This window comes from Xanthobacter agilis, assembly GCF_021730435.1.
In the GTDB taxonomy this organism is placed as follows: Bacteria; Pseudomonadota; Alphaproteobacteria; order Rhizobiales; family Xanthobacteraceae; genus Xanthobacter; species Xanthobacter agilis.
Map to the genome: position 1 here is coordinate 1 of NZ_JABWGX010000007.1, position 56,401 is coordinate 56,401.

Genomic DNA, 56,401 nt, shown 5'->3' on the forward strand with positions numbered 1-56,401 from the left:
CCACCGGGAACGAGAAGCTGACACCGCCGGACATGCTGAATCCGCCGCCCGATCCATACTCGAAATTGCCCCAGCCGCTCATGCCGCCGCCGCCAAGACCACTCCCACCGCCCGAAGGCGCCGCATAACCGGGCACGTAGCCGCCAAGGTTCGGACCGGTGAAGGAGATATTCGCGAGGTCAGAGAACGAACCGTAGCCGAGCGCAGAATTTACGGCGTCCGGGGAGATGTAGGACTCAACGTTCGGCGCCGACCAGTCGATGCTACTCGTCACATCCCCACCCCAGGAGGATGTGAAGGTGAGCTGAGTGGCGCTACCTGTATCTGATATTGCATTTCCAAATTGGCTAAATGCTTCGGAATACAGGCGATCCATATAATGTGCTACGAAATCGCCCGTATCGATGTCACCTCCGGCCGACCCAAGACCCAGCCCCCCGAGAAGATGTAAGGCGCCTGAAACTGCACCGGTTGAAAATGACACCCCATCCACGGCGACGATGGCATCATACATGGAATGATCTTCACCATATTTCAGCATGTCATCAAAATACAGATCCCCACCATTCACCAACTGCATGCGATATATACTATAGGCCATAGCGTCGATGCTATGGCCCTCATCAAACGATTCACCCAACGCAGACTTGAATGAATATACGCCAATCGCGAACAAAGATGCACTACCGACGACGCCCATTATCGGGACAGGTAAAAATGCTGTCGGCGCGGATAACGCCATCGCTTTTAAGCCAAATTCCATCCGCCCCACGAGAGCATCCGGATCTTCTCCCGTATATACATACGCAACAGCGCCAGGAAAATAATTGCCCGCAGCCCGAGTAAACGCTGAAACAGGATCCGCGGTTGATGAAATATTAATTATATTTGATATATTATATTTACTTTTGTAAAAATTATCAGAATTAGCAAACGGAGCGTCAAACGCTACTGCTGAGAAGCGATCGAGAATATTTGGCGTAAATTGTTCATATTTGCTGTTAATCAATGACGCTGCGACGGCAGCCTCGACACCACCAAACGAATGACCGGTCATAGCCACGTTATGTCCCGCCGCTAGCAGTCGACTCGCTTCTTTGGCGACATAAGAAGCCACCCCATTGAAGCTCTCGATATGAGACTCCCGCGCCAATATCTTCTTATCCGTTAGTATTTGATTATAGAATAGATCGCTATTTGGATCCGTACCCCTAAATGCAAACACATATGTATCAGTTATTTTATTATAAAATAAAGATACATCTGAATCTTCAGTTCTGAATTTAAACGAACCAACGACATCATATGAACGTGGCGTATTTATATCCTGCCCCGTATACGCAGCTTGACTAATTCGAACCAAATCGTGAATAGATATCTTGCTTGGCATTTCCGGTACACCTGAGCGTTAGAATGAAAAAATAGACGCATACCCGTCCTGCGTTACGCACAGCACGCGTCCATTGGCGGAGACACTTGGCTTTCGCGGTTTCCTCCCCTCATATATGCGCCGCAACTCCTTCCCTGTGAACAGATCCCAAGCCGAAATTACACCATCTGAAAATTTACCATTTTTTGATATTAAATTACCTGTGGTAATTACGATATCAAGGTCCGGGTGAATGCAGATATCACCTATAAATATATCTTCAGAAGAACCAACGCCTCCGAACTTTGATACTATATTAGATTGAGTATCGTATACACAACATATAGGCCTATACTTTACCTCCATGGCGGAATCAAAAGTTGGTCCATTTCCGGAAAATAGAACAATAATATTATTAGACTTTACAGATGTAAGGCACTTCAGCGCCAACCTTCCTGTATCCGGGTACTTATGACCGCCGTCATTCGACACATCATTAATTTTAATTGTATTTATTTTTGCATCTCTTCCTATAAATTTCATCGAAATTGCAGTGTGTGTGAAAAATGAATTATTTTTTTCGTTTTCTATTAATTCTATAAATCGCCCTGATAATAATGATAAATATATCGACTCGGATGTCGCCATAAACACTCCGCCGCCAAATATAGCGCCATCGTCATATGTTTTGTTTAAAATGTCATAATTCAATTTTACATTTTCATCGCTATGTATATCATAAGCTATTATTTCATTCAAATTTACCTTACTATGCCTTAAGTTCTGGAAATAAAGCATATCACCATGAGGCGATATATGAGATCCTATTAAACTCAAATCCTCATCCGTGCCAATTTCATGCACAGAAATAATAGTTCTTTTTCTTGAATCAAATAATGTTGCCCTATTATTCGTCACAACGCAAAGAATAAGACCGTCCGAGGTCCAGCTAAATGACGTATTTGGAATGATATTAAACCGCATCAACGCATGACTTTCTCCTGACTCAACTTCGACAATAAATACAATTCCGGTAGAAGATCCAGCTATAACGATGTATTTCGCGTCAGGACTAATTGAGTAAATAGCTAGATTATCCGGTAATTTTATATCTTTGATTTTATTCATTATTGATCCATTCTCTTGAACTGGAGCGCACCCCATCAACGTACCTGAAAATACGGCGGAGGCCATGTAGCCTAATGCCATTCTCCTATCCATATTTTTCATGTTCATTTCATCATTCCAATTGCATTTGTTGAATGCGAAGCTCTTTTAGAGGAACAAGATTCTGCGCCTCATCTTTCCTTTCCCCCCTCGTGGGCATATCTAAGGAGGGGGGAGAGGAGGAAGTCGAGGATGCGGCGGCGGCCGGTCTTGATCTCGGCGGTCACGGACATGCCCGCCTCCAGGGGGCGGAAGCCCTGTTCGGTCTCAAGGCCCATCTCCCGCACCGAAAGACGGGCCACATAAGTGGGCTGGCGCGCCTGCCGGGCCGTCTCGTCGGCGGCGGCCTCGCCCGGGCGCGGCGCCGGCCCGCCCGTCACCGCGTCCCGGCTCACGCTCTCCACGACCCCATGCAGCAGGCCATAGCGGGTGTAGGTGAAGGCCTCCACTTTCACTTCCGCCTCCTGCCCCGCGTGCACGAACCCCACGTCCCGGTTCATCAGCTCCGCCTCGATCTCCAGCCGCCCGTCGCGGGGCACGATCACCATCAGTTGCTGCGCCGGCGTCACCACCCCGCCGATGGTGTGCACCGCCAATTGCTGCACGGTGCCGTCCACCGGAGCGGTCAGGGTCTGGTCAAGACGCCGCCGCGCCGCCTTCACCTTCTCCTCGCCGTGCTCCACCGCCTGCATCTGCGCCTTGGCGAGGTCCGACAACAGGCTCTTGCGATATTCGGAAGCCGCCTCCAGCCGCTGCTTCTCCAGCGCCCCGAGCGCCGCCGCCGCCTCCTCCGCCCGGTGCGCGTCCACCAGCAATTGCTGCTCCTGCTCCACCACCTTCTGCTGCGCGTCCAGATACAGCACTTTGGTGCCGAACCCTTTCGCCATCAAGGTCTCGCGCATGTCGCGCTGGTCTTTCAACAAGGGCAGCAGCGCCTCCCCCTTGGCGATTGTCGCCGCCATCGAACCGCGCTCCGCCTCCTTCTGCGCGATCTGCCGCTCAAGGGTGGACAGCCGCGCCTGATGCTCGGCCCGCTGCGCCTCCATCTGCCGCCGCGCGGTCTCCGCAAGCTCCCCCGCCACCCCCGGCGGCGGCGCGAACGCAGCCGGATCGTCCGCCAGCAGCGCCGCCAGCCGGGCGATGTCGAGCCGGTCCTGCGCCAGGTCATGGCCCAGCCGGCGGGCATCCGCGTCGCTCGCGGTCGGGTCGATCTCGATCAGAATGTCCCCGGCCTTGACCGCCATGCCGTCGCGCACGAGGATCGCCCGCACCACGCCGGTCTCCAGCGGCTGGATCATCTTGGTCCGCCCCGCCGGCACCACCCGCCCCTCGGCGGTGGCGATGATGTCGATGCTGCCGAACCAGCTCCAGGCGAGCGCGAGCAGCGAAAAGCCGACGATGCCGGCGCCGATGGCCCGCCCCACCGGCGAGGGCGGCGTTTCGATGATCTCCAGCGCCGCCGGCAGGAACTCCAGCTCCTGGCGGCCGCGTCGCGCCGCTTTCAGCGGCACCACGGGGGCGGAGGTCTCGCGCCCCATCATGCTTCTCCCGATTGCAGCTGGTGCAGGCTGGCATAGCGCCCGCCCGCGCGCACCAAGGCCTCGTGGTTGCCATCCTCCACCAGCCGGCCGCGCTCCAGGGTGAGGATGCGGTCGGCTTGGCGCACCGTGGACAGACGGTGGGCGATGATGATGACGGTGCGCCCGTTGGCGATGCGCGCCATGTTCTGCTGCACCGCCCGCTCGCTCTCATAATCGAGGGCGCTCGTCGCCTCGTCGAAGATCAGGATGCGCGGGTTGGTGACGAGCGCCCGCGCGATGGCGATGCGCTGGCGCTGGCCGCCGGAAAGCCCATTGCCGCGCTCGCCCACCGCCGTGTCATAGCCCTGCGGCAGCTCCAGGATGAAATCGTGCGCCCCGGCGAGCCGCGCCGCCTCCACCACCCGCTCCATCGACATGGTGGGGTCGGCCAGGGCGATGTTTTCCCGCACCGAGCGGTTGAACAGCACGTTCTCCTGCAGCACCACGCCAATCTGCCGCCGGAGCCAGGCCACATCCACCATGGCGAGGTCGACCCCGTCGATCAGCACCCGGCCGCCTTCGGGCACATAGAGCCGCTGCACCAATTTGGCGAGGGTGGACTTGCCCGAGCCGGACGGCCCCACGATGCCCACCACCTGCCCCGCCGCGATGTCCAGCGACAGGTCCGGAAGCACGATCTGGCCGCCGGTGCGATAGCGGAACGCCACATGATCGAACCGGATCGCCCCCCGGATCGCCGGCAACGCCGCCCGTCCCGGCGCATGGGAGGGCTCCGGCGCGGTGTTCAGGATGTCGCCGAGCCGGTCGATGGAAATCCGCGCCTGGTGGAAATCCTGCCACACCTGCGCCAGCCGCAGCACCGGCTGCGACACCCGCGAGGCCAGCATGTTGAAGGCCACCAGCTCGCCCACCGTGAGGCTGCCGTCGACGACCAGGCGGGCACCGAAATAGAGGGTGGCCGCCGTCACCAGCTTGGCCGTGAGCTGCACGCTCTGGCTCGCCCAATTGCCGAGGTTCTGCACCTTGAAGCTGGCGCTCACATAGGCCGCGAGCTGCTCCTCCCAGCGGCGCTGCATCTGCGGCTCCACCGCCATCGCCTTCAGCGTCTCGACCCCGGTGACGCTCTCCACCAGCAGCGCCTGATTCTCGGCGCCCTTGTTGAACTTGTCCTCCAGCCGGCGGCGAAACAGCGGCGTCACCCCAGCCGACACCCCGATATAAATGGGAAAGGACGCCAGAACGATGAAGGTCAGCGTCGCCGAATACATGAACATCACGGCGATGAAGACAAAAGCGAAGACCAGATCGACGACGAGGGTCAGTGCCGAGCCGGTCAGAAAGCTGCGGATGTTCTCCAACTCGCGCACGCGGGCCACCGAATCCCCCGCCCGCCGCGCCTCGAAATAGGCGATCGGCAGACCCATCAGGTGCCGGTAGAGCCGCGCGCCCAGCTCCACGTCGATCCGGTTGGTGGTGTGCGCGAAGACATGGGTGCGCAAGGCCCCGAGCAGCGCCTCGAACACCGAGACTACGACCAGTCCGACGACAAGGATGTCGAGCGTCGTCAGTCCCCGGTGCACCAGCACCTTGTCGATCACCACCTGGAAGAACAAAGGCGAAATCAGCGCCAGCACCTGGAGGAAGAGAGACGCCGCCAAGACTTCCCCGAGCAGGGCCCGATACTTGTGCATCGCCCGGATGAACCAGGAGATGTCAAATCGCCGTGCGAGATCGGAAAAGCGGGCGCGGCGTGTCAAAAGCAGCAGCCGACCGCTCCATTGCGCCTCGAACGCCTCCCGCGCCAATTGCAAGGGGCGCCCCGAAGCCGGATCGTGGATGAGCGCCGCATCATCGGAGACCTTGGCAAGGATGACAAAGGTGCCATCCTTTAACGCGGCGATCGCCGGCAAAGGCGTGCTGGAAAGCTTGCGCCAGCCGGACGACACCATACGGGCCTTGAGCCCGAACGCACGGGCGGACCGCAGCATGTCCGCGGTTCCGACCTGCGCAACGCCAAGTTGATGGCGCAGCTGGTCGGCTTCCGCCGCCACGCCGTGGAAACGCAACATGAGCACAAGCGCGCCAAGGCCGGAATCCAGCCTCACGCCCGCATCACCCTCGCCTGACATGTGTGACCGCCCTGACACAACACGAGGTCAGAGCTAACAGCGCCCCAGATGCACGACAAGGTTGTTTTCGCGTCGAGGAACATGCCGCTACGAAAGGTGTTGCAGCACCGCATCACCCACCCAGGCCTCGCATGTAAGGTCTCGACCGAACCTCGTCGGCGCAAAAAACAGCACGGGCGCGACCGCCCTACGGGTTTGCCCGTGTCAGCCGGAGAGCATTCCCCTCCTGGCTGTCGAGCTGCCGCTGCTGTCGCGATCTGCCCCATCCGAAAACACCCCGTCCAGCCACGTCTTTGCAGCCGTTGCACCGGGCTCCTACCCCCGACGGGCAATGTTGCGGACGCGCGTGCACCCTTGATGGGCGAAAGACCCGCAAGCTCGCGCTCCGCACCACGTCAAAGCTCAGAAGGAGGTAATATATTGACATTATCCAAATATCATGATACAATAAACAGCGCGCTTTTGCGCATAGACATGAACTGTAGGCGTCATCATGAAACACTCAGAAATCATATATTATGTTCTGTTTTCGATGAACTTGGCTGTAAAGGGGCAGGCGGGGCGTTTTTCTGCTTCTGAATCAGAAACAACATCGCTCGCCGTCGAGAAGTACGGCGCCTCGGTTGTCGGCTTCACCGCCGAGGACGATGCCGATCTCCTCGCGGCCATTCCTGCCGGCCGGTTCGGCGAGAACGACCGTCCCCTGCTCACGGCGATATCGGCGGCAACCGGGCCTTCTACGTTCCGGCGCTCGACTATGTGCAGGTCCCGCCGCCCCAGGCGTATTTCGAGCCGATCAATTGGCACCGCACCGCGCTGCACGAACTCGGTCACGCTACGGGCCATCCGTCCAGTCTGGGCCGCGACATGGCCGGCGGCTTCGGCTCCAAGAAATATGCGTTCGAGGAGCTCGTCGCCCAGATGACCGCCGCCTTCTGCTGCGCCTCGCTCGGCCATCGTGCCGACCGTCCGCCACGCCGACTATATCGGCTCGTGGCTGGAGGTGCTCCGCGAGGACAATCGCGCCATCGTCCGTGCCGCCAGCCGGGCGAGCAAGGCTGCCGACTGGTTACTCGGCTTCGTGCCCGCCGATAGCACCGAGGTTTCGGACGAGCCCTCGATTGACAGGAGGGCGGCATGATCCTCCTCACGCCCGAGCTGCGCGAGCAGCTTCTCGCCAATGGCCGCCAACGCGACGTCGACCATGTCCCCGTGGTGAAGTTCTTCAATCCGCTCGGCGAAGGCGTCTGGCTCGCTACCGAACTCGACGAGGACGGCGACCCCCTGTTCGGCCTGGCCGATCTCGGCGAGCCGGAGCTGGGCTCGTTCAGCCTCGCCGAGATGACAGCGGTGCGCCTACCGCTCGGCCTCGGCATTGAGCGCGACATCCTGTTCGAAGGCCTGTTTCCGATCTCGGTCTGGGCGGAGACCGCGCATCGGACCGGAAGCATCCGGGACGCTGAGCGCGTGTGACGTTGCCGCTCCTGGCTAATCCAGTTTGAAGTTTGTTCTGGCCGATTGCGAGGACCAGGACATGAAGCGCAGTCGCTTTTCGGAAGAGCAGATCATCGGCATCGTGAAGGAGCACGAGGCCGGGATTCCGGTCGCGGAGCTCTGCCGCAAGCACGGTGTCAGTGACGCCAGCATTTACAAGTGGAAGGCGCGTTTCGGCGGGATGGAGGTGTCGGAAGCCAAACGGCTGCGGGCGCTCGAGGACGAGAATGCCAAGCTGAAGCGCATGCTGGCCGATGCCATGCTCGACAATGTGGCGCTGAAGGGCCTCTTGGGAAAGAAGTGGTGACGCCCGCAGCCAAGCGGAAAGCCGTCGCCCATCTCGTGGGGCACCACGGGATGAGCGAACGGCGGGCGTGTAAAGCCACCGGCTTCTGCCGCATGAGCATGAGATACCAGGCGAAGCGGGTCGATGACGGCGCTCGCCCACGAGCGGCGCCGCTTTGGTTATCGGCGCCTGCACGTGCTGCTACGGCGGGAGGGCTTCACGGTCAACCACAAGCGCCTGTTCCGGCTTTATCGCGAGGAGCGCCTCAAGGTGCGGCGGCGAGGGGACCGTAAGCGGGCCATCGGGACGCGGGCGCCCATGACGATCCCGATGCGGCCGAACGAGCGCTGGTCGCTCGATTTCGTCTCAGACCAGTTCACCTGCGGCCGCCGCTTTCGCATCCTCACCGTCGTGGATGACTGCACCCGGGAATGCCTCACCCTGCTGGCGGATACATCGCTGTCCGGCGTGCGTGTCGTGCGGGAACTGGATCGTCTTGTGGCCGAGCGCGGCCGCCTTCGCCGCCACCTTCCACCCGCGACGGGATCTGACGCTGCGCCAAGCCAGAAGCGCCAAGCCAGAAGCTCCGCGCCAGATCCCGCCGCTCACCCGGCCGACAAGGCCAAATCCAACCGCCGGAGCAAACTCACCGCTGGATAAAACTTGGGGGCAACGTCAACAGGTTTCGACGAAGAGCAATCCAAACGGCTATTTCAATGCCGTGCTCACCGAGAAAGGATTGAAAAGGAACCTCGTCGTAACAGTCGGACACTTCTTGATGGCGCCGATTCCGGTCGATGCCTCCACCCTCGTGGCAACGAAACCCCGTCGTCTCTTGGCACCATTGGCCGGGCGGCTGCCGCTTCGACTTTTTCCGCCGCTACTGGACATTCAGTCCTTCCAAGTGGTGCAAACTTGGCATGCTGGGATTAAACACCTAGTCGTCGCCCGAAATTGGAGGCGGTGACGAAGTCGGTAAGATGGGTCTGGAATTGTTGGTGGTCGTCGTCTTGGAAGTGTTTGACGGTGGCGTCTTTGATGGCGCAGTTCATCCGCTCCACATGGCTGCTGGTCCAAGGATGCTTCACCTTGGCGAGGCGGGACTTGATGCTGTTTTCTGGCATCGGATGTCAAACCTGTCGGTCACGTCGCGTGCGGTCGGACCATCGGCGGAGCGCTACGGGTCCCATACAGCCCGCTACAATCGTTTCGTGCACTGGTGGGCGGCCGGGATCTGGGCCAAGCTGCCGCAATCCGTCGCGGCCGCCTCAGGCGGCGGCATTGTGATGATCGACAGTTCCTATGTTCGCGTGCACTAACACGGCGTCGCAATCAAAAAAGGTGGTGACGATCGTTGCATGGGACGCTCCCGGGGCGGGGCCATCAAGTTCCGCGCCCTGGTGGATGTCGAAGGACGTCGCGTCCGCTTCAAGCTGACCGCCGATGGGTGGCCTCGCCACGTACCGCCCACATTGCACGACAATTTTTGGCAAAGATCCGATCGGGCTTTAAAGTTTCCGATTGATCTGACGGAGGGATCGGAGCCTTGCATGAGACCAAGTGTCGTCGCCGCCTTGATGCAAGGCCCGGGCGAGCACTTGTTCGACGCGTAAGAGCCGGCTTGAGAACTCCTGCGTCCTTGTCGTCGGCGTTCTGCTGTCAGGTCGAGCTGGATCGCGATCAACTGGTCCGCGTCGTCGTGAGGATCGCGCGGATCGGATCGCGACCTTGGTGTCTTGCCCTCGACCGCACCCGTAGGAGGTTCGAGCGACGCGACGTCGATATCCTGATGCCACCGCGCGCGGTGACATCGCATGGACACGATGTGTTTACCATTTCGTCGCCATCGCCGTAATTTCGCCGTCTTTGCCCGTCTTTCTGGCCGAGCGTGCCGATGTTTGGCGACTGCGTCGCGCGCGGTCTGATGCCGATGTGCTTCGCTGCCGTTGGCCGGACCTAACCAGAATGGCGATAACGGGGGCAAGCCGCGGATGAGCAACGGGCGAGCGTCGAGCGATCTGGAGAAAGTCCCCGGACGGGAAGTCGACATTCGTTGCATTGCCTCTTCGTGGCGCGGTCTGGCCTTGACTGCGGGTAGCGTGTTGATCGGTCTTTCGATGGCCGGGTGCAGCGCCGTCGACAGCAAGCTTGATCCCACCTATGGCGTTGAAGTCAGCCCCCGCGTGGTTGCGGCTGGCCAGCCGGTTCCCAAGGGGGGCGGCCGGTACAAGGTCGGTAAGCCCTATCAGGTGGCCGGCCAAACCTATGTGCCCGCCGAAGACCCCAATTATGTCGCCGAGGGTACCGCCTCTTGGTATGGGCGTGATTTCCATGGGCGCATGACGGCGAACGGAGAGGTATTCGACATGGCGTCGATCTCCGTTGCACATCGCACGCTGCCCATGCCCTCTTATGTGCGCGTGACCAATCTCGCCAACAACCGCTCGATCATCGCCCGCGTGAATAACCGCGGACCGTATGCGCGGGGCCGGTTGGTGGACGTCTCCTACAAAACCGCCGAGCTTCTCGGCTTCGCGAAGTTCGGCGTTGCCCGCGTTCGGGTTGAATATGTCGGGCGCGCGCCGTTGGACGGCTCCGATGATACCAAGCTGGCGATGACGCTGCAGCAGGATGGTACGCCGGCGCGTGCGCCGGCGGAGTCCGGCGTCATGGTGGCATCCGCGAAGCCCTTCATCCCGGAGGTTCCGGAGGCCGTTCCCTCGAGCGTTGCCGAGGCGCCCTTGCCGCTTAGCCGGCCCTATGATCTGGGAGCGGGCGGCGAAACTGAGGTTGCATCCGCAGAGGATGAGGGGCCTGTGCAGGCCGCCGCTCAACCCGCGCCCTCGAAGCCAAAGACGGCATCGAACGCCAGCAAGCCGGTGGCGGCGAAGCCTGCGTCCAAGCCGGCTCAGACTCACGTCGCAGAGTCGACGACCCAGGTGCGTTCGCCGTCCGCGGTGGCCGCGACGGTGCCTCAGCCGCGCCCGGTGAGCGTCGCGACCAACGGTTGGTCAACCGGTCCCGCGCCGGTGAGTGGGTTGGGATTCGCGGGTGTTTCCCGCAACGGCAACTGACTGGCCCATCCCCTTTGGCCGCATGGACCTGAAACAGGCCGGCCGACAGTAACGCCGATCTGCATCAAGGTAATGGCGTCGCTTGCGTGCCGCGGTCCGCGGGTGAGGGCTGCGTGGACGCTGGGGAACTGCCTGAAGGGGGCGGACGGGCTGTTGTGTGCCTGATCCGGGGGCGTGCAGTGGTGTCAGGCGGCGCCGGACGGCGCGATCGGGTCTTGGCGTCCGATTCCGTCTTGGCTAATACGCACAAGCTTTTTCGCCCGCGGATTGGTGGGCGCACCCCCTGAGCGCCTCGCTCAAGCCACATGGGGCGGGAAGCTGTGGTCTTCCTGCGCGTGGCAGCCTCCCGCTGCCGCCTTTTCCGCTGAAGCCGGGCCGGTCTGCAACGACAGCTGCGGGAAAGCTGTGCTAGGTAGGCGGCGCGTCGCGGGTTGCGGGCCGGCGGCGGATCTCCTTGATCCGTCCCATCCTGTCGCGCCAGCCCGGCCGCATGTGCGACGACTGCTTGAAATAAATGACGCCACCACCCAGAAACGCTCCTCCTGATGTTCCAAATGCCAGTTTGTCCGGCATCCCCCTCAGCTCTCGGCGCAGGCCTTGTCATGGGCACGAATAGGGGTGGTCCGGCCGGCACGCGAGCGCCTGAATGCAGCAGCGAACCGTCGCCGGGAAGAGAGTGGATCTGATGCGTTTCCTGATCACCGGCACTGCGGGATTCATCGGCTTTCATCTGGCAAAGCGGCTGCTGGAGGCCGGACACGATGTCGTCGGCTTCGACGGCATGACGCCCTATTACGACGTTCGCTTGAAGGCGGCGCGCCATGCCATCCTGGCGCGGTTTCCGTCCTTCCAGCCGGTTGAGGGGCGGCTTGAGGATGCCGCTGCCCTCGGGCAGGCGGCGGAATTGGCGCGGCCTGATGTCATTGTGCACCTGGCGGCCCAGGCGGGGGTCCGCTACAGCCTGGAAAATCCGAAGGCCTATGTGGACGCCAATCTGGTCGGTACCTGGAATGTGCTGGAAGTGGCGAAGCGCTGGCAGGTGCAGCATCTGCTAAGCGCGTCCAGCAGCTCCGTCTACGGGGCCGCCGAAACCGTCCCGTTTGGCGAGGTCGATAAGACAGACGAGCCGCTCACCCTCTATGCCGCGACCAAGAAAGCGGGCGAGGTGATGGCGCATAGCTACGCCCATCTCTGGAAGATCCCCACAACTGCCTTTCGATTTTTCACCGTCTACGGCCCATGGGGCCGGCCGGACATGGCGCTTTTCAAGTTCGTCGCAGCTATTCTGAAAGAGGAGCCCATCGAGATCTATGGGCAGGGGCAGATGCGGCGCGACTTTACCTATATCGACGATCTTGTCGAGGCGGTGGTGCGCCTGCTCCCGGTTGCCCCCCAGGAGGCAAATCGCGTGACGGGCCCGCACGTGGTCGACTCGCTTTCGCGGGAAGGGCCGTTTCGCGTCGTGAACATCGGGGGCGGCCAGCCGGTCGGGCTTTTGCCGTTCATCGATACGGTCGAGGCGGCGCTGGGGCGTCCGGCCATTCGCAAGATGCTGCCGATGCAGAAGGGCGATGTGCCCCAGACCTACGCCTCGCCGGCGCTGCTGGAGGCCCTGACAGGTTATAGTCCCCGGACACGGGTGGAAGACGGCGTCAAAGCCTTCGTTGCGTGGTATCGCGAGTATTATGGCGTGTGATGGGTGGCGTCACATAAGCAATGGTATATCTCACGGGCGCAGCGGGTGGTGACGGGCGCGGGGGAGGGCTGTCACCGAGCCGCCGGGATGCTCTGTCGGCGACACAAGAATAGGGGATGACGTACATTTTGTTCCGCCGGCCTGATGACGCCGCGACGCATCCCGTGTGGGTATCAATGTGCCTGCCGGGGCGACCCTTGGCGCACCGAGGCCGCGCGGCGGCATGAAGGCGCCTCTTGGCGATCGTCTGGAACGCCTTGTCGCCAGCCATGTCCATCTGGCGGGGCCTTGGCCCCTCATCACCTTTCGTAGCTATGTGCTCGCTGGGCGCCACATCATCTGGAGGGCGCGCCAGCATCGCAAGGGGCTTGATCGCCGGGCCCGCGCCCTGGAGGCGGTGCCCACCCCCTTTTGGCAGATCCGGGCCTACAACTGGTCCATGGGCCTCATCTTCGCCATCGGCTCGTTTCTGTTCATGCTCGGAAGCGCGTTGGCTCTGATTCCGGCTGGGGCATGGTCGCCGCCGGAACAGGTCGTCAACCTGGTCTTCTTCGCCGGTTCGCTGCCGTTCACCTGCGCCGGTTACATGCAGCATTTCCAGGCGGCCAATGCGGGCGGTTTCGCCATCGACCCGGCCTGCGCGCCACGACACCGGATCGCGTTCATCGGCTGGCACCCGCGCAGCATCGGCTGGCTGAGCACATTTACCCAGTTCCTCGGTACGATCGCCTTTAATATCAATACGTTTGACACGCTTCTCGCCCCCCCGTGGCTGGTCTGCCCAGAACCTTGATATCTGGGGGCCGGACATGGTCGGTTCGCTGCTGTTCCTTGTGTCCGGCTATCTTGCCTTCGTCGAGACCAGTCGCAGGTATTGGATCTGGAGGCCGAAATCGCTGGCGTGGCAGATTGTTTTTGCCAATCTCATAGGCTGCGTCGCGTTCATGATTGCGGCCGTCCTTGCCTATGTGCCGGACGGTGCCGAAGCGTGGTGGATCCCGGTTCTCGCCAACATCCAACTATTTGCCGGCGCACTCGGATTCTTGATCGGCTCGGTGCTTGCCATGCGGGAGAGCGGATCGGCCGCCGCCGGATGACGCGTTCGAGGGCGGACAAACCTCCCTAAGGGCGCGCGTCTTGGCGCAAACTTCAAATCACGGATGTGTGTCGCAACGTAAATGACAGCCTTGTGATGCGCAAATTGCGGGGTAACGGCCAAAATTGCAATAATTGATTGCAGGAAAATCCTCCGACTTTCACTTCTTCATAATTTTCCTGACAAGAAAAGCGGGTAAAAATAGAGTTCACGAATGAGGCATCAACCGCATTCTCACAAACACATGAATTTCTAGAACTTGACCGTGACGCCGAGCTGAGTTCCTTTCCGCATGGCGGCGAAAAAGGAGCCAGAATGACGACAACATCAATCACTTGGGCGTGGGGCACAAAGGCGACCCTCGACTTTGATCCCGCGACGGATACGCTCGACTTCGGCTGGATGGGGGCGGATAATTTCACCATTACCGAAGTGGACGGATCGGTGGTGATTTCGATTCCGTCCAACGATCAGACCTACACCTTGAGCGGCGTATCGCTCTCCGAACTGTCCTTGTCGAACATCACGGCCAAGGATAGCTCGGCCGTGACCGAATGGACCGAGGCCCTGTCGGGGTCCGGTGGCACCTCTTCAGGCGGCAGCTCTTCGGGCGGCTCCAGCTCGGGAACCGGTTCATCCGGCGGCACGTCTTCGGGCGGTACATCATCGGGCGGCAGCAGCTCCGGCACCACCACCATCACGTGGTCGTGGGGCACGGATACAGTGCTCAACTTCAACCCGGAGACCGACAAGCTCGATTTCGGCTGGTTCTCGTCCGACAACTTCACCATCACCGAGAGCGATGGTTCGGTGGTCATTTCCATCCCCTCGAACGACCAGACCTACACGCTCACCGGCGTGACCCTGGACGAGCTGACCATCGACAATATCGTCGCCAATGACAGCTCGGCCCTGGCGGAGTGGCAGGCGGCGCTTGCGGGTTCGGGTGGCTCCGGCAACTCGGGTGGCTCCGGTGACAATGGGGGCACCGGCGGTGATTCGGGCAACACGGGTGGCGACACGGGCAACACCGGTGGTGGCAACAGCGGCTCCGATACGACCGCGGACTATGCCGATTCCTGGGCCTCGACCAGCGTGTATGTGGCCGGCGACCAGGTGAGCGTCGGCAACGCCGTCTACGAAGCCAACTGGTGGACCCAGGGCGACGATCCGTCCACCCACAGCGGCGCGGAGGGCAGCGGCAATGTGTGGAGCTTCGTGGGCTACATGGACACCACCCCGGTGGTTCCGGATGCGCCCGATGACCTTGCCGCCACGGGCGTTCAGGACACTTCGCTGACCCTGCGCTGGGATGCGGCCGAGGTGGATGGCGTCGGCACGGTCTCGGGTTACGAGATCTACCAGGATGGCGAGTTGATCGGCACCACCTCCAGCACCTACTTCAAGGTGTCGGATCTCGACGCGGCGACCTCCTATTCGTTCACGGTGGTGGCCATCGACGAGGCCGGGTCGTCCACGCCCTCCGACGCGCTGACGGTGACCACCGATGAGGCGGGAACGTCGTCGGGCACGGACAAGAGCTTCTCGCCCTATGTGGACATGTCGCTCACCACCAGCCAGGACCTGGTGAACATGGTGTCGGATGCGGGCCTTGAGTCCGTGACCCTCGCCTTCGTGCTGTCATCGGGCACGGACACCATCGGTTGGGGCGGGACCGGGAGCATCGACAACGACGCCTTGTCGAACGGCACCACGATCTCCTCCATCGTGGACGAACTGCACTCCATGGGCGTGGACGTCACCATCTCCTTTGGTGGCGCCAACGGCCAGGAGGCCGCGCAGACCTTCTCCAGCGCGGAAGCGCTCGAGACGGCCTACCAGTCGGTGATCGACAAGTACGGGGTCACGCATCTCGATTTCGACATCGAGGGCGCGTCGATCGCCAACGACTCGGCCAACGACATGCGCAACGAGGCCCTGGCGGCGCTGCAGCAGACGAACCCCGATCTCGAGGTGTCGTTCACCCTGCCGGTGCTCACCGACGGCCTCACCCAGGACGGCATCGACCTCCTGAAGTCGGCCATGGACGCGGGCGTGGAGATTTCCACGGTCAACATCATGGCCATGGACTACGGCGCCTATTACGACAGCGGCGACATGGGCACCGATGCCATCGCGGCGTCGGAAGCCACCATCGCGCAGCTTGAGGCGATCGGGCTTGATGCCGATATCGTCATCACGCCGATGATCGGCATCAACGACGTGACCTCCGAGGTGTTCACCCTGGAGGACGCGCAGCAACTCGTGGACTATGTGGAGTCCAGCGACAATGTCGCCGGCATTTCCATGTGGTCGCTGGGCCGCGACAATGGCGACACCGTGGGAACCGTCTCGCCGGTCGGCAGCGGCGTGACCCAGGACGACTACGACTTCAGCAAGATCTTCGCTACGGTCTGAAGATCTTCTCACATGTGGGGAAGCGGCCGGCCTTGCGCCGGCCGCTTTTCTTTTGCCCGGCGCACGATCGCCGCCCCCGCCCTTTATCAGGCAAGACTCCGCCCTGACCGGCATGGGCGAAATCCTCCGGCTATGGCAGTCCTGTGTGTCATGGTCGGCGCGGCGTATGCGCGCGTCGGACGAAAAGCCGAATTCAGGCCCTCAAGAGCAAATGCCCGGCACGTGGCCGGGCATCGCGATAGGTTCGTCGTCGGTCCGAGCGCGCAACCTTCACCGCTCGGTGAGGGCGTGGCTCATGGCGTCGGTGAAAGGCCGGACCAGATAGCTGAGCACCGAGCGCTCGCCGGTGCTGAACACCACTTCGGCGTTCATGCCCGGGCGAAGGCGGGTCTTCAGCTCCTGCGGAATGTCGGTGTCGGCCACCGCAACACGGGCCAGGAAGAACGGCTCGTGGGTAGTCTCGTCCATCAGGCGGTCGCGGGAAACCGATTGCAGGTGGCCCAGAACCAGGGGCGTGGAGCGGGCGTGGAAGGCCGGGAACTTCACCTCCACCTCATTGTCTTTCGCCAGCCGGTCGATGTCCTGCACCGCGACCTGGGCATCCACCACCAAAGGCTCGTGAGTGGGCACGATCTCCAGCATGGTGTCGCCGGGCCGCACCACCGCGCCCACCGTGTAGATGCGCGGGTTGATGTTCTGCACCGTGCCGGCGCGCGGGGCGCGAATCTCGATGCGGTCCAGCACGCTCCGTGCCACCCGCACCCGTTCGCGCAGGTCGGAGAGCTTCTGCCGTACATCGAGAAGCTGCTCGCCGGCGTCCTGCACCCGCTGCTGGCGCACCTGCGCGATCTGCATTTTCACCTCGCTGATGGAGCCCCGCGCCTTGGCTGCGTCGGCGATGTTGCGTCCCACTAGGCCGTCGAGCCGTGCCTTCTCGCGTTCGAGCTGGGAAATGCGCGACTTGTTCACGAGCCCCTTGCGCTCCAGCTCGCGCACGGCACCAAGCTCGTCCTCGACGAAGGCGAGCTGCTGTTGAGCCGAACGGCGCTCCTGGTTGAGGCCCTCGATCTCGGTGCCGAACTGCGCCACGCGGCCTTCGAGAATCTCGATCTGGCTGTCGAAATTGGCGCGCCCGTCCCGGAACTGGGTGATCTGGTCGATCATGGCGCGCAGCACGGCCGGTCGGTCGGTCTGCTCCGACAGCTCCGGCGGAAAGCTGACCTCGGTCGCGCCGTCGCGCTCGGCGAGCAGGCGCGCCTCCATGGCGAGCCCCGCGCCGAGCTGGGCCAGGGCCGCGTCGTAATTGGCCTTGGACATGGTGTCGGCAAGGCGGAACAGCACCTGGTCCTTGGCCACGTCGTCGCCTTCCCTCACCAGGATCTCGCCGATGATGCCGCCTTCAAGATGCTGCACCACCTGGCGCATGCTCTCCACCGCGACCACGCCCGGCGCGATGACGGCGCTGCCCACGCTGCTCAGGGAGGCCCAGCCGCCGAGCCCGAGAAAGGTGAAGGCGATGAGCCCATAGCCGGCGCGGGCGAACACCCGATAGTCGCCAGTGGCCGGCGGCGCTGCCCCCGGCGGGAGCGGCTCCTCGGGTTTGGCCGAGATCGCGAGGGTGTCGCGCACCCAGCGCCACGCCGCGGCGAGCGTCGTGCTCTCCCTCAGGCGGCGCTCCAGGGAGACCAGCACGGCGCTGCTGCGCGCCCGCTGCACGGCATCACCCAGGGCGGCGCGGGTCTTCTGTCCATAATCCAGGATCGACATGGCTCACGCCTCCTTCTGCGCGACGGCCGGCAGCGCCGCGGGCGCGCCATGGGGCCAGTTGGCCGGCGTGCCGCCGACGCCGCGCGCGGCGGCCAGCTTCGGGGTGAGGGCCACCCGCTGGCGCACCGGCGGCGGACCGCCGGCGCTCGCCAGCTTGGCGAGGGTCTGCTCGCGCGGGCCGAAGGCCTGCAGCACGCCGTCCTTGATGCCCAGGATGAAATCGCACTGGCCGAGCCCGGCCGGGCGATGGCTGATGATGATGACGGTCCGGCGCGCCGCCTTGAGCTGGCGCAGGGCCTCGGTGAGCGCCATCTCGCCGGGCGGGTCCAGGCTGGCGTTGGGTTCGTCGAGCACCACCAGCGCCGGCATGCCGTACACCGCGCGGGCAAGGCCGATGCGCTGGCGCTGGCCGCCGGACAAAGCGACGCCGCCCTCGCCGATCTGGGTGTTGTAGCCCTGCGGCAGGCGCTGGATCATCTCGTAGACGCCGGCGACGCGGGCCGCGCCCACCACCCCGGCGTCGTCGGGCGCCCCGAAGCGGGCGATGTTCTCGGCGACCGTGCCGGAGAACAATTCCACGTCCTGGGGCAGATAGCCCACCTGCCGGCCGAGCTGGTCCTCGTCCCAATGGGCGAGTTCCGAGCCGTCGAGGCGGATGGAGCCGGCCACCGCCGGCCACACCCCCACCAGCACCCGCGCCAGGGACGACTTGCCCGCCGCCGTGGGGCCGACGATGCCCAGCGAGCTGCCCGCCGGCAGCTTGAACGACAGATTGCGGATCACCGGCACGTCGCGCCCCGGCGCCCGGATGAACAGGGTCTCGGCCGTGATCTCGCCGCGGGCGTCGGGCAGGCGCAGGCGCGCCTCCGGGGCCGGGGCGGCCCGCAGCAGGAACTGCACGCGGTTGAAGGCGGTACGCATCTGCACCACCGATTTCCAATTGGTCACCGCCTGCTCGATGGGCTGGATGCAGCGACCGAGCAGGATGGAGCCGGCGATCATCATGCCCGGCGAAATCTCCCGCTCGATGGCGAGATAGGCCCCAAGGCCCAGAACCACGCTCTGCACCAGGGCGCGGTTGAACTTGGTGAGCGCGACCAGCACCGCGCCGCGGTCTCCCGCCTGTCCCTGCCAGCCGAGCGCATCGTCATGCACCTTGCGCCAGCGCCGGCGCAAAGGCTGGGCCATGCCCATGGCCTTGAGCACCTCCGCGTTGCGGAAGGTGGCGGTGGCCGCCGCCGTCGCGACGATGCTGGCGCGGCTGGCCTGCTCCAGCGCGCGACGGGTGGCGCGGTTGTTGAGCACGGCGATGATGCCGGAAAACAGGCAGCTCACCACCGCGAGCACCCCGTAGAGGGGGTGGAGAGCGGTCGCGCACACGATGTAGATGGGCACCCACGGCACGTCGCACAGGGAGACCACGCCGGCGCCGCCGAAGAAGTCGCGCACGGTTTCCAGGTCGCGCAAGGGCTGCGCCTGCCCCGAGCCGGGGCCGCGCGCCGCAAGGCGGAGCACCGCGTCGAACACCGGGCCGTTCACGGCCTCGTCGAAGGCGACGCCGGCCCGTGCCAGCACCCGCGCCCGCAACCCTTCCAGGGCCGCCCAGATCGCATAAAGAAAGGCGGCGATGACCGTCAGCACCACCAGCGTTTCAAGGTTGCGGCTCGCCAGGACGCGGTCGTAGACCTGCATCATGTAGAGCGGGCCGTTGAGGCCCAGGATATTGATGAAGAAGCTGAACACCACCACCGTCACGAAGGCCGGGCGGACGGTGTTCAGTCCCGCATCGAGTGCGGTTGGCGCAAAAGCTTGCTGTGGCGCCCGCCCGGTTCCGGGTGGAGTGCTCATGTCTCATCCTCAATGACGACCCTGGTGCCCCCGGATCGAGACGGGGAGAGGCTGCCTGTTCCCGCCCGTGGTGGAGCACCTAAGCTCCACAGAAACGCGACCTCAACCATGGAGACGGTATCTTCCCACAGGAGGGGAGGTTTCAAGTCACGAGATGCGGCGCAGTGGACACAGAAACGCGATGTCGGCTTAGGGTTTTCTCGCCAGTGAACCACTTTACCAGGGTCGATGCCGGCGCTCCCGATCCAGAATTGCGTCATGCGAAAATGCGCGCCAACGCTCCGGCAGCCTTCGTGCATGGTGTGCTTATATATTTTCATGCCTGTGTCGTATTCATAACTAAGGACACCTGCGGCCATGGAGCAGGTTGTCTCCCATCGAGATTGCCTTATTCTGCCGTGAGGTAATGACCCACCGGAGGATCGAGGCCCGGTTCGGAGGTCAGCGGACCGGTACGAGGCATGAGCGCCGTGGAACGCGGCGCGTCCCGTGAGGCGTTCCCGGCTTCGTCGTATGGCGGCGCGGGGGAACTGTTCTCCGTCAATGCCGCCACCGCGATCCATGGGCATGATGTCTCGACGCGTTATTGAGAGGATGCCGCGCATGTACCCTCGCTCGCAGGACACCGTCCAGGCCGCCGAAAATCCAGGCTCCGACGATCCCGAGAGCGAGGTGGCGAGGGAGGCGCGCGGCGCCGACGACATCCGGGTGCTGGAAACCGACGGCGCCCTCGCCGGCCTCTCTCCATCGGCGTTCGACTTTCCCTCGGGCCATGCCGCCTTGGTGCTGGCCTATGTCTCGCCCCACCTCGATTTCGGCGCCGTGGCCAAGCGGATCAAGGCTCTGGCCGGGCGGGCTCCGGTGGTGGCGATATCGACCGCCGGCGAATTGTGCACCAGCTCGGATGGGCCGCTCTACCGCCCCACCGGCGCGCGCTGGACCACCTTGACGCTCCAGATCTTCCCGCCGGATCTTATTGCCGCCGCCGATATTCACACGGTGCCCCTGCACAATGAGGACATTCGCGCCGGGGCGCCGGCTCTGGCGCGGACGGAGCGGCTGGCGCGGATCGTTCAGTCGCTCGGCCTGGTGCATCCGGTGTTTCCGATCCATGCGCGTGATGTTTTCGCCCTCACGTTCGTGGACGGGCTTTCGGCCAGCGAGAATTATTTCACCGAGGCAGTCTACCAGTCCGGGCGCTTTCCGTGCCTGTTCATCGGCGGTTCCGCCGGCGGCACCCTGGATTTTCGTGCCACGCGCATCTTCAACGGTGGCGACGTGGTGGAGAACCACGCCGTGGTCGTGTTCGTGAAGATGGCAGCAGGCCGACGCTACGGGGTTTTCAAGAGCCAGAATTTCAAGACGACCGGAACGGCCTTTCTGATCGCCGATGCCGATCCGGATCGGCGGGAGGTGTTCGCGGTGCGCAGCGCCGATGGCGGCGCGGTGGTGCCCTTCGTCGCGGCGCTGGCCGAGGCCCTGGGCGTGAAGGCCGATGCGGTCTCACAAGCCCTTGAGGGGCGTACCTTCGGCATCCAGATCGCCGGTGAGTTGTTTGTACGCTCGATGGCCGAGCTCAATCCGCAGGCGGGCAGCGCCACCTTCTTCTGCGACGTGAATCCCGGCGACGCATTGTTGCTGCTGGAGGCGACCGATTTCACCGCGCAGACCAGACGTGATCTTCAGGCTTTCCTCAAGGATAAACCGCGGCCGCTTGGCGCTATTCTCAATGATTGCATTCTTCGCCGGCTGAACAATGCGCAAGCCCTGGCGGATGCCGCCGCGCTGTGGCCGTTCCCGGCGGCTGGATTTTCCACATTTGGTGAGCTGTTCGGTATCAATGTCAACCAGACATTGAGTGCAATCATGTTTTTTGATGCCAGTTCTGGCGATTATAGAGACGATTTCATTGAGTCATTTCCCGTTCATTATGCGCGTTATCAGAATTATTTCACCACCTGTGCCCTTCAGCGCGCCGAGATGCTGAATGGGTTCCGCTCCCAGATCATCGAGCGCCTTGCCGGACAGATGGATTTCATTCGCGACATCGAAGCGGCGGTGGAGCGCACGGGTGAGATGCGGGAGGTGACGCAGGGCCTGCGGGCGACGCTGCTCACCGTGTCCGGCCGTGGCTCGGAAGACCAGGACGTCGGGCTGGGGGCGGATGCCGAGGCCCTGTCCCACCAATTCACGTCGCTGGCAAGCTCCACACAGGTGCTGCGGGAAGTGCTGCTCATCATTGATGGTATTACGGGCCAGACAAATCTGCTCGCCCTCAACGCCACCATCGAAGCCGCGCGCGCCGGTGCCGCGGGACGCGGCTTCGCCGTGGTCGCCTCGGAAGTAAAAAAGCTTGCCGGCGATACCAAATCGACCCTCGCTCGCACCCGCGCGGCGATCGATGAGATGGAGCAGGAACTAGCCCGGCTCGGCACGACCATTGAGGCGACCCACGCCCATTTTGGAATGGCGCAAGCCCGATATCGGGAGGTCATTGATCAGTTGGAGCGCCTCTTCGACGCGTCCGGCCCCATCGGTCGCACCCTGGACGATCTGGCCACCGCCGCATCCTCTCAGCGCGGTGCCATGGCGGAGATCGACGGCCAGATGGAGCGGCTGCGGCAGCTCGAATGAAGGAGATGCGTCCCGCCGCCACCCATGCCCGTCACTCCGCCCCTTGGTGAGAGCCGACGCGGGGCGGTCGTGACGCCAAGGCGCGCGCCCCAAGGTCGATCGCCTGCGACCATGGCCGTGGCGGGTGCTTTATCGCCCCTGAACGCGCCGCTGGTCGCGTCATTCCGCGCCGGCCATCACGGACCCCCACACCGCATGTCCGGGCCATGCGCGAGCGCACCCGTTCGCGACCGGCCGCACGCTTGACACCTGGATGTCGGGTCAGGCCCCGTATGTGTGCGTGGATGCAGGCCTGGCGCGGGCCGAGGACCGGGGCCGTGGCATCATAGGGAAAATTTGCGGTGCCCCTCGGCGAGATTGGCCGCGAAGCGTCGCAGAAGCCACACGCTCTGCTCGAACTCGTCCAAGGTGGACCAGAGCGCCTGCCGGTGCTGGGCGGAGAGATCCGGGGCCCGGTCTATGAAATCCTGCCTCAACTTCCGCAGAACATCGGCCCGATCGGAGGTTAGCGCCGCCACGAGCTGGAGCGAGGTTTCGTCGAAGGCATCGAGCTCATCGACGATCGCCCGCAGCATGGCGTGGCCCGACACTTCGAGGTTTGCGATCAAGGGCAGCAGGTCCGGCACCTTGGCGAGCCCCGACAGACCCTTGGCGAAGGTGGCGAGGGAGCCGTGGAGCCCGCGCAGCATCTGGTTGCGGTTCCACAGCAGCAGCAGCAACTCTTGTTCCTTCTGCCGGCCGGGGTGTTGCAAGGCTTTCGCCAGGAAGGCGTCGATGGCGGTGGCGAGCTGCTCGCCCCCCTCCCGCAGCGTGGCTGACGACACGCGCGTGGCGAGCCGCGCCACCTCATCCGTTTCCGGCGCCGGCTCCACGTTCGTGCAGATCCCATCCAGGAAGTGCGGGAGGCGGTGCACCAATCGCCCCTGCTCCTGCGCCACGAGAGTGGCCGCGACCATGGGCTGGCTGTCGGCTCCGGCGGTGATGAAGACGGGGGCGGCGAGGGTTTCCGCGGTGGTCGCCGGGCTCCAGCGTTCCAGCAGGGTGAAGAGCGGACCGTTGACCGTGGAGGCGATGAGGGCCGACACGATCTGGAACAGCCAGTGCATCGCCGTCACCTGCAACGCGGCGTCTGCGGTGAGCCCGGTGATGAAGGCGCGGATGAGCGGCACGCCGGTGTAATGTTCGATGGTCAAGGCCGGCAGTACCACGGCCACGCCGATCAGCTTCAGCACGAGCTGATAGAGATTGAGCTGGCGCGCCGTGCCGGTAAGGCCCGCGCCCTGAGTGATGGCCATGATTCCTGTGCCGAGATTGGCGCCGACCACGATCAGGAAGGTCTGGTCGATATCCAGCACGCCGCCGGCGGCGAGGGCCACCGCGATCACCGACACTGTCTGCCCCTGAATGACGGAAGCCAGGACGGTGCCGGCGATGAAACCCCAGAAATAGAACCGGTCGGCGAAGCCGAGCACGGTCCGCAGCGCCTCCGAATCCCGCAGCGGGACCGCCGCCTGCACCATGATCTGCACGCCATAGAGCAGCAGGAACAACCCCAGCATGGCGGCGACGAGATTGCGGTATCGCGCGTCGCGGTCGTAGCCCAGGAGAAAGGCGAAGCCGATGACGGCGATGCCCGACATGATGACGAGATCGATGTCGAACGAGGCCAGCAGCAGGCGCAGGGTGGAGCCGGCATAGGACCAGGTGACGATCGGCATGGCGCTGCGCACCGTCGCGGCGCCGGCGCTGACGAGGCTGATGACGATGAACGTGACCGCATTGGTGCTCTGGATGATGGCGCCGGCGGCAACGCCCACCATCGCCGCCTTGAGCGGATGACCCGTCGCGCGGGCGACCAGCTTGTGAAAGCCCGGGCCGGCCACCTGCTTCATGTTCGCGGTCAGGAATTGTGTTCCGATGAAGATAAAGCCAAGCCCCGCCAGCAATCCCACGACGATCGACATTCAACACGCTCCGCAACGCAGTCCAGCGCCGAAAATGCCCCATCGCGACCAGCCGGGAGAGTCCTTTTTGGCGGCATCGCCGCGACACGAGGCCACCCGACGCGGCACCTGATTCCGTTATGGGGGAGCCCGCGCCTGCGAGCTGGCCAAGAAAAATCAGCCGTGGTCATGCTGTGTCCATGGGATGATGATTCCTGATCCTTGGGGATCGAGCCCTCGTGGACGTCGTCTTGTACGCCGCCTCGGGCTTCCTTGCGCGCGGCGGCGGCGGGGATGGCGCGACACGTTCGGGGAAGAGGAGCAAGCCGTGGGCAGGACTGTTGCGGATCAGATGGTTGAAACCCTTGCGGCGGCCGGCGTCGAACGCATTTACGGCATCGTGGGCGACAGCCTGAACGGCATCACCGACGCCATGCGGCGACAGGGCAAGATCGCGTGGCTACATGTGCGGCACGAGGAAGTGGCCGCCTTCGCCGCCGGTGCCGAGGCCCATCTCACCGGAGGGCTGGCGGTGTGCGCCGGCAGTTGCGGCCCCGGCAACCTGCACCTCATCAACGGCCTGTTTGATTGCCATCGCTCCCGCGTGCCGGTGGTGGCCATCGCGGCGCACATTCCCTCGCCCGAGATCGGTTCGGGCTATTTCCAGGAAACCCACCCCGAGCAGTTGTTTCGCGAGTGCAGCCACTATTGCGAGCTGGTGTCCCACCCCAGCCAGCTCCCGCGTGTGCTGGAAACCGCCATCCGCGCGGCGGTGGGCAAGAGGGGTGTCGCGGTGGTGGTCATTCCGGGCGATGTCGCCTTGCAGGCCGCGAGCGCGGCGCCGGCGCCGAAGCCCGCCGGTCTACTGCCGGCCGCGCCCGTCACCACGCCGGCGCCGGACACGCTTTCGAACCTCGCTGAACTGTTGAATGGCGGTGCGCGCGTCACCCTGTTCTGTGGCTCCGGCTGCGCCGGGGCCCATGACGAACTGGTGGCGGTGGCCGGGCGCCTGAAGGCGCCGGTGGTGCACGCCCTGCGCGGCAAGGAGCATGTGGAATGGGACAATCCCCATGATGTGGGCATGACAGGGCTCATCGGCTTCTCATCCGGCTATTTCGCCATGATGGATTGCGATGTGCTGCTGCTGCTGGGCACCGATTTCCCCTATCGCCAGTTCTATCCGGAGGGCGAAAAGGTGCGCATCGCCCAAGTGGATCTGCGGCCCGAGCAGATCGGCCGGCGGGCTCCGGTGGATCTGGGCGTGGTGGGCGATGTGCGCGCCACCCTGCAGGCCCTGCTGCCGCTGCTGACGGAGAAGACAGACGACAGGCATCTCACCCAGGCGCGCAATCATTATGTGAAGGCCCGCAAGGAGCTGGACGATCTCGCCACCACAACGCCCGGCTCCGGCCTCATTCACCCGCAGCAGGTCGCCAAGGCCCTCAGCGACCACGCGGCGGATGATGCGGTCTTCATCTGCGACGTGGGGCTGCCGACGGTGTGGGCGGCACGCTATCTCGCCATGAACGGGCGGCGGCGGCTCATCGGCTCCTTCAACCATGGCTCCATGGCCAATGCCATGGCGCAGGCCATCGGGGCGCAGGCCGCGTTTCCAGGACGGCAGGTCATCTCCATGTCGGGCGATGGCGGGTTCGCCATGCTCATGGGTGATCTTCTCAGCCTGTCCCAGCTTAAGGTTCCCGCCAAGATCGTCGTGTTCAACAACGGTTCGCTGGGGTTTGTGGAGCTGGAGCAGAAGTCCACGGGCTTCGTGAATACCGGCACGGATCTGCAAAATCCAAATTTCGCCGCCATGGCTAACGCCATCGGCGTGCACGGCATCCGGCTTGAAGATCCGCGCGATGTGGAGCGCGGCATTGCCGATGCCTTGGCGCACGACGGGCCGGTGCTGGTGGATGCGGTGGTCAACCGTACCGAGCTGGCCATGCCCCCCGCCGTGACCCTGGAAATGGCCAAGGGGTTCACCCTGTATATGATGAAGGCGGTGATGAGCGGACGCGGCGGCGACATCATCGATCTCGCGCGCAGCAATCTGTGGCGGTGAGCGCGGCGGCCGGCCATCCGCCGACGTGGGTGGCCGGGTCGGTGGATGTCGCTTTCAGAAGCCTTCGAGCACCAGCTTGCCGCGGGTGCTCCCGCTCTCGATCGCAGCATGGGCGTGCTTCAGGGTCGCGGCGTCGATGGGGCCCAGGGTCTCCACCAGGGTGGAGCGGACGCGTCGGGCCTCCACGAGGCCCGCGACCTCGGCGAGCAAGGCGCCCTGGGCCGCCATGTCCGCCGTCTCGAACAGGGAGCGCGTGAACATGAACTCCCACATTGGTCGTGAAGCTGAGGCCCGCCAGGAGGATGGATGGAAGGTTCTGGGCTACGATGCCGCCGGCGTCGTGCGCGGCGGGTGCCTGTTCCCTGCTGGGCGCTTTGCGCGATTTGCCGTGGGACGATGCGACGGAAGTCCTGCCGGCGGCGGTGACGGCGCTGGGCATCGTTTCACATTCTCCATCGCGACCGGAATCGGCCTCGGCTTCATGACCTATGTGGGGGTGAAGGGAAACGCGGGACGATGGCGCGAGATCGGTGGCGCGGTGTGGGTCGTCGCCGTGGCCTCGGCGGCGATGCTGGCTCTGGAATGAAGACGAGGGCGGGGCGCCGCCCCGATCCCGCTTCGGCTGGGCGCTTTCATGTTGCGCCGGGCAGGGCCGTCGCAGGGACGCGGAACGCAAAGCGCGATTCGGGCGCCGCGCATCGGGCTGCGACGCTGACCTAACCTCAGCTGAGGGGGATTTCCTGCGTTTGGGTTCCGCTGTCCGTGTAGATGTTCTTGATGGCGACGCCGCTTCCGTCATGGCTCAAGGTCACGACAGTCGGTCCATTGGGGATCGTGATTCCAATGGAGAACTGACCAAAGGCGAACGATCCGTCCGAACCGCGGGTATAGATGACACCGCTGATGTTCCGTGTGCGCTGGAGCTCTCCGAAACCGTCCTGGATATCACCGGGAGCGATGGAGATGATCGAAACCGCGCGGCTGATCGAGTTCGTCACGGATGCGATCTTCTGCTTCAGATACTCGACCATCCGGTCGTCTGTCGCGGAATGCAGGTCCGCTTGGTAGCCCTGCAGTTCCTTCTCGAGCGAAGGCAAGGTGTTGAGTGTCTGGTTGAAGGTGATGATCGCGTCGATCAGCATATCCTCGTTTGTGATCGACAGCTTCTTGGAGCGCATCACCGACGAGGCGGTGGCGCTGCCGAGATCGGTAGAGGCCTTCGCTTCGGTCACCCCGCCGACCGCCGAGGCCTCATCGGTCGCGTTGGTGTTGGCGATCCAGGCGTCGGTGGCCAGACTTGAGCCCCTCAGCCATGCCGGGCTCGACTTCGCCGCGATCTGGTCGTCGAGCGCCTTGACCGCCTCCGTCGCCGCGCCGCTCGCGGTCGTCGCGAGATCCTGTCCGGTCGGTCGGGAGGACAGGAGGCTCATGGCGGAATCGACACTCGTCACCATTGCGCTCCTCCTCGGAGTCTGGGAATCGGCGGGCACGTCATGTGCCGACAGATCCGGAAACCAGCACCAACGTCATGTTGGCAGCGCGAAAGATGATGAAATATCTCGATAAGACGTTACGATACCACAGACGCAGGCATCTCCGCAGCCGGAAAATGCACGCAACGGGGATTTCCTGCGTGAAATTCGGATGCGTGCGCGCGTCGATCCTGGGCCGCGCGACGGGCAAGCCCGTGCGATGCATGTCCGGGCCTTCCCTCCCGCGTCATGTTCGTGTAGATGACCCCCCAACTGGCGTGCCCGGTTCTTCGGCCGCGGCGCGAACATGATGGATTCCATGCAAACGGTTCTGATCGTCATTCACCTGTTGGTGGTGCTCTCGCTCATCGGCGTGGTGCTGATCCAGCGCTCCGAAGGGGGCGGGCTCGGCATTGGCGGTGGTGGCGGCGGTGGCGGCTTCTTCACGGCGCGTGGCTCGGCCAATGTGCTTACCCGCGCCACGGCCATTCTGGCGCTGCTGTTCTTCATCACCTCGCTCAGCCTGACCATCGTCGCGGGCTGGGGCCGGGCGCCGCGCTCCATCCTGGCACCTGCCGGGCAGAGCCAGGGCGCGCCGGGTGTCCCGCAGAGCGGCGGGACCATCCTCGATCAGATCCGCCCGCAAGGCGGCGCGACCGAGCCTGGGCCGACTTCCGCCCCCGCCGTGCCGGTGCCGGCGGCTCCGACCGGTCCGCAGGTTCCGCAGTCCCGTTAAGCGTGTCGCCGCGGCAAGATCGCGGCGCCGTTCCTTCTCCACAGGCGAGGCGAGGCCGGATCCGGCTTCGCCCTCGCCGAATCGCGTTTGCACGAGGTAAGGTTTAGGCCCATGGCGCGCTATATCTTCATCACCGGCGGCGTCGTGTCTTCCCTGGGCAAGGGCCTCGCCTCCGCAGCTCTGGGCGCGCTCCTCCAGGCGCGCGGCTACACGGTTCGCCTGCGCAAGCTCGACCCATACCTGAATGTCGATCCGGGCACCATGAGCCCGTATCAGCATGGCGAGGTGTTCGTCACCGACGACGGGGCCGAAACCGACCTGGATCTCGGCCATTATGAGCGTTTCACCGGTCATCCGGCGACCCGTCAGGACAACATCACCACCGGCCGCATCTATCAGGACATCCTGACCAAGGAGCGCCGGGGCGACTATCTGGGTGCCACGATCCAGGTGATTCCGCACGTCACCAACGCCATCAAGGACTTCGTGCTGGAGGGCAACGAAGGCTTCGATTTCGTGCTGGTGGAAATCGGCGGAACGGTGGGCGACATCGAGGGGCTGCCCTTCTTCGAGGCCACGCGCCAGCTCAAGAACGAACTGCCCCGCGGCCACGCCATCTTCATTCACCTGACCCTGCTGCCCTACATTCCCTCCGCCGGCGAGGTGAAGACCAAGCCCACGCAGCACTCGGTGAAGGAGCTGCGCTCCATCGGCATCCAGCCGGACATCCTGCTGTGCCGCACGGACCGCGAGATCCCGCGCGAGGAGCGGCGCAAGCTGTCGCTGTTCTGCAATGTGCGTGAGAGCGCGGTGATCGAGGCGCGTGATGTGGACAACATCTACGCCGTGCCCTCCGCCTATCACGCCGAGGGCCTCGACAAGGAGGTGTTGGCCGCCTTCAACATCGAGCCGGCGCCGGCGCCCAACCTCAAGCGCTGGACCGACATCGAAAAGCGGGTGCGCAATCCCGAGGGCGAAGTCACCATCGCCATCGTCGGCAAGTACACGGGGCTGAAAGATGCCTACAAATCGCTGATCGAAGCGCTCGCCCATGGCGGCATCGCCAACCAGGTGAAGGTGAACCTGGATTGGATCGAGAGCGAGACCTTCGAACGCGAGGACCCGACCCCGTTCCTGGAACATGTGCACGGCATTCTGGTGCCGGGTGGCTTTGGCCAGCGTGGCGCCGAGGGCAAGATGCGCGCGGCGCAGTTCGCCCGCGAGCGGCAGGTGCCCTATCTCGGCATCTGTTTCGGCATGCAGATGGCGGTGATCGAGGCGGCGCGGAATCTCGCCGGCATCGAGCGGGCCAATTCCACGGAATTTGGTCCGACGCCGGAGCCGGTGGTGGGCCTTTTGACCGAGTGGCTGAAGGGCAATGAGCTCCAGCGGCGCACCGAGGCCGGCGATCTTGGCGGCACCATGCGCCTCGGCGCCTATGCCGCCCGTCTGGAGCCTGGCAGCAAGGCCGAAGCCATCTATGGCAAGCGCGACATCTTCGAGCGCCATCGCCACCGCTATGAGGTGAACACCGCCTATCGTGAGCGGCTGGAGCAGCATGGCCTGAGATTTTCGGGCATGTCGCCGGATGGCCTGCTTCCGGAGATTGTCGAACACCAGAATCACCGTTGGTTTGTCGGCGTACAGTTCCATCCGGAGTTGAAGTCGCGCCCGTTCGAGCCCCACCCGTTGTTCGCGTCCTTTATTGGCGCGGCCAAGGAGCAGAGCCGCCTCGTCTGAGGTGCAGGTCCGGCAAATCGTTGCGGGCGCAACGATCACCGCAGTGGTAGCGGTGTGGTGCCGGACGGGAACGCGGGATCCCGGCGCGTGAACGCGGACGGGACCGCGGATTTTCATTTCGCAATCCGGGCCGCCTGCGGCTAAGCTCGCACCCAGGAGACGGGGCGCGGGCAGCGTGCGGCTGTGGCCTTCAGGTCGCCTTCCGTCTTTCGGCCGTCCGAAGACGCGTTCACGCGCGCGTCGGCGAGATTTGTCGCGGCCATTCCGGGCATCATGCTCGATGCATTGAACGCGTGTTCCAGGTTCGACCTCTGCACGAAGCGCGCCGGGTCGAACATCCTCGAAACTAAGGAGATGCCATGCGACGCGGCCTCGATCACGTGGTTCACCTCGTTCGGGACATCGACGCGGCTGGCGAGAGCTACGACCTGCTGGGTTTCACGGTTGGCGCGCGCAATGCGCACCCCTGGGGCACGGAAAACCGCATCGTCCAATTGCCTGGATTTTTCATCGAGCTTTTGCAGATCACCGATCCGTCCAAGATTTCAGCGGCCGCGCCCGGTCATGTTTCGTTCGGCGCATTCAACGCCCATTTTCTTGCCACCTGTGGCGAGGGATTTTCCATGCTGGCATTTGAGGGGACAGACGCCGCAGCGGAAAAAGGCATTCTCGATCAGGCGGGTTTCGGCGGCTTCGAAACGGTGGATTTCTCGCGAAAGGCGCACCGGCCCGATGGGCTGGATGTGGAAGTGAGCTTCTCACTCGCTTTTGCCAATGATCCGGCCTCCCCTGATTTTTCAGCCTTCATCTGCACACAACATCATCCGGAAAATTTCTGGTCGGCCGACTTCCAGCGCCACGCGAACATGGTGTCAGGACTGAAAGGCGTCGTGCTGGTTGCTGATACGCCGGTGGAGCACCAGCGGTTCTTGAATACGCTCTGCGACGTGCCGGTGCTGCGCGCCCGTGACGACTGGTACGTCGCCCAGACCCCGCGTGGCGAGATCGACGTGATGAGCCGGCCGCTGTTCACGGAACGCTATGGCGTGGCCGCTCCCAAAGGCCCCGGCTTGCGGGTGGCCGCGGTGCGTTTCGCCTCCAGTGGGGCGGAGGAACTGCGGCGGGCGCTGGCGGCCCGGCGCATGGTGGAGGAAACCATCGCGGGCATGGTGGTGGTGCCGCCGCGCGCGGTTGCGGGCGCCACCTTGGTGTTCGAGCAGACTGAATCAAAAAGCGCATAGCACTTCACATTTATGCGGCGCCCGATCTGGCCGTACGCGCTGGATCGGGTAAAGGAGAGGCGCGGGGACAGCCGGTCCCCGCCGGGCGCGGACGGCCGCGCTGCTTTCCCTCGTGCGGCGGGGACGACCTCGCCTCCCAGGTGTCGACCCCATGGCATGGGCGTATCTGTTCGCCGCCGGCCTCACCGAAATCGCGTGGGCTATCGGCTTGAAGTATTCGGAAGGCTTCACGCGGCTGTGGCCCAGCGTGTTCACCATCAGCGGAATCGGTGTCAGCCTGCTCCTGCTCTCCCTCGCGCTGCGGGGGATTCCCATCGGCACCGCCTATGCGGTGTGGGCGGGCATCGGCACCGTTGGCACGGCGCTCGCCGGGATCATCCTTTATTCCGAATCGACGGACCTTCTGCGGCTCGCCTGCATCGGACTCATCGCGGCCGGCATCGTCGGGCTGAAGCTCGTCACCCCTTGAGCGAGCCGTGTGGTCGCGGGTCGTGCATCCGTGTTCCACGCCCGTGTTCAACGCCCGTGTTCAACGCCCGTGTTCAACGCCCCTTGCCTCGCGGTAGGGCGCGCGGTCTTCTGCGCCGTGCGGAGGTGAATGGACCGGTCCTCCGCTGGGGAGGCGCCGATGATTGCCCGTGTCGTGAGGTTGCTTGTGCTGGCGGCGCTGCTGGTGTGGTCCCCTGGGGTCCGTGCCGACTGGGTGTCCGCCGGTCCCATTTGGAACAATGCCGATGCCGAGGGCAAATGTCAGCGCGCATGTGGTGCGAACATCTGGGACGGCAATTGGAAAACCGTGGTGCCGGGCCAGGAGGCCATGTGTCGGTGCCAGCCGGCCGCGATGCGCGGAGAGAGCCATGGCCGCGCTGTCGAGATCGAAGCTGGGCCGATCTGGAATGACGCCGATGCGGCGGGCAAGTGCGCGCGCGTGTGTGGCGGCATGAACTGGTGGAACGGGCAATGGCGCACCACCATTTCAGGCCGGCAGTCGGTCTGCGGGTGCGTGTGGGACCGCTCTCAGAATCCGCGCGGAGGAACGATCATACCGGTGGACGCCGGGGTGATCTGGAATGAGGCCGAGGCGGAAACCATCTGCCCGCGCATCTGCGGCGGGTCCGATCGCTGGGATGGCAATTGGCGCACCCTCTCTCCGGGCCGTTCCACCTGCGATTGCCGGATGGGGCGCTGATCGACGGCTCATGCCCGGCCGACTGCGCCGCCCGCGCGCAGCCTGAGCGCGGACGCGCCAGGATCGCCCGGAATCAACGACCTCAATTGGGCGCCAATGGCGTTAGTTGGGCGCCATGAGTTCGCCGCGTGCCCGATCATAGCGCCACATGGCGCCGGGCATGACCTGGAAGCCGCCCATGGCGCGCTCCACTGTGTTCTCGCAGGCGTGGTCGAAATGCCCCTTCAAGGCCGCGACGCCGGCCTTGGTGAGGCGAATCTCGGCGGCGGCATAGGCGCGATAGGTTCGCTCGGCCGGGCTTCCATCGCCAGGGGAAAAGGCGAGCGCGCTGCATTCGTTGGTTTGGAATGGCAGGCCGGCGATCAGCGGTTCATGGGCGAAGGCAAGCCCGTCGAGGCGCAGGAAAAAGGGCAGGTCGGCGAGAAACTGGGCTTCATCCATGGAATGCACGGCGGCGAACACATGTGCCACCTTGCGCGGCCCGTCGGCCAGATGTTCCAAGATGCGTTGCTCGGTCAGCGAAAGGCCGGAGCGCGGCGCCGGCAGTTCGGCGAGCAGGCGCCGCAGGGCAGGCGCAAGAAAGGGCAGGGCCTCGTGCTGCCGCATGGCGAAGGCGGCAAGGGTGGTGGGTGTCGGTGCGGTGAAGGCGTCCCAGGCCTCGCGGGCGGTTTCGATCTGTACCGCTGTGACCGGGGCGCGGTGATGCTCCAGGTCCTGGATCTGGCCCGCCTCCATCACGCCGATATAATGGTCGGCCTGCACCAGATGGAGGCCCATGCGCTCCGGCTCGTGGGAGAAATAGTGCAGCAATTGGATGAGCTGGAGCTGATCATAGAGATCATGCTCGAACCACAGCTCGACCTCGCCATAGGCCGAATGCACGTCTAGCTGGGCGTCGCGATGGGCGAAATCCGCGCGCACGCTGTCGAGGGGCAGGCCGAGCGCGGCGGAGAGGAAATCCGCCCGCGCATCGGAGACATTGTCGAGCACTTCGCCGGCGGGGACCGGACCATCATGCAGCATGTCCTGCCACGGCAGCAGGTGGCCGGCGATGTGCGCCGCCTTCAGGCGCTCCACGGCCGCATCCCCGTTGGTGACGATGAGCTTCGGCATGAACCTCTCCTCCTGCGGCCCGGCGCGAGGGCTCAGCCACGGCCGCGATACGGCGCAACCCCCGTGTCCGGTAACCACGCGCCGGAGGGAAGGGTTCCGCTCTGCCAGAAAACGTCGATGGGGATGCCACCCCTTGGGTACCAATAGCCGGCGATGCGGAAGAAGCGCGGCCCGAGCAGATCCACCAGGCGCTTGCCGATGGCGACCGTGCAGTCCTCGTGGAAGGCGCCATGGTTGCGGAAGCTGGCGAGATAGAGCTTCAGCGATTTGGATTCCACCAGATATCGGTCGGGCACATAGTCGATCACCAGATGGGCGAAATCCGGCTGTCCGGTCACCGGACACAGGGATGTGAACTCGGGGCAGGTGAAGCGGGCGACGTAGTCGGTATCGGCATGGGGGTTCGGCACGCGGTCGAGCACCGCGGATTCGGGCGAGGGGGGCAGCTCCGTCTTGGCGCCGAGCTGGAGCGGACGATCGGTCATGGGGGCAAGGGTCCTTGAGGCGCGCCCGGAAGGCGCCGTTCGGCGGTGTTGTAGATCACGCCGGCCGTTTGCCCAACAGCGCCTGTCGTCCCGTCCGAGACTTGCGCCAATCAGCGGAACAGGAAGAAGCCAATCACCGCGCAGCCGCCGATGAGGGGCAGGGGGTTCATGCGTGTCGCCAGCAGAATGCCGCACACGCCGGCGCAGAGCAGGGCGCTGTCGAACCCCGTCAGCGTGCCCTTGCCGATGGAGATCGCGCCCGCCAGCAGCAGGCCGATGGACACCGGCGCGAGTCCGCGCTGAATGGAGGCCCGCCACCGCCAATGGTCGAGCCGCTTCCACAGTCGTCCCACCCACAAGGTGAACAGCCCGGTCGGCAGGAAGAACGCCAGCACCACCACCAGCGCACCGACCGGGCCGGCGACCCATTGGCCCACGCCCGCGATCATCATCATGTTGGGACCGGGCGCCATCTGGCCGACGGAATACAGGTGGATGAGCTGGGGAAACGTCATCCAGTGGTAGGTATCCACCACAAGCGTCTTCATTTCCGGAAAGGCCGCCATGCCCCCGCCGACGGTCAGCAGCGAGAGATAGGCGAACACGGCGATGAGGCCGAACAGCTGGTTCACGGCTGGTGCCCTCCCGGCGGCAGGCGGTCCGGCCGATACCAGAAGATGGCCAGGGCGCCCACCACCAGCAGCACCAGCAGCACCGATTGGTGCAGCACGTTCACGCCGATGACGGTCAGCGCGACGAAGGCGAAATCGGCCCAATGGATGAGGGTCTTGCGCCCAAGCTGGATGGTCACGGAGAGCACGAGGCCGACCGCCGCCGCCGAAATGCCGTGCAGCGCCGCGCCGATGCCCACATGGGTGCCCTGGGAGGCGGCATAGGCCATGGCCGCCGCCATCATCAGGATGCCGCCGGGCAGGCAGATGCCGGCCAGGGCGACGGCGGCGCCGGCGGTGCCGCGCAGCCGGTCGCCGACCAGGATCGCCATGTTGGAGGCATTGAGCCCCGGCAGGGTCTGACAGATGGAGAGCAGTTCCAGGAAGGTCTCGTCGGCGATCCATTTCCGCCGCCCGACGAGGCCGGTACGCAGATAGGCGACCACGCCCCCGCCGAAGCTGGTGGCGCCGATGACCAGAAAGCCCACGAAAATCTCGGTGAGGCTCACCTGCGGCACATCGTCCACGGGGGCATCGCGCTGCGGCTGCGAGGCCGGGACTGCCGGCGGCGCGGGCGTGTCACTCATGGCTTTGCGGCGGGTTGCCCTTGAGGCGGTAGACCGCCGCGGTCTTGGTGGTGCCGAGCAGGATCCAGTCCTTGGCCTCGTCCTGGAGGGCATGGAAGAAGGCGGTGCTGCGCTGGATCGCCTTGGCGCTCAGGTCCTCCCGGCGCAGGTAGTGCACCTGATAGGCGAACTCGCCCACGAGCTGGAACTGCTCGCCGCGGGTGCGCCAGACCGAGACGTTGCACGGCGCGATCATGCCCTTGCCGAAATCGAGCGTGCCGAGCTGCTGGAGCACCTCTTCCACCGCCGTGTGATTGACCAGCTCGACGTGCTCGCCGGAGTGCTCCAGGAGCGTGCCCAGGCAGGGGAAGACGCGGGTCAGGGTCTCCGGCGCGGTCGGGTCGGCGACGCCACGCGGGTGGTAGGGAAATTCCACATTGTGGGAAAACAGCGACCGCACCCCGCCGAGATGATTCTTCAGGGGCAGGATTTCTTCCTTGAATTTGATGCGGTAATTCCCCGCAATCTGCGGGCGGACGTCGAGCGCGGCCGCCGTTTCCATGTCCGGATGGCGGAATTTGAAGACGATCTCCGGGTCGCCGACCGGGAAACCATCCTCATAGGTGAAGCGGCGACGCAGAATGAAGGCGTTGTTGTAGAGCAGGAAGTCCTTGGTATCGAGGAACAGGACCTCACGGATCTGCGGGTGCAGGCCCCGCGCTGGTCGCGGGTCGAAATCGACACCCTCGCGTTTTGCAACACGCGCGACGATCTTCGCAAAATCGAAGAAGCTCTGCACCGAAGTAAAGCGCAGGCCCTGGAGAATAATTTTTGCTTCGAGGTAATGAACGTCGTCGAACGGATGCCCATCAGCGTAGAGCCGTTCCTCACCGTCAGCAATGGCGGGCGTCATTTCGTCGTTGCTCATGGCCCCTTCCCCTTAGATCGGAATCATGGACGGCCGGCGTCGTTGCGTGGATGGCTTATCAACCCCAACGCGCAAAGTCCAAACGGATTGAGGGCGGTGGAATAAACGCATCTGCCTTCTGTGCCCCTTTGGGCGTCCCCTTCGAGGTCCTCCGGGGCGGGGCGACCGCCCCTCCGGCATTTTCGCGATACAAAGAGCGGCGGAAATGATCTAGAAGCGGCGCGCCGGACGGCGCGTCATCTGCGGCTGCGGAAGATGCCCCCGGCGCAATGGCTTTGCGACGGTGCAGACGCGTGGAGGCGGAACGGCCGCCTTCCGGCATCCGGCGCGCGCACGAGATGAGGGAAGGACCGTTCATGACCGCCATCGTCGACATCATCGGCCGGGAAATTCTGGACAGCCGCGGCAATCCGACGGTCGAAGTGGATGTGGTGCTGGAAGACGGCTCCGTCGGCCGCGCCGCGGTGCCGTCGGGCGCCTCCACCGGCGCCCATGAGGCCGTGGAACTGCGCGATGGCGACAAGGATCGCTATCTGGGCAAGGGCGTGCTCCAGGCCGTGGATGCGGTCAACGGCGAGATTTACGACGCCATCGGCGGCTTCGAGGTCGAGGATCAGGCCCATCTCGACGCCACTTTGATCGCGCTCGACGGCACGCCCAACAAGGCGCGCCTGGGCGCCAACGCCATCCTGGGCGTGTCGCTGGCCGCGGCCAAGGCCGGTGCCCTCGCCAATAACCTTCCCCTTTACCGCTATGTGGGCGGCGTGAATGCCCGCACGCTGCCGGTGCCCATGATGAACATCGTCAACGGCGGCGCCCATGCGGACAATCCCATCGACTTCCAGGAATTCATGATCCTGCCGGCGGGCGCCGGGTCGTTCGCGGAAGGCCTGCGCTGGGGGGCGGAGATCTTCCACACCCTGAAGAAGGGCCTCAAGGACGCCGGCCACAACACCAATGTGGGCGACGAGGGCGGCTTCGCCCCCAATCTCGCGTCCGCAGAGGCGGCTCTCGACTTCGTGTTGAAGGCCATCGAGAAGGCCGGGTTCAAGCCCGGCGAGGACGTTTATCTGGGTCTTGATTGCGCCTCCACAGAGTTCTTCAAGGACGGCGCCTACAATTATGAGGGCGAAGGCAAGGTGCGTGATGTCGAGGCCCAGGTGAAATACCTGGCGGATCTCGTCTCCAACTATCCCATCGTGACCATCGAGGACGGCATGGCGGAGGACGACTGGGCCGGCTGGAAGCTGCTCACCGACGCCATCGGCTCCAAGTGCCAGTTGGTGGGCGACGACCTGTTCGTGACCAACGTGGAACGCCTGTCGCGCGGCATCAAGGGCGGCGTGGCCAATGCCATCCTGGTGAAAGTGAACCAGATCGGCTCCCTCACCGAGACCCTCGACGCGGTCGAGATGGCGCACAAGGCGGCCTACCGCGCCGTGATGTCCCACCGCTCGGGTGAGACCGAGGATTCCACCATCGCCGATCTCGCGGTGGCCACCAATTGCGGGCAGATCAAGACCGGCTCGCTGGCCCGTTCGGACCGCACCTCGAAGTACAACCAGCTTCTGCGCATCGAGCAGGAATTGGGCGACACGGCCCGCTATGCGGGCAAGGCGGCCCTGAAGGCCCTGGCCTGAGATGCGTCCGCGCCCCTTCCTGCACAGGGAGGGGCGCGTTCAGCGCTCCACCCGTTCCCAGCCGTGGGGCGAAAGACGCTCCTGGGGCAGGTAGCGGCGCTTGTAGTCCATCTTGTGGGAGCCCTCGACCCAGTAGCCGAGATAGACATAGGGCAGGCCCATGCTTCTGGCCCGCGCCACATGGTCGAGAATGAGGAAGGTGCCAAGGGACCGGTGGGGCACCTGCGGATTGTAGAAGGAATAGACCATCGACAGGCCGTCCGAGAGGACGTCCGTGAGCGCGACCGCCAGCAGGTCGCCGCTGCCGCGACCGAGGAAGCGCGAATCGACATTGCGATTGCGATATTCCACGAGGCGGGTGTCGACGTGGGTGTCCTCCACCATCATGGCGTAATCGAGCACGCTCATGTCGGCCATGCCGCCGTCCCCGTGCCGGGTGGTGACATAAGCGCGGAACAGGCCATATTGCTCGGAGGTCGGGGAGGGCGGACGCAGCGCCCCTATGAGATCGGAATTGGTCGCCTGCACCCGGCGAAAACTCTTGGTCTCGTGAAAATCGTCCACGCAGATGCGCACCGACACGCAGGCGCGGCAATTCTCGCAGGCAGGGCGATAGGCGATGGACTGGCTGCGCCGGAACCCGCCCTGGGTGAGCACATCGTTGAGGGTCGCCGCCCGTTCGCCCACAAGATGCGTGAATACCTTGCGCTCCTCCCGGTCGGGGAGGTAGGGGCAGGGGGCGGGCGCCGTCAGATAGAATTGCGGCGTGTCGCGTGGATGCTCGCTCAAGGTCCTCTATCCTTAACTCAGGACAGGATCGCCGGAGCGGGACATCGCGTCAAAGGCGAAATGGCCGCTGCCGTCAATTTCATTGAATGCGCCGCAACATGGACGCCCTCGCCGGGGTGTTCACCACCACCGTCCCGGCCACGAAATCGTGCAGCAGGCGACGACGATCATTCAACAGCGGCACGATGAGCACCAGCGGCGTCAGGGCGCTGATGGAGACCCAGAACAGCACCGCATGCACCGCCCCGAGCAGGGAATAGCAGGGGGCGCCGTACCAGGTGCGCATTTCGATATCCATCAGCCGCATGCCCAGCGTCGCCGAGGCGGGCGAGCCGAGGGTGATGGCGTTATAGGCGATGGCCCAGACCACGAACGCAGGGCCGAGCAGGGGAAACAGCAGCCACCCCAGGCTCAAGGTGACGATGCCGAAGATGAAGATGAACACCGCCAGCCCGACGATGGGGCCGAGAATCATCATCACATCCACGCAGAAGGCGATGAGCCGCCGGGACAGCACGCCCTCGAAATATTCCGGCTGCGTCACCGGGTCGAACGCATGGGGCTTCGGTCCGTCCGCGGCGCCCGGATAGGGATCACGGTAGGGATCGCGATTGGCGTCGCCGGCGTTGCTCATGGGGCGGGGCTCCTTCGCTTCTCAACGTGGTGCTCCCGCTTCCTGTGCGCAAGGGACGGAGCCTCACCAGTCGGCACCGCCGGCCCCCAGCCGCTGCACCGGCAGGCCCTCGGCCTCCAGCGCCTTCTGAATCATGTCCGCATGGGCCTGGTCGCGGGTCTCCACCGTGAGGTCGAGCCGGGTGCCCTTGGCCGGCACGTCGAGGAAGGTGCGCCGGTGGTGCACCTCAAGAATGTTGGCGCCGAGCTTGCCGAGCAGGGTGGAGATGCGCCCCAGCATCCCCGGTCGATCCAGGATGGTGAGGCGGAAGGAGACGATGCGGCACTCCCGTTCCAGTTCGCGCATCAGGATGCCGGCGATCATGCGGGGATCGATGTTGCCGCCGCACAGGACGAGGCCGACCGTCTTGTCCTTGAACCGTTCCGGCTCGGTGAGGAGGGCGGCAAGCCCCGCCGCCCCGGCGCCCTCGGCCAGGGTCTTCTGGTGCATGAGGAAGGCGTTTACCGCCCGCTCCAGGGCCGTCTCGTCCACCAGCACGATGTCGGGCACCAGCCGGCGGATGATCTGCGAGGGCATCACGCCCACGTTGCGCACCGCGATACCCTCGGCCAGGGTCGGCCCGCCGCAGGGGCGGGAGATGCCGGTCAACGCGCTCCACATGGCGGGGTAGAGAGCCGCCTCCACGCCCACGATCTCGGTCTGCGGCGCGCGGCCGGCAAAGGCGAGGGCCATGCCGGCCAACATGCCGCCGCCGCCGATGGGTACCACCACCGCATCGAAGCTCGGGCCGTCCTCCATCATCTCAAGGGCGATGGAGCCTTGGCCGGCGATCACGTCCCGGTCGTCATAGGGATGAACGAACACTCGTCCTTCGGCCTCGGCCACCCGCTCGGCCTCGGATTGGGCATCGGCCACCGTTTCCCCGAACAGCAGCACACGGGCGCCGAAGGCCTCGGTGGCGCTGACCTTTACCTGCGGCGTGGTCTCCGGCATGACGATGGTGGTGGAGATGCCGAGCCGTGACCCGTGATAGGCCACCGCCTGGGCATGGTTGCCGGCCGACATGGCGATGACGCCACGCTCGGCCTCCTGGGGCGTGAGGCGCGAGAGCTTCACCAAGGCCCCGCGCTCCTTGAACGAGGCGGTGACCTGGAAATTCTCGTATTTCACCCACACGTCGGCGCCGGTGAGGGCCGAAAGCCGCGGCGCGCGCAGGGTCGGCGTGCGCAGGATGGCGCCGGCCAGCAGCGGGCGGGCCGCCTCCACGTCGGCGAGGGTCACGGGCAGGTCGTCGGTGATCGGGGCGGGATGGAGCTGCGGCATGGGCGTTCCTTCGCCGCGGATCGGTGCCGTCGGCTATTGTTATCGTTGGGGGCCGCCTCCGCAAGAGACTGGCGCCGGCCACCGAGCGGCGGAAGGCCCGTGCGAAAAAGCTGGCCGGAGGCGCGGGAGGCTTTGTGCCTCCCGCGTGATGCTTTGTCTCAGCCGGCGGCGAGGCGTTCCGCCATGCGTGGGGCGAAATAGGTGAAGATGCCGTCGGCGCCGGCGCGCTTGAATGCGGTGAGGCTCTCCAAGACGATCCGCTCGCCGTCCACCCAGCCGTTGCGGATGGCGCCCTCGATCATCGCGTACTCGCCAGACACCTGATAGGCGAAGGTGGGCAGGCCGAAGGTCTCCTTCAGGCGCCAGACGATGTCGAGATAGGGCAGGCCGGGCTTGACCATCAGCATGTCCGCGCCCTCCTCCACATCGAGCGCGGCTTCGCGCAGGGCTTCGAGCCCGTTGCCGGGGTCCATCTGATAGGTGCGCTTGTCGCCGGAGAGGGTCTTGGCGGTGCCGATGGCGTCGCGGAACGGACCATAGAAGGCCGAGGCATATTTCGCCGCATAGGACATGATCTGCACGTCGGTGAAGCCGGCGGCATCGAGCCCGGCGCGGATCGCTCCGACGCGACCGTCCATCATGTCGGACGGGGCGATGATGTCAGCCCCCGCTTCGGCCTGGACCAGAGCCTGGCGCACCAGGATGTCCACCGTCTCGTCATTGAGAATGCGCCCGTCCTCCAAGAGCCCGTCGTGGCCGTGGCTGGTAAAGGGGTCGAGGGCGACGTCGGTGATGAGACCGATCTGCGGCACCTCGGCCTTGATGGCGCGCAGGGTCTGGCACACGAGATTGTTCTCGTTGAGCGCCTCGCTGCCCTCCGGGTCGCGCAGGGTCGGGTCGATGTAGGGGAAGAGGGCCAGCGCCGGGATCTTGAGCTTGGCAGCGTGCACGGCGGCGCGCACGGCCTCGTCCACGGTCAGGCGCTCCACCCCCGGCATGGAGGCGATGGGCGCGCGCGCGGCCCGTCCTTCCATCACGAAGATGGGCCAGATCAGGTCGTCGACGGAGAGGCTCGCCTCGCGCACCAGGCGGCGCGACCAGTCGCTCTTACGGTTGCGCCGGGGGCGCTGCACGAGGTCGAGCCGCGGCGTGCCGGTGGGTTCCGGAACCGGGTGGATGCGGGGCGAGGTGAAGGCCATGGGGTCAGCTCTTGTCTTTCTGCGGCGCGGGGTGGCGCCTCGGCGGCCGGGGCCGGCGGAGGGGGTGTTATAGCGCCGCGCTCCCCGGCCGGCGAGAGACGCGGCGCGACCCGATGTCTCACGATTGCGCGGCTGCTCCTGTCCCCGCGGCGGCGTTGACGCTGGCCACCGCCCCGTCTAACCCTCCCAGACCCGCTATGGGTGGTTTCGAAGAGAGGCGCGCATGGAGAACCGGCCGGAACCCGAAGTCATCCTGGAGCGGAAGGGCGAGGCGGGCGTCATCACGCTCAACCGGCCGAAGGCGCTCAATGCGCTGAACCTGCCCATGGTGCGCGAGATCCTGCCGCGGCTGCGGGAGTGGGCGAAGGACCCCGCCATCACGCGCGTCATCATCAAGGCGGTAGGGGAGAAGGCGTTTTGCGCCGGCGGCGACGTGCGCACCCTCTATGACCTCGGCCGCGCCGGCCGCACCGCCGAGGCGCTGGATTTCTGGCGCGAGGAATATGTGCTGAACCACTATATAGGCACCTTTCCGAAGCCCTATGTGGCGTTGGTGGACGGCATCTGCATGGGCGGCGGCTTCGGCCTTTCCGCCCATGGCGCGCACCGGGTGGCGGGCGAGCGCTACCTGTTCGCCATGCCCGAGGTGAACATCGGTCTGTTTCCGGATGTGGGCGGAACCCATGTGCTGCCGCGCCTGCCGGGCGCCTTCGGCGTGTTCCTGGCGCTGACCGGCACCCGCATCCGCGCGCCGGAGGCGTTGGCCTGTGGCCTCGCCACGGCCGTTGTTCCATCCTCCGTCTTCCCGGCGCTGGAGGAGGCCCTGCGCGCGGGCGGTGACGTCGCTACCACCATTGCCGCCCATGGTGTGCAGCCCGCGCCGAGCGCCTTCGCCGATCGGGCGGAGCTCATCGCCGACCTGTTCTCGCGTGGCAACCTTCCGGCGATTCTCTCCGGTCTGGACGAGACCGCGGCCGGCGGCGGGCCGTTCGCGACGTTCGCCGCCACCACGGCGCAGGACATCCGCGCCAAATCACCCACCAGCCTCTCCATCGCCATGGAGCAGATGAAGCGCGGGCCGGCGCTCGACCTCGGCGGCTGCCTGAAGGCGGAATTCCGGGCGGTGACGCGGGTGGCCGCCGGACACGACTTCTACGAAGGCGTGCGGGCGGTGCTGGTGGACCGGGACAATGCCCCCCGTTGGCAGCCGGCAAGCCTCGCAGATGTGGACCCGAACATTATTGCGGCCCATTTCGATCCCATCCCCCATGAGCTTGAGCTTCTGGCACCGGGCGCATGAGCCACTACGATCCCATCGATGCCAGCGCCCGCGCCCACTGGGAGAGCCTTTCCCCTTGGCGGCGGCGCCTGTTCCTGTTCCTGCGCGGGGTGGCGCTGTTCCTGCTCGTCGAGGGCGTCATCCATTGGGTGGTGATTCTCGGCATCGGCGAGGGCACGCCCTCCTGGTTCGAGGAGCTGCCGATGGCCGCACAGGGGGCGGTGATCTGGGCCGCCATCATCGATCCCATTGCCGGGGTGGGGCTGTGGCTGCGCGCCGGCTGGGCCATCGTGCTGTGGCTGATCGCGACCCTGACGCAGGCGGTGCTGGCCGCCTGGGCGCCCTCGGGCATGACGCCGCTGCTGCTGTTCACCCTGGTGGAGCTGGGGCTCGTGGTGGCCTATGCGGTGCTCTCCATCCGCGCCGCGCGGGAAAGCGACGAAACCTGACGAACCGGAGTGAAGTCATGAGCGGGCAGGGCGCGAATGAATCGACGGAGGCGGTGTGGAGCGCCGTAGATGACTACCTGACGGGGCACCTTCTGCCCGACGATCCGGTGCTGGCGGCCACCCTGGAAGCCAGCACCGCGGCGGGCCTGCCGCCCATCGCCGTCTCCGCGGCCCAGGGCCAGATGCTGCACCTGTTCGCGCTGATGCTGGGCGCGCGCCGGATTCTGGAGATTGGCACCCTGGGCGGCTACAGCACCCTTTTCCTGGCGCGCGCCCTGCCGGCGGATGGCCGTCTCGTGACCCTGGAAGCCATGCCCCATCACGCGGAGGTGGCGGCGGCGAACTTCAAGCGGGCGGGGCTCGACCACAAGATTGATTTGCGTGTCGCGCCCGCCATTGAGACCCTGCCGAAGCTGGAGGCAGAGGGGGCGGGTCCGTTCGACCTCGTGTTCATCGATGCCGACAAGCCGAGCAACACCGATTACCTGCGCTGGGCTTTGCGCCTGACGCGTCCGGGCGGCATCATCATCTGCGATAATGTGGTGCGCAACGGCGCGGTGCTTGATGGCGCCAGCGCCGATGCCTCGGTCCAGGGCGTGCGGTGCTTCTTCGACGCTCTTTCGGCAGAGACCGGCGTGACAGCCACCGCCATTCAGACGGTGGGCGCCAAGGGTTACGACGGCTTCGCGATGATCCGCGTGTGTGCGGCCTGAGGGTTCAGGACCAGCTTCCCAGGTAGGCCAGAACGGCCACGATGAGGATGATGGCCACCACGATGTAGTGACGCGCCGCGATTTTGTGGAGAATCATAATGTGGTCCGCTGTGTTGGGCTGCCAGGAAAGCACAGGCGTGACCGAAGGGCATCCGGATTCGGCGGCACTTCCCTGGCCGACGCAGTGAGCCGTGCGCGCCGTGCGTTACCTGAACCCGCATGGCGCATCTGCTCGACGGCCCCGATCGGTCGCGCCCTGCGTCAATCGTCGTTGGAGGCGTTGAGTTCGTCGGGGCGCAGGCCGTCCTCCGCGGGAACCAGCTGCACACCCGGTGCCGGGCTGGCCAAAAAGACGATTCGCTCGCCTTCGAGCACATCCACGAGCTGGTTTCGGGTCGGGGCGAGCGCCGACAGGCCGGTGTCGTCGGTCTCGACGATCTTGACCGTGGCGGCGGTTACGCCGGCGCGGGCGGCGAGGACTTCGCGGGTCCATCCCAAAATGGCGCGGGCGGCCTTGATCTGCCGGCCGGAAACCGTGTTGTCCATGGGGCAATGCTCCAAAATGATCCCTGTTCCTATCGCACGGCGGAGAGGATGCGTCGACGCGGCATCGAACAGGGCCCGCAATGAGGACTAATCCGGAGCCTTTGCCATCTTTATGCAATAGGCGCCGTCTAGTATTGTGCAGTGCACTATTCGCCAGCGGTCCCAAGCTGGAGGATGGCCGAACCGGATGACGCCGCCCATGCGGCGGGGAGGACCGCTTGAACGCTCAGCTCATGCCCTCGAAGTTCACCAACCCGTTCTTCGCCAAGGTGACGGATGGCAATGCCTGGACCGCGCGCCAGCGCGCTTTGGCCCTGACGGCGCAGCTGTCCGAGTTGTCCACCATGAGCCAGTTGACGTCCAAGGCTGCCGGACGGCACTTCATGAATATCTCGGCCACCCACGGCGGGCGGCTGCGGGCGACCTTCGACGAATTGACGGCCCTCATGGGCACCATCACCAGCACGGAGCGTTCGCTTTCGGACCGGGTGAAGGACGCGCAGGCCTATGTGATCGACCGCACCCAGCGCGCGGTGCTTACCCTCGACACCCTGCGCCAGCGCGGCGACAATTTCTTCGAGCACGAGGCGGCCGGCTGCCCGCCGGTGCTCATCTATGACTATGACGTGGTCATGGACGGTCGCAGCCTGCCCCGGCCCTGCAATTACGCCCTGCTGAAGATCAAGCCGCCGGAGGGGGTGGAAGTCTATCCCTGGAAGCGCCCCTATGTGATTATTGACCCTCGCGCGGGCCATGGCGCCGGCATCGGCGGCTTCAAGTCCGATAGTCAGGTGGGCGTGGCGCTGAAGGCTGGCCATCCGGTCTATTTCGTCAGCTTCAGCCGCAATCCCGAGCCCGGCCAGACCCTGGCCGATGTGTCGCGGGCCGAAGCGACGTTTGTGCGCTACGTGCAGGAGCAGCATCCGGACGCGTCGAAGCCCGTGGTCATCGGCAATTGCCAGGGCGGATGGGCGACCCTCCTGCTCGGCGCCGCCAACCCGGACATCACCGGCCCGCTGGTGCTGAACGGCGCCCCGGTGGAGACCTGGTCTGGCGACGTGGGGGCGAACCCCATGCGCTACAATGCCGGTCTGCTCGGTGGCCAGGTCCAGCCCATGTTCTGGTCCGACTACGGTGACGGCGTGTTCGACGGGGCATCGCTGGTGCTCAATTTCGAGATGCTGAATCCGGGCCGCACCTGGTTCCGCAAATATTACGACCTGTTCGAGAAGGTCGATACCGAGAGCGGCCGCTTCCTGGAATTCGAGAAGTGGTGGAGCGGCTTCTTCCTGCTCAACGAGCCGGAGATCGTGTGGATCGTGCGGGAGCTGTTCGTCGGCAACAAGCTGGCGCGCAACGAGGCGCGGCTGGAGCATGGCCGCGTTCTCGACGTCAAGCAGATCCGCTCGCCCATCATCGTGTTCGCCAGCCATGGCGACAACATCACGCCGGTGAAGCAGGCGATCAACTGGATCATCGACACCTATGCGGACGAGACGGAAATCCGCATCCGTGGCCAGCGCATCGTCTACATGGTGCACGACAAGGTGGGCCATCTCGGCATCTTCGTCTCGGCCTCCATCGCCAAGCGCGAGCACACCCAGGTGTCCTCGGTGCTGAAGACCATCGAGGCGCTGGCGCCGGGTCTCTATGAGATGACCATTGATGACGTCCGCGGCGAAGGGCAAGACGCGCAGTTCACCGTCTCCTTTGCCGAACGCAAGATGAGCGAGCTGCCCGGCTATGGCGACGGGCGCGAGGACGAGGTGCCCTTCGCCGCCGTGCAGCATCTCTCCGAGTTGCAGGGCGAGCTCTACGACGTGTTCCTGCGGCCCATGGTGCAGGCGTCGGTGACGCGCGCGAGCGCGGAGATCGGCCGCATGATGCATCCGCTGCGGGTGCAGCGCGCCCTCACCTCGTCGCGCAATCCGGTGATGATGCCGCTCGAGGCCCTTTCCAAGGTGGTGAGCGAGAGCCGCAAGCCGGTGGAAAAGGAGAATCCCTTCGTCCTGGCGGAGCGCCTGATGGCCGATGCCTTCGAGCAGACCATCGACGTCGTCCGCGATATTCGCGACGCCTGGTACGAAGTGACCTTCTATTCCATCTACGCCACGCCCTTCATGCGCTGGTTCGGCCGGAACTACAATTTCGAGCGGACGCGCAAGACCAAGGAAGAGCTGGTGGGTCTGCCGGAGGTGCGCGCGGCCTTGCTGCACGTCAATTCCGGTGGTTTCGTCGAGGCTGTGATCCGCATGCTGATCCTGCTCGCCGATGCCCGCGGCAATGTGCGCCGCGATCGCCTGGAGCGCTCGGCCAAGGTGCTCACCAAGGACGAGCCCTTCCTGTCCCTGCCGGTGGCCCGCAAGGCGGAGATCATCCACGAGCAGAGCCTGGTTGTGGAATATGCGCGCGAGGCGGCGATCGAGGCACTGCCCGAGATGCTGCGGACTCCGGAGGAGCGCCGCAAGGCGGCCGAGGTGGTGCAGTTCGTGCCCGGCCCGCTTGAGGAGATGGATCCGCGGACCCTCTCCATGTTGCAGCGCATCCGCCATGTGCTCGGCCTGGAGCCCGCGACGGCCGACATCGCGCTTGATCCGCTGGAGGTGACCGCGCAAGCGGCTCAGTGAGGACACTCGCCGTGTGAAGACGCAATGCCGCGGCGCATAAGCGCCGCGGCATTGCGCTTTCAAGGGGGGCAGCATAGGCTTCCCGAAAATCTGGTTTAGGGGGAGCTTTCATGGCGCGCTCGTTTTTTCGGTTCGGTGTTGCAGCGGCGGTTGCCGGGGTGCTGGCCTTCGCGCCATCGGCCATGGCCGCGATGTCCGGCAAGGACGCGCTTGCCAAGCTCAACAAGGATGGCGACGACACCCTGGAGATCGTCGAGGTGATCGATCTCGGCACCCAGACCTTCAAGGCCATCAACAAGGATCATGACACCACCTTGGAAGCCCCGGAGACCAAGGGGCGCCTGACGCCCGAGGACTGGGCGCTGGTCAACAAGGACGGGGACCAGACCTTGGAGCTCGACGAGTGGCTGACGATTGTCCGCTCCCGCTTCAATGCGGCCGACGCGAACAAAGACGGCAAGCTGACCGCGGCGGAGCTTGATTCCGAGCCGGGCCAGAAGCTGCTTCTGCTGATCGTGAAGTGACCTAAGGCCGCCGCACGCTCATCGGCGGCTGGGGCAGGACACGAGCAAATGGGCTGCCGCTTGAAGCCGCGTCTGGGCGACGCGGTTTCTTTGTCATAGCCCGGTTTGCGGTGCCACAGGAGTGGCTCCCGTGCCGGCGACGGCGGTCCAGCCCTCCGCGTCGGCGGAGAGCAGTATCAGAATTTCTCCACCCAGGGGCGCAGGTCCACCTCGAAGCTCCACGCCGAGCGATGCTGACGGTGGGTGGACAGGTAGGTTTCCGCGATGGCCTCCGGCGCCAGCCATTTGTCGGCGGGACCGCCCTCGCCGGGCGTGGCCCAGGATGACGAGATGCCGCCATCGATGACGAAATGCGCCACATGGATGTTGCGCGGACCAAGCTCGCGGGCGAGGCTCTGGGCCAAGCCACGCAGCGCGAATTTCTGCATGGCGAAGGGGATGGAGTGGGGCATCCCCTTGATGCTGGCCGTGGCCCCCGTGAAGAAGATGGAGCCGGATCCGCGCGCCAGCATGCGCCGGGCGGCGGCCTGGGCGGTGAGGAAGCCGCCGAAGGCGCCGACCGCATAAGCGTCCAGCACCTCGCCGGGGTCCAGTTCCTCCACCGCCCCACGGTAGCGGGCCGCCGCGTTGAACACCACGAGGGAGGGCGGACCCAGGGTCCGGTCCACCGCCGTGAACGCCGTTTCCACGGCCTGTGGGTTTTGTACGTCCCCGGAGAGCGCCAGCGCGCCGGTTTCCGCGACGAGGGGGGCGAGCTTCTCCACATTGCGGGCCACGAGGGCGATGCGAAAGCCCTCTTGGTGGAGGCGGCGGGCCAATGCGGCGCTGAGGCCCTTGCCGGCCCCGACGATGACGGCGATGTCTTCACTCACTTCAGCTTCTCCCAGGCTGGCGGGGCAGCGGCCTCAACGTGCCGCGAACAGGGGCGAAACCCCTGCCGTGTCGATAAAGACGACACCGTCCTCGACCTTCACCGGATACTCGGCAAGCGGGCTTTCCTGCGGTTCTATGGGCGCGCCGGAGGCAAGGTCCCAGGTCCAGTTGTGGATCGGGCAGGTCAGTACGCGGCCGTCGAATTCCGCATCGGAAAGCGGCGCGTTGGTGTGCGGGCACACCCCCTGAAAGGCCTTGAGCGCGCCGTCCTCCGGCCAGGCCAGAACGATGAGGTGGCTGTCGGCGATGACGAGCCGCATGCCCCCCTCGGGCACGGTTTCAGCTTTGCAGACACGGGTAAACATTCAAAAAATCTCGCCAGTATCGAAAGAAATCGAGGCTATGATGGCGCGTCTTGGCGGTGCTGAAAAGCCCGACGACGCGGAAGGAGCGCCGCGCGCGACTGGCCAATGGGCCCGAAATCTGTGACGCTCCCCGTGGCGCAGCATTTTTTAAGGGGCGCGCCACCCCGATCCCGTTTGGACGTTTCATCCATGCCTTTGCCGGAAAACAGCCGTCTCAAGCCTTTCATTCTCCAGCGCAAGGACCAGCTCACGAAGGCCAAGGTCCGGCGCTCTCTCGGCCAGATGCAGGGCAAGATTGGAGAGCTGCCGCTCACCCTGGGATTTCAGGGCGCGCTCACCGCGAAATTCAAGGACGCGGGGGCGCCGGTGGTGATCGCCGAACTGAAGGGCGGCACGCCGTTCGATCCCAGCCTGCGCCTGATGGTCCCCTACAAGAACCTGGCCGAGGATTTCGAGGCGGTGGGCGCCGCCGCGCTCTCGGTGGCGGTGGAACGCCAGTCTTTTCGCGGTTCGGCGTCCGACCTGTCCACCGTGCGCGGGGCCGTGGGCCTGCCGGTGATCGCCCAGGACATCATCTTCGACGTGTATCAGATCCTGGAAGCCCGGCTCGCCGGGGCCGATGCCATCATGCTGTCGGCGGCTCTGCTCGGCGACAAGCTGGCGGCGTTCCGCGAGCGTGCCGCGGCCATCGCCCTCGATGTGCTGGTGCAGGTGCATACCCCGGCCGAGGTGGAATTGGCGCTGGCCTCCGGCGCGGATTTCATCTGCGTGACCAACCGGGACATCAATACCTTCGAGCTGAAGCCAGGCACCTGCGAGGCGCTGCTGCCGCTGTTGCCGGCGGACAAGGTGTTCGCCGTGGCCGAGGGCGGGCTGTCCACCGCCGATGATCGCGCGCGCCTGGGTGCTCTGGGCGCGAAGGCGATCCTGGTGGGCGCGGCGCTGATGAAGGACGAGGACCCCGCCGGTGTGCTGGAGCGCATCCTGGGCGTGGAAACGCCGGTGGAGTGACCGGGGCTCCCCCCTGCGGGCGGGGACCCCGCCCGCAGGCACGCGCATTGCACGGGAGACGCGGCGGAGCCGGCGTCAGGCCGGCGCCGGCTCGGAAGGAGCTAAGACATGCCCTTGAAGGAAGAGGATATCCAGCCCGGCAAGTGCTACAAAACCAAGGGGCCGGAGAACTACAAGGTCATCGCCATCACGCGCGGCATTGTCACCTATCAGACATGGACCTCGCCCCTGCGCATCAATACCGGCATCAAGGTATTCGCGGACGCCGTCTACAAGATGGTGCCCTGCCCGAATTAGGGGCGCGGACACCGGCAGCAGGCGCGGGGAGATGACCATGGCCAAGGATCGTCGAGGGGCGAGGCCGTCTTTCAGGGCGCGGGGCGGGGCATGAGCGCCATCGCCGAGGGACCGAAGATCGCGGCGCTATCGTGCGGCAAGCCGGTGTATCTCGTGGTGCTGCTGCACGGCGAGGGCGACAGCGGCGCGGCCATCCTCGACCACGCCCTCAATTGGGCGCCGGCCCTGCCGAAGGCCGATTTTCTGGCCGCCGAGGCGCCGCTTTCCGGTCCTGGCGGGGCCGGGCGGCACTGGTTTGACGGCGGGGTGGGCGTGCACGCCGCCCTACCGGAGGCAGCGGCCGCGTTGAACCGGTTTCTGGATGCGGCCCTGGCGGCGCGGCGGCTGCCGGACAGTCATCTGGCCTTGGTCGGCTTTTCCCAAGGCGCCACCCTCGCCCTCTGCGCCGCGCTCATGCGGCCACACCCGGTGGCGGCTGTGGTGGGGTTTTCCGGCGCCTTGCCCGAGGGGTTGCCCGCAGCCATCACGGCCCAGCCGCAGGTGCTGATGATCCATGGTGAGGATGACCCGCTGGTGCCGTTCGCGGCCATGGGGGCGACGAAGGAACGCCTTAAGGCCGCTGGCGTGCCCGCGAAAAGTATGCGTCGGCCGGGCCTCGGGCACGCCATGGATGATGATGGCATCATCGCCGCCGGTGATTTCCTCACCCGGAATTTGGCCCAGAAGCCCGCGACCGCACCGCACGACCATCACCACTGACAGTTGGGGGATATTCATGACCGCGCGTGTGCCCGAGGCGTTGCGGCGCTTCATCTGGGATATCCAATCCATGGTGGAGCTAGCCGATAGTCCGCGCGAGATCCTCTTCATCGGGCGGGATCTGATGGGCCGGCTGGTGGCCTCCGACGATTGGCTGCCGCCGGTGTTCGCTCCGGACGGCGACGGGCCCTGTCTCTATGAACTTTACCGCGACGACATGGAGCGTTTTTGCGTGGTTGCGTCGGTGTTCGCGGCAGGCCAGGGCTGGCCCTGTTTCCAGGATGGGGTTTGGGAGATCAGCGGCGTGCTGCGCGGCGAGGTGGTCCGCAGCGGGCCGGGAGCTGATGCGCGGGTGCTGGCGCCGGGCCGCGTTGAAACAGCTCTCGGTGGCGAAGCGGCGGCATGGACCCAGGCGGGCGCCCCTGGGGCGGCGGTCGTGATCCACGTTTATGGGGGGGGCATCGGGCGCATGGCGCGCGGCCAGGTGGGTCCCGATGGGGTGGTCACACCCAGCGTGGTCGGCTATGCCAATCCGCCGGACGCTCCCGCCTATGACATTCTCTCGATTCAGGCGGAAGTGACCGACTGAGGGAGAAAAGGCCGGGCGACCTCTTTGGGGGGGCGAAGCCTGACGCGGTGGCGGCGGGTGTCGGACATTCGACACATGCGGCGGGCCGTCTCGCGAGGATCCATCGGTGCGATCACGCCCTGCGGCCCAGGCCACGCGGCGGTTGGATCTGCGGCGCGCCGAGGGGAACGGGTGGGCGCGAGGCCCACCCGAAGTGATGTTTACTTCTTGACCTTCCTCAGCATCATCTCGATAGCCGTCACGGACTCAGAGACGTTCAGCCAATTTTCGGCCTGTTCGTCATTCTTGAATTCACGGCCCAGGTTGATGGGGGCCTCTTCACCTTCAACATGAAGGAAGCAAGCCCACTTTCCGGTCGGAAGCTGGTCAACGGTCACTTTATAATCTGCCATAGTCAGATCCTTCGCCTTTGGTTTTCCACCCGATGACGGGCGATTTACCCGTTTGGCGCCTCTCCGCGCGCGCACCCCTGATGCAAATCGGCGGCCAGACGCAGAGCGGAGAGGAAGGCAAGGCGAAGGATGTGGGCAGCGCCGGCTCACGCAGCTTTCAAGACGCCATGCGTGGCATGGGGACGAAGGCGCGGTGGTCGTGGCGCGGCGCTTTCCGCTGGCGAGGGGCAGGGCGGTATGAAAGGCCCGGCAAGCGGCGCGGAATCCGGTGCGCGCTGAAAGGTGGCAATCAGCAATCCGGTCTTGGGCCTACGACGCAGGGGCTGGGCCTATTGCAGCAGCCATCCCATGCTGAGAGCGCACAACATCGTGGTAATGGCCGCGGTGCGAATGACCTCGCGCGGCGACAAGTTGGACATGTTGCCCTCCACCATTGCAGAGCGGATCAGAGCGTTAACCGTAACGCATCCTGCGGGTGGGTACATCATCTATTTGGGTGGTGTTTCTGATTCCTTAAATATTTCGGTATGATAGTCCTATTTTCTTGCGGTTCATGGCGCTTGCGAATGTTTTTTCTGATGCGCTGCACTGTTGTTTGCTGCGATGCGGCGGCGCCGCGAACCTTATCTCTGGTACCAGCTTGCGGATATCTCTCCACGCAGTTGATTCATGTGCTGTTTCGAGGGCTACCGGAAGCTTTCCCGTTTGAAAGCCACATCGGGTGGCGCGACACTGGCACCATGTGTCCGCCGCGCCCCGGCTCATGCGGGGATGTCTCGCGGATGGCTGCTCTCATTTTCCGGAGTTCGAGCGTCCGGCGGCGGCGCGGGGCCTGGGCTCAGCCGCCGAGGTAGCGCCGGGCATAGCGCGCGCCGAGGCTGGTCAAAAGCTCATAGCCAATGGTACCGGCGGCGCGGGCGAGGGCGTCGAGGTCCTGGTCGGGACCGATGAGGTCCACTGCATCGCCGGGCGAAAGCGTCCCATCGGGCAGGGCGCTGATATCGAGGATGATGCTGTCCATGGAGACCCGGCCGATGAGCGGCAGGCGTGTTCCCCGGTGCCAGGCGGCGCCAGTGTTGGACAGGCTGCGCAGGAAGCCGTCGGCATAGCCCATCCCCACGGTGGCGAGCCGCGCCGCCGTGGGGGTGGTTGCGGTATGGCCGTAGCCCACGGGTGTCCCCGCCGCGGCCTGCCGCAACTGCACCACCCGCCCCTCAAGCCGAACCACGGGCCGCAGCGGGTTGGGCGCGCCCGCCTGGGGCGCGATGCCGTAGAGCGCGGCGCCGGGGCGCACGAGATCGAAATGAAAATCGCCGCCGAGGAAAATGGCGGAGGAAGCCGACAGGCTGGCCGGCACACCGGGAAGGAGCCGGCGCGCGGCGAGGAAGGCCTGCCGTTGTGCTCCGTTGGCCGGATGATCCGGCGTGTCGGCACAGGCGAGGTGGCTCATGTGCAGAACCACATCCAAGCCTTCGAGCGCGTCGGCGGCAACGAGGCTCGTAAGCTCCGAAAGGGTCAGGCCGAAGCGGGACATGCCGGTGTCGCTCTGCACGACGGCGGGTAGCTTGCGTCCCAGGTGGTGGGCATGAGCGGCGAAGCCCGCTACCTGCTCCAGCGAATTGAGCACTGGAAGAAGGTGGTGGGCTGTGAAATCGGCCTCGGTTCCAGGCATCGGCCCATGCAGCACGGCAATGCGCGTGGGCGACGGCAGAATGTGCCGCAGCGCGATGCCCTCGTCCAGGTGCGCGACGAAGAAGGTCCGGCAACCGGCGGCTGAGAGTGCGCGCGCCACCTCTCGCGCGCCGAGGCCATAGGCGTCCGCCTTCACCACCGCCGCGCAGACGGCGGGGGCGACGCGGGCCGCCAGCGCGCGCCAGTTCTGCGTGATGGCATCAAGATTGATGGTCAGCACCGCGCCGGCGCGGGCAAGGGAGGGATCAGCGGGACGCGGGGGGATGATGCTGGGAGAGGGCGCGATCGCGGTCATGGGGAGCAGACAACCGGGGTGGAAACTGGACAGAACATTACGCGCGGCTTGCGCGAATCTCCCGCCGATCTCTGCCCGATGGTGTCATTCGAGGGGAGGGCATCGAACGATCTGCTGTGTTTTCGCAGAAAATGCGAGGCTGCCCCCGTCATGCGCGCCTGCGTTTTCGGCCGGGGTTGGCACCATGCACCCATGCACCCATGCCGGCCGCCGGCTAGATCGCCCCTTCAATGTCGATGAGGCGGATGCACTCCCGGCATCGCCTGATGATGTACGCTGCGTGCCTGTTGAAGGTTTCCCGTTCCTCCGTGCCCATCGGCGGCGGGGTGGAATCGCCAAAGGCGCTGTTGAACAAGTGAATCCCGCGATTGATCAGGGTGATACGGGAGTGCAGTTCGTCGCTGATGCGCCAGATGTCCGGATCGATCGCGAGCCGTTTGAATTCCAAGTGTTCTTCGGTGAAGCTGCGGCGCAATGTGTCCCAGTTCAATTGCTCGGGCTCGGAACGGCTGATGGTCGTGAAGTCCGCCTCGGTCGCGACCAGCGTCGCGCGCACGTTGTTGAGGATTTTTCGGAGTCGACTTCTGTGTTCGGCGGTGGCGAGATCCAGCATTCGGGTCTGGGCCTCGATCTGCTGTTGGGCGGCGGTCCAGGCGAGCACGCCCGCGCCCACGCCGAGAAGGCCGCCCACCAGACCGCCCGTGACCGATCCATAGAAGCCGAGCCAGTCGCCCGAAAGCTTGGATAGCGCAGGTATTGCGCTCCACGCGAGTGCCACGCCGAAGACGGTTCCTCCGGCGAGCAAGGCCAACGGGTTCCAGAGGTCGGTCTTTTTCATGCGGCGAAATTGCAATTTTGCTGCAAAATTGTCGAGTAATAAGAGCCTCGTGCTGAGTGTTCCCGGTTATCGTAAGGTTATGTGGACAGCTTTACCTTTGGGAGGACCCTTGGGAACCTTGCGCTCCACGGGAAGGTGTCTCGTGGATCCCCAATAAGGCTGTGCCCGCTCCCGGAAGGCATCCAAGGGGCGTCTGCGTAGGGCTCTTGCGCCCCCGCACGGCGAAGGTGTCCGCGTGAAAGGGCAGTCGAGCGTCACCTGGGCAAAATAGACGCTTGCCGCGCGCCGGATCCCGCGCGCCGCGATGCGGCGTATTTTCCCGCAGACGCGCCTTCAGCCGCGCAGCGATGCGCCGCGTCATTTTTGGGCAGCGGCAAGCGACGCGCGGCTATCGCGTCGCTTGCCGGTTCAATGCGCCCAAGCCTTGGCGAGCGACCGCCACGCCAGATGGCAAGACAAGGGCATTCTATCGCGGTTTCCTCCGCCTTGTTTCAGTTCGCCGATGGCGGCGTTTGTCCACGAAGACGACGCTCCGATCCAGGCGGGCATCACCACCGCAGCCGAAGAACGCCACTGGCGCCCAAGGTGGAGTAACCGGACGCGATCTGTGCATCGAGCCCGGCGGACAGGGTGATGTTCCCGCCCGCCGCAAACTGAAGGCCCGCATGCAGATCCAGCGCGTCGCTCACGGTTGGTATCGCCGTGTCGGAAAAGGTCAACCCGGGCAGCTCGGCGAAGCTGCGTGGCACATCCCGGTCCGGGCTGAAGTCGTGCATCCACGCGGCGCGCAGAGAGGGAATGTAGACTTGCCCATCGCTCGCGGTCCACCTGCCCTCGATCTGCATGCCGAGGTAGGTGGGCAACGACGTGATGGTGGTCGCTTCATATTGCAAGCCGGG

Annotated in this window: 52 protein-coding genes and 4 pseudogenes (1 of these 56 cut by a window edge); 28 read left to right on the forward strand and 28 right to left on the reverse strand. The window is 64.8% G+C overall.

The annotated features are described in order from the left end of the window. From HUW53_RS21785 to HUW53_RS06545, 5 genes are all read right to left on the reverse strand, one after another. Window positions 1–1,390: lipase family protein (locus HUW53_RS21785; RefSeq protein WP_419836123.1), on the reverse strand; the 1,390-nt coding region annotated here is incomplete at its 3' end. Between the two features lie 18 nt (window positions 1,391–1,408). After that, entirely contained in the window at window positions 1,409–2,599 is a 1,191-nt protein-coding gene (locus HUW53_RS06530) for a hypothetical protein (RefSeq protein WP_237344953.1), read from the reverse strand. Window positions 2,600–2,667: 68 nt separating this feature from the next. Next, window positions 2,668–4,077: an HlyD family type I secretion periplasmic adaptor subunit gene (locus HUW53_RS06535; RefSeq protein WP_237344954.1), complete on the reverse strand. Its 1,410-nt coding sequence runs from the start codon at window positions 4,075–4,077 to the stop codon at window positions 2,668–2,670. Continuing rightward, the gene (locus HUW53_RS06540) at window positions 4,074–6,206 is read right to left on the reverse strand and encodes a type I secretion system permease/ATPase (protein WP_237344955.1); all 2,133 of its coding nucleotides are present in this window, start codon (window positions 6,204–6,206) and stop codon (window positions 4,074–4,076) included. The genes HUW53_RS06535 and HUW53_RS06540 overlap by 4 nt, the downstream gene beginning before the upstream one ends. 516 nt (window positions 6,207–6,722) lie before the next feature. Then, window positions 6,723–7,040: a hypothetical protein gene (locus HUW53_RS06545; protein WP_237344956.1), complete on the reverse strand. Its 318-nt coding sequence runs from the start codon at window positions 7,038–7,040 to the stop codon at window positions 6,723–6,725. Here HUW53_RS06545 and HUW53_RS06550 point away from each other — a divergent pair. From HUW53_RS06550 to HUW53_RS06560, 3 genes and pseudogenes are all read left to right on the forward strand, one after another. Continuing rightward, window positions 6,924–7,347, forward strand: a pseudogene (locus HUW53_RS06550) (zincin-like metallopeptidase domain-containing protein); the annotation flags it as partial. The gene HUW53_RS06545 and the pseudogene HUW53_RS06550 sit on opposite strands and share 117 nt — an antisense overlap. Next, window positions 7,344–7,679 carry a DUF2958 domain-containing protein gene (locus HUW53_RS06555; RefSeq protein WP_237344957.1) on the forward strand — a complete coding sequence of 112 codons (336 nt, stop codon included), beginning with the start codon at window positions 7,344–7,346 and terminating at the stop codon, window positions 7,677–7,679. The pseudogene HUW53_RS06550 and the gene HUW53_RS06555, both read left to right, overlap by 4 nt. Before the next feature lie 61 nt (window positions 7,680–7,740). After that, window positions 7,741–8,502 (forward strand): annotated as a pseudogene (locus tag HUW53_RS06560) (IS3 family transposase); the annotation flags it as partial. 422 nt (window positions 8,503–8,924) lie between these two features. Here the strand turns inward: HUW53_RS06560 and HUW53_RS06565 are convergent. Then, a pseudogene (locus HUW53_RS06565) lies at window positions 8,925–9,095 on the reverse strand (IS481 family transposase); the annotation flags it as partial. A 63-nt stretch (window positions 9,096–9,158) separates the two neighbouring features. Between HUW53_RS06565 and HUW53_RS06570 the strand changes: the two are divergent. The 6 genes and pseudogenes from HUW53_RS06570 to HUW53_RS06595 form a co-directional block, all read left to right on the forward strand. Continuing rightward, window positions 9,159–9,428: pseudogene (locus tag HUW53_RS06570) on the forward strand (transposase family protein); the annotation flags it as partial. A gap of 549 nt (window positions 9,429–9,977) precedes the next feature. After that, window positions 9,978–11,060, forward strand: a complete 1,083-nt coding sequence (locus HUW53_RS06575) for a septal ring lytic transglycosylase RlpA family protein (protein WP_370877785.1) — start codon at window positions 9,978–9,980, stop codon at window positions 11,058–11,060. 685 nt (window positions 11,061–11,745) lie between these two features. After that, window positions 11,746–12,756, forward strand: a complete 1,011-nt coding sequence (locus HUW53_RS06580; RefSeq protein ID WP_237344958.1) for an NAD-dependent epimerase/dehydratase family protein — start codon at window positions 11,746–11,748, stop codon at window positions 12,754–12,756. 178 nt (window positions 12,757–12,934) lie between these two features. Continuing rightward, a complete protein-coding gene (locus tag HUW53_RS06585; RefSeq protein ID WP_237344959.1) occupies window positions 12,935–13,549 on the forward strand; it encodes a hypothetical protein in 615 nt (204 codons plus the stop codon). Window positions 13,550–13,565: 16 nt separating this feature from the next. Further along, on the forward strand, window positions 13,566–13,853 hold the full coding sequence (locus HUW53_RS06590; protein ID WP_237344960.1) for a hypothetical protein: 288 nt from the start codon (window positions 13,566–13,568) through the stop codon (window positions 13,851–13,853). Between the two features lie 314 nt (window positions 13,854–14,167). Next, window positions 14,168–16,270 (forward strand): fibronectin type III domain-containing protein, encoded by a 2,103-nt coding sequence (locus HUW53_RS06595; protein ID WP_237344961.1) that lies wholly within the window; start codon window positions 14,168–14,170, stop codon window positions 16,268–16,270. Between the two features lie 270 nt (window positions 16,271–16,540). Here the strand turns inward: HUW53_RS06595 and HUW53_RS06600 are convergent, their stop codons facing one another. Together HUW53_RS06600 and HUW53_RS06605 are read right to left on the reverse strand one after the other, a co-directional pair. Continuing rightward, window positions 16,541–18,037 (reverse strand): HlyD family type I secretion periplasmic adaptor subunit, encoded by a 1,497-nt coding sequence (locus HUW53_RS06600; RefSeq protein ID WP_237344962.1) that lies wholly within the window; start codon window positions 18,035–18,037, stop codon window positions 16,541–16,543. Window positions 18,038–18,040: 3 nt separating this feature from the next. Further along, window positions 18,041–19,885: a type I secretion system permease/ATPase gene (locus tag HUW53_RS06605; protein WP_237344963.1), complete on the reverse strand. Its 1,845-nt coding sequence runs from the start codon at window positions 19,883–19,885 to the stop codon at window positions 18,041–18,043. 461 nt (window positions 19,886–20,346) lie between these two features. Here HUW53_RS06605 and HUW53_RS21790 point away from each other — a divergent pair, with 461 nt between their 5' ends. Both HUW53_RS21790 and HUW53_RS06610 read left to right on the forward strand, forming a co-directional pair. Then, a complete protein-coding gene (locus HUW53_RS21790; RefSeq protein WP_272903899.1) occupies window positions 20,347–20,475 on the forward strand; it encodes a hypothetical protein in 129 nt (42 codons plus the stop codon). Between the two features lie 13 nt (window positions 20,476–20,488). Next, window positions 20,489–22,519, forward strand: coding sequence for a methyl-accepting chemotaxis protein (locus HUW53_RS06610; RefSeq protein WP_237344964.1), 2,031 nt, complete (start codon window positions 20,489–20,491; stop codon window positions 22,517–22,519). A gap of 323 nt (window positions 22,520–22,842) precedes the next feature. Here HUW53_RS06610 and HUW53_RS06615 read toward each other — a convergent pair whose 3' ends face one another. Further along, a complete protein-coding gene (locus HUW53_RS06615; protein WP_237344965.1) occupies window positions 22,843–24,483 on the reverse strand; it encodes a Na/Pi symporter in 1,641 nt (546 codons plus the stop codon). A 307-nt stretch (window positions 24,484–24,790) separates the two neighbouring features. On the opposite strand from HUW53_RS06615, the gene poxB reads away from it, so the two are divergent. Continuing rightward, complete coding sequence (gene poxB, locus HUW53_RS06620) at window positions 24,791–26,527, forward strand: ubiquinone-dependent pyruvate dehydrogenase (RefSeq protein WP_307499933.1); 1,737 nt, start codon at window positions 24,791–24,793, stop codon at window positions 26,525–26,527. A gap of 54 nt (window positions 26,528–26,581) precedes the next feature. Here the strand turns inward: poxB and HUW53_RS06625 are convergent, their stop codons facing one another. Further along, on the reverse strand, window positions 26,582–26,788 hold the full coding sequence (locus HUW53_RS06625) for a zinc-binding dehydrogenase (protein ID WP_370877784.1): 207 nt from the start codon (window positions 26,786–26,788) through the stop codon (window positions 26,582–26,584). Between HUW53_RS06625 and HUW53_RS06630 the strand changes: the two genes are divergently transcribed. Next, a complete protein-coding gene (locus HUW53_RS06630) occupies window positions 26,787–27,113 on the forward strand; it encodes a hypothetical protein (RefSeq protein ID WP_237344966.1) in 327 nt (108 codons plus the stop codon). The two genes, HUW53_RS06625 and HUW53_RS06630, sit on opposite strands and share 2 nt — an antisense overlap. Before the next feature lie 136 nt (window positions 27,114–27,249). On the opposite strand, the gene HUW53_RS06635 is transcribed toward HUW53_RS06630, so the two are convergent. After that, window positions 27,250–27,981, reverse strand: a complete 732-nt coding sequence (locus tag HUW53_RS06635; protein ID WP_237344967.1) for a hypothetical protein — start codon at window positions 27,979–27,981, stop codon at window positions 27,250–27,252. Window positions 27,982–28,318: 337 nt separating this feature from the next. Between HUW53_RS06635 and secG the strand changes: the two genes are divergently transcribed. After that, complete coding sequence (gene secG, locus HUW53_RS06640) at window positions 28,319–28,735, forward strand: preprotein translocase subunit SecG (protein ID WP_237344968.1); 417 nt, start codon at window positions 28,319–28,321, stop codon at window positions 28,733–28,735. A 111-nt stretch (window positions 28,736–28,846) separates the two neighbouring features. Beyond that, the gene (locus HUW53_RS06645; protein WP_237344969.1) at window positions 28,847–30,475 is read left to right on the forward strand and encodes a CTP synthase; all 1,629 of its coding nucleotides are present in this window, start codon (window positions 28,847–28,849) and stop codon (window positions 30,473–30,475) included. A 140-nt stretch (window positions 30,476–30,615) separates the two neighbouring features. Here the strand turns inward: HUW53_RS06645 and HUW53_RS06650 are convergent, their stop codons facing one another. Next, a complete protein-coding gene (locus tag HUW53_RS06650; protein ID WP_237344970.1) occupies window positions 30,616–30,855 on the reverse strand; it encodes a hypothetical protein in 240 nt (79 codons plus the stop codon). Between HUW53_RS06650 and HUW53_RS06655 the strand changes: the two genes are divergently transcribed. The 3 genes from HUW53_RS06655 (at window position 30,835) to HUW53_RS06665 (ending at window position 32,905) form a co-directional block, all read left to right on the forward strand. Continuing rightward, window positions 30,835–31,716 carry a VOC family protein gene (locus tag HUW53_RS06655; RefSeq protein ID WP_237344971.1) on the forward strand — a complete coding sequence of 294 codons (882 nt, stop codon included), beginning with the start codon at window positions 30,835–30,837 and terminating at the stop codon, window positions 31,714–31,716. The genes HUW53_RS06650 and HUW53_RS06655 overlap by 21 nt on opposite strands. A 151-nt stretch (window positions 31,717–31,867) precedes the next feature. Next, window positions 31,868–32,185 (forward strand): DMT family transporter, encoded by a 318-nt coding sequence (locus HUW53_RS06660; protein WP_237344972.1) that lies wholly within the window; start codon window positions 31,868–31,870, stop codon window positions 32,183–32,185. Between the two features lie 159 nt (window positions 32,186–32,344). Then, window positions 32,345–32,905 (forward strand): mannan-binding lectin, encoded by a 561-nt coding sequence (locus HUW53_RS06665; RefSeq protein ID WP_237344973.1) that lies wholly within the window; start codon window positions 32,345–32,347, stop codon window positions 32,903–32,905. Window positions 32,906–33,007: 102 nt separating this feature from the next. On the opposite strand, the gene HUW53_RS06670 is transcribed toward HUW53_RS06665, so the two are convergent. The 5 genes from HUW53_RS06670 to HUW53_RS06690 form a co-directional block, all read right to left on the reverse strand. Beyond that, window positions 33,008–34,018 (reverse strand): hypothetical protein, encoded by a 1,011-nt coding sequence (locus HUW53_RS06670; RefSeq protein ID WP_237344974.1) that lies wholly within the window; start codon window positions 34,016–34,018, stop codon window positions 33,008–33,010. A 32-nt stretch (window positions 34,019–34,050) separates the two neighbouring features. Continuing rightward, window positions 34,051–34,503, reverse strand: coding sequence for a preQ(1) synthase (queF, locus tag HUW53_RS06675; protein ID WP_237344975.1), 453 nt, complete (start codon window positions 34,501–34,503; stop codon window positions 34,051–34,053). Window positions 34,504–34,613: 110 nt separating this feature from the next. Next, complete coding sequence (locus HUW53_RS06680; protein WP_237344976.1) at window positions 34,614–35,135, reverse strand: chromate transporter; 522 nt, start codon at window positions 35,133–35,135, stop codon at window positions 34,614–34,616. Next, complete coding sequence (locus HUW53_RS06685; RefSeq protein ID WP_237344977.1) at window positions 35,132–35,761, reverse strand: chromate transporter; 630 nt, start codon at window positions 35,759–35,761, stop codon at window positions 35,132–35,134. The genes HUW53_RS06680 and HUW53_RS06685 overlap by 4 nt, the downstream gene beginning before the upstream one ends. Then, complete coding sequence (locus HUW53_RS06690; protein ID WP_237344978.1) at window positions 35,754–36,668, reverse strand: hypothetical protein; 915 nt, start codon at window positions 36,666–36,668, stop codon at window positions 35,754–35,756. The genes HUW53_RS06685 and HUW53_RS06690 overlap by 8 nt, the downstream gene beginning before the upstream one ends. A gap of 356 nt (window positions 36,669–37,024) precedes the next feature. Between HUW53_RS06690 and eno the strand changes: the two genes are divergently transcribed. Next, on the forward strand, window positions 37,025–38,308 hold the full coding sequence (gene eno / locus HUW53_RS06695) for a phosphopyruvate hydratase (RefSeq protein WP_237344979.1): 1,284 nt from the start codon (window positions 37,025–37,027) through the stop codon (window positions 38,306–38,308). A gap of 39 nt (window positions 38,309–38,347) precedes the next feature. Here the strand turns inward: eno and HUW53_RS06700 are convergent, their stop codons facing one another. The 4 genes from HUW53_RS06700 to hemB form a co-directional block, all read right to left on the reverse strand. Beyond that, entirely contained in the window at window positions 38,348–39,097 is a 750-nt protein-coding gene (locus HUW53_RS06700) for an arginyltransferase (RefSeq protein WP_237344980.1), read from the reverse strand. Window positions 39,098–39,176: 79 nt separating this feature from the next. Then, window positions 39,177–39,731, reverse strand: a complete 555-nt coding sequence (locus HUW53_RS06705; protein WP_237344981.1) for an RDD family protein — start codon at window positions 39,729–39,731, stop codon at window positions 39,177–39,179. 63 nt (window positions 39,732–39,794) lie between these two features. Next, window positions 39,795–41,054 carry a threonine ammonia-lyase gene (locus HUW53_RS06710; protein WP_237344982.1) on the reverse strand — a complete coding sequence of 420 codons (1,260 nt, stop codon included), beginning with the start codon at window positions 41,052–41,054 and terminating at the stop codon, window positions 39,795–39,797. Between the two features lie 158 nt (window positions 41,055–41,212). After that, the gene (gene hemB / locus HUW53_RS06715; protein WP_237344983.1) at window positions 41,213–42,253 is read right to left on the reverse strand and encodes a porphobilinogen synthase; all 1,041 of its coding nucleotides are present in this window, start codon (window positions 42,251–42,253) and stop codon (window positions 41,213–41,215) included. A 223-nt stretch (window positions 42,254–42,476) separates the two neighbouring features. Here hemB and HUW53_RS06720 point away from each other — a divergent pair, with 223 nt between their 5' ends. The 3 genes from HUW53_RS06720 to HUW53_RS06730 are packed head-to-tail and all read left to right on the forward strand — an operon-like array spanning window position 42,477 to window position 44,694. Beyond that, window positions 42,477–43,553, forward strand: coding sequence for an enoyl-CoA hydratase/isomerase family protein (locus HUW53_RS06720; protein ID WP_237344984.1), 1,077 nt, complete (start codon window positions 42,477–42,479; stop codon window positions 43,551–43,553). Further along, window positions 43,550–43,981: a DUF6163 family protein gene (locus HUW53_RS06725; protein WP_237344985.1), complete on the forward strand. Its 432-nt coding sequence runs from the start codon at window positions 43,550–43,552 to the stop codon at window positions 43,979–43,981. Before HUW53_RS06720 ends, HUW53_RS06725 begins: the two co-directional genes overlap by 4 nt. 17 nt (window positions 43,982–43,998) lie before the next feature. Further along, window positions 43,999–44,694, forward strand: a complete 696-nt coding sequence (locus HUW53_RS06730) for an O-methyltransferase (RefSeq protein ID WP_237344986.1) — start codon at window positions 43,999–44,001, stop codon at window positions 44,692–44,694. Between the two features lie 261 nt (window positions 44,695–44,955). Here HUW53_RS06730 and HUW53_RS06735 read toward each other — a convergent pair whose 3' ends face one another. Beyond that, on the reverse strand, window positions 44,956–45,240 hold the full coding sequence (locus HUW53_RS06735; protein WP_237344987.1) for a helix-turn-helix domain-containing protein: 285 nt from the start codon (window positions 45,238–45,240) through the stop codon (window positions 44,956–44,958). A 218-nt stretch (window positions 45,241–45,458) separates the two neighbouring features. On the opposite strand from HUW53_RS06735, the gene HUW53_RS06740 reads away from it, so the two are divergent. Together HUW53_RS06740 and HUW53_RS06745 are read left to right on the forward strand one after the other, a co-directional pair. Beyond that, window positions 45,459–47,867, forward strand: a complete 2,409-nt coding sequence (locus HUW53_RS06740) for a DUF3141 domain-containing protein (RefSeq protein ID WP_307499930.1) — start codon at window positions 45,459–45,461, stop codon at window positions 47,865–47,867. A gap of 110 nt (window positions 47,868–47,977) precedes the next feature. Beyond that, a complete protein-coding gene (locus HUW53_RS06745) occupies window positions 47,978–48,391 on the forward strand; it encodes a hypothetical protein (RefSeq protein ID WP_237344988.1) in 414 nt (137 codons plus the stop codon). Between the two features lie 176 nt (window positions 48,392–48,567). Here HUW53_RS06745 and HUW53_RS06750 read toward each other — a convergent pair whose 3' ends face one another. After that, window positions 48,568–49,263, reverse strand: coding sequence for an SDR family NAD(P)-dependent oxidoreductase (locus HUW53_RS06750; RefSeq protein ID WP_237344989.1), 696 nt, complete (start codon window positions 49,261–49,263; stop codon window positions 48,568–48,570). Window positions 49,264–49,296: 33 nt separating this feature from the next. Next, window positions 49,297–49,629 (reverse strand): monooxygenase system ferredoxin subunit, encoded by a 333-nt coding sequence (locus tag HUW53_RS06755; protein WP_272903910.1) that lies wholly within the window; start codon window positions 49,627–49,629, stop codon window positions 49,297–49,299. A 189-nt stretch (window positions 49,630–49,818) separates the two neighbouring features. Between HUW53_RS06755 and HUW53_RS06760 the strand changes: the two genes are divergently transcribed. From HUW53_RS06760 to HUW53_RS06775, 4 genes are all read left to right on the forward strand, one after another. Further along, window positions 49,819–50,640 carry an indole-3-glycerol phosphate synthase TrpC gene (locus HUW53_RS06760; RefSeq protein ID WP_237344991.1) on the forward strand — a complete coding sequence of 274 codons (822 nt, stop codon included), beginning with the start codon at window positions 49,819–49,821 and terminating at the stop codon, window positions 50,638–50,640. Between the two features lie 108 nt (window positions 50,641–50,748). Then, window positions 50,749–50,937, forward strand: a complete 189-nt coding sequence (locus tag HUW53_RS06765; RefSeq protein ID WP_237344992.1) for a hypothetical protein — start codon at window positions 50,749–50,751, stop codon at window positions 50,935–50,937. 90 nt (window positions 50,938–51,027) lie between these two features. Continuing rightward, window positions 51,028–51,696: an alpha/beta hydrolase gene (locus HUW53_RS06770; RefSeq protein ID WP_237344993.1), complete on the forward strand. Its 669-nt coding sequence runs from the start codon at window positions 51,028–51,030 to the stop codon at window positions 51,694–51,696. 16 nt (window positions 51,697–51,712) lie between these two features. Further along, the gene (locus HUW53_RS06775; RefSeq protein ID WP_237344994.1) at window positions 51,713–52,285 is read left to right on the forward strand and encodes a cysteine dioxygenase family protein; all 573 of its coding nucleotides are present in this window, start codon (window positions 51,713–51,715) and stop codon (window positions 52,283–52,285) included. A 200-nt stretch (window positions 52,286–52,485) separates the two neighbouring features. On the opposite strand, the gene HUW53_RS06780 is transcribed toward HUW53_RS06775, so the two are convergent. From HUW53_RS06780 to HUW53_RS06795, 4 genes are all read right to left on the reverse strand, one after another. Further along, complete coding sequence (locus tag HUW53_RS06780; RefSeq protein WP_237344995.1) at window positions 52,486–52,677, reverse strand: hypothetical protein; 192 nt, start codon at window positions 52,675–52,677, stop codon at window positions 52,486–52,488. Between the two features lie 838 nt (window positions 52,678–53,515). Then, entirely contained in the window at window positions 53,516–54,664 is a 1,149-nt protein-coding gene (gene alr, locus HUW53_RS06785) for an alanine racemase (protein WP_237344996.1), read from the reverse strand. A 214-nt stretch (window positions 54,665–54,878) separates the two neighbouring features. Continuing rightward, complete coding sequence (locus tag HUW53_RS06790) at window positions 54,879–55,502, reverse strand: hypothetical protein (protein WP_237344997.1); 624 nt, start codon at window positions 55,500–55,502, stop codon at window positions 54,879–54,881. Between the two features lie 548 nt (window positions 55,503–56,050). Then, window positions 56,051–56,401, reverse strand: the final stretch of a protein-coding gene (locus HUW53_RS06795) for an autotransporter outer membrane beta-barrel domain-containing protein (RefSeq protein WP_237344998.1). Its footprint extends 9,414 nt past the window's final position; the window shows 351 of its 9,765 coding nt (coding positions 9,415–9,765); the start codon falls outside the window, past its right edge; it ends in the stop codon at window positions 56,051–56,053.

Excerpts from the sequence above, each read along its gene's own strand:
- HUW53_RS06705 (WP_237344981.1), bottom strand. The coding sequence starts at position 39,731 with ATGAGCAACGCCGGCGACGCCAATCGCGATCCCTACCGTGATCCCTAT.
- HUW53_RS06670 (WP_237344974.1), bottom strand. The coding sequence starts at position 34,018 with ATGCCGAAGCTCATCGTCACCAACGGGGATGCGGCCGTGGAGCGCCTG.
- HUW53_RS06685 (WP_237344977.1), bottom strand. The coding sequence starts at position 35,761 with ATGAGTGACACGCCCGCGCCGCCGGCAGTCCCGGCCTCGCAGCCGCAG.
- HUW53_RS06660 (WP_237344972.1), top strand. The coding sequence starts at position 31,868 with ATGGCATGGGCGTATCTGTTCGCCGCCGGCCTCACCGAAATCGCGTGG.
- HUW53_RS06720 (WP_237344984.1), top strand. The coding sequence starts at position 42,477 with ATGGAGAACCGGCCGGAACCCGAAGTCATCCTGGAGCGGAAGGGCGAG.
- HUW53_RS06790 (WP_237344997.1), bottom strand. The coding sequence starts at position 55,502 with ATGAAAAAGACCGACCTCTGGAACCCGTTGGCCTTGCTCGCCGGAGGA.
- HUW53_RS06580 (WP_237344958.1), top strand. The coding sequence starts at position 11,746 with ATGCGTTTCCTGATCACCGGCACTGCGGGATTCATCGGCTTTCATCTG.
- HUW53_RS06775 (WP_237344994.1), top strand. The coding sequence starts at position 51,713 with ATGACCGCGCGTGTGCCCGAGGCGTTGCGGCGCTTCATCTGGGATATC.
- queF (WP_237344975.1), bottom strand. The coding sequence starts at position 34,503 with ATGACCGATCGTCCGCTCCAGCTCGGCGCCAAGACGGAGCTGCCCCCC.
- HUW53_RS06575 (WP_370877785.1), top strand. The coding sequence starts at position 9,978 with ATGAGCAACGGGCGAGCGTCGAGCGATCTGGAGAAAGTCCCCGGACGG.
- HUW53_RS06710 (WP_237344982.1), bottom strand. The coding sequence starts at position 41,054 with ATGCCGCAGCTCCATCCCGCCCCGATCACCGACGACCTGCCCGTGACC.
- HUW53_RS06770 (WP_237344993.1), top strand. The coding sequence starts at position 51,028 with ATGAGCGCCATCGCCGAGGGACCGAAGATCGCGGCGCTATCGTGCGGC.
- HUW53_RS06760 (WP_237344991.1), top strand. The coding sequence starts at position 49,819 with ATGCCTTTGCCGGAAAACAGCCGTCTCAAGCCTTTCATTCTCCAGCGC.
- HUW53_RS06535 (WP_237344954.1), bottom strand. The coding sequence starts at position 4,077 with ATGATGGGGCGCGAGACCTCCGCCCCCGTGGTGCCGCTGAAAGCGGCG.
- HUW53_RS06605 (WP_237344963.1), bottom strand. The coding sequence starts at position 19,885 with ATGAGCACTCCACCCGGAACCGGGCGGGCGCCACAGCAAGCTTTTGCG.
- HUW53_RS06540 (WP_237344955.1), bottom strand. The coding sequence starts at position 6,206 with ATGTCAGGCGAGGGTGATGCGGGCGTGAGGCTGGATTCCGGCCTTGGC.
- HUW53_RS06625 (WP_370877784.1), bottom strand. The coding sequence starts at position 26,788 with ATGTTCACGCGCTCCCTGTTCGAGACGGCGGACATGGCGGCCCAGGGC.
- secG (WP_237344968.1), top strand. The coding sequence starts at position 28,319 with ATGCAAACGGTTCTGATCGTCATTCACCTGTTGGTGGTGCTCTCGCTC.
- HUW53_RS06735 (WP_237344987.1), bottom strand. The coding sequence starts at position 45,240 with ATGGACAACACGGTTTCCGGCCGGCAGATCAAGGCCGCCCGCGCCATT.
- HUW53_RS06690 (WP_237344978.1), bottom strand. The coding sequence starts at position 36,668 with ATGAGCAACGACGAAATGACGCCCGCCATTGCTGACGGTGAGGAACGG.
- HUW53_RS06630 (WP_237344966.1), top strand. The coding sequence starts at position 26,787 with ATGAACTCCCACATTGGTCGTGAAGCTGAGGCCCGCCAGGAGGATGGA.
- HUW53_RS06590 (WP_237344960.1), top strand. The coding sequence starts at position 13,566 with ATGGTCGGTTCGCTGCTGTTCCTTGTGTCCGGCTATCTTGCCTTCGTC.
- eno (WP_237344979.1), top strand. The coding sequence starts at position 37,025 with ATGACCGCCATCGTCGACATCATCGGCCGGGAAATTCTGGACAGCCGC.
- hemB (WP_237344983.1), bottom strand. The coding sequence starts at position 42,253 with ATGGCCTTCACCTCGCCCCGCATCCACCCGGTTCCGGAACCCACCGGC.
- HUW53_RS06615 (WP_237344965.1), bottom strand. The coding sequence starts at position 24,483 with ATGTCGATCGTCGTGGGATTGCTGGCGGGGCTTGGCTTTATCTTCATC.
- HUW53_RS06665 (WP_237344973.1), top strand. The coding sequence starts at position 32,345 with ATGATTGCCCGTGTCGTGAGGTTGCTTGTGCTGGCGGCGCTGCTGGTG.
- HUW53_RS06755 (WP_272903910.1), bottom strand. The coding sequence starts at position 49,629 with ATGTTTACCCGTGTCTGCAAAGCTGAAACCGTGCCCGAGGGGGGCATG.
- HUW53_RS06635 (WP_237344967.1), bottom strand. The coding sequence starts at position 27,981 with ATGGTGACGAGTGTCGATTCCGCCATGAGCCTCCTGTCCTCCCGACCG.
- HUW53_RS06780 (WP_237344995.1), bottom strand. The coding sequence starts at position 52,677 with ATGGCAGATTATAAAGTGACCGTTGACCAGCTTCCGACCGGAAAGTGG.
- alr (WP_237344996.1), bottom strand. The coding sequence starts at position 54,664 with ATGACCGCGATCGCGCCCTCTCCCAGCATCATCCCCCCGCGTCCCGCT.
- HUW53_RS06765 (WP_237344992.1), top strand. The coding sequence starts at position 50,749 with ATGCCCTTGAAGGAAGAGGATATCCAGCCCGGCAAGTGCTACAAAACC.
- HUW53_RS06610 (WP_237344964.1), top strand. The coding sequence starts at position 20,489 with ATGTACCCTCGCTCGCAGGACACCGTCCAGGCCGCCGAAAATCCAGGC.
- HUW53_RS06655 (WP_237344971.1), top strand. The coding sequence starts at position 30,835 with ATGCGACGCGGCCTCGATCACGTGGTTCACCTCGTTCGGGACATCGAC.
- HUW53_RS06645 (WP_237344969.1), top strand. The coding sequence starts at position 28,847 with ATGGCGCGCTATATCTTCATCACCGGCGGCGTCGTGTCTTCCCTGGGC.
- HUW53_RS06555 (WP_237344957.1), top strand. The coding sequence starts at position 7,344 with ATGATCCTCCTCACGCCCGAGCTGCGCGAGCAGCTTCTCGCCAATGGC.
- HUW53_RS21790 (WP_272903899.1), top strand. The coding sequence starts at position 20,347 with ATGAGCGCCGTGGAACGCGGCGCGTCCCGTGAGGCGTTCCCGGCTTCG.
- HUW53_RS06725 (WP_237344985.1), top strand. The coding sequence starts at position 43,550 with ATGAGCCACTACGATCCCATCGATGCCAGCGCCCGCGCCCACTGGGAG.
- HUW53_RS06745 (WP_237344988.1), top strand. The coding sequence starts at position 47,978 with ATGGCGCGCTCGTTTTTTCGGTTCGGTGTTGCAGCGGCGGTTGCCGGG.
- HUW53_RS06730 (WP_237344986.1), top strand. The coding sequence starts at position 43,999 with ATGAGCGGGCAGGGCGCGAATGAATCGACGGAGGCGGTGTGGAGCGCC.
- HUW53_RS06595 (WP_237344961.1), top strand. The coding sequence starts at position 14,168 with ATGACGACAACATCAATCACTTGGGCGTGGGGCACAAAGGCGACCCTC.
- HUW53_RS06600 (WP_237344962.1), bottom strand. The coding sequence starts at position 18,037 with ATGTCGATCCTGGATTATGGACAGAAGACCCGCGCCGCCCTGGGTGAT.
- HUW53_RS06530 (WP_237344953.1), bottom strand. The coding sequence starts at position 2,599 with ATGAAAAATATGGATAGGAGAATGGCATTAGGCTACATGGCCTCCGCC.